This window comes from Stenotrophomonas sp. GL_101 (assembly GCF_057835675.1).
Genome location: NZ_CM174432.1, coordinates 226,660 through 283,645 on the forward strand (window position 1 = coordinate 226,660; position 56,986 = coordinate 283,645).

Annotated in this window: 50 protein-coding genes and 1 riboswitch (2 of these 51 running past the window's edge); of the genes, 33 read left to right on the top strand and 17 right to left on the bottom strand. The window is 67.2% G+C overall.

Annotated elements, in window-relative coordinates; all coding sequences use genetic code 11:
• The 4 genes from aceB to AC3IR9_RS01010 all read left to right on the top strand — a co-directional run.
• On the top strand, positions 1-1,039 hold the 3' portion of the coding sequence (gene aceB, locus AC3IR9_RS00995) for a malate synthase A (protein WP_489293450.1). 596 nt of this gene lie to the left of the window's left edge; 1,039 of the gene's 1,635 nt are visible here — the last part of the coding sequence; the start codon falls outside the window, past its left edge; the stop codon is at positions 1,037-1,039.
• A 139-nt stretch (positions 1,040-1,178) separates the two neighbouring features.
• A complete protein-coding gene (gene aceA / locus AC3IR9_RS01000; protein WP_489293452.1) occupies positions 1,179-2,471 on the top strand; it encodes an isocitrate lyase in 1,293 nt (430 codons plus the stop codon).
• Positions 2,472-2,737: 266 nt separating this feature from the next.
• Positions 2,738-3,781 carry a GGDEF domain-containing protein gene (locus tag AC3IR9_RS01005; protein ID WP_489293453.1) on the top strand — a complete coding sequence of 348 codons (1,044 nt, stop codon included), beginning with the start codon at positions 2,738-2,740 and terminating at the stop codon, positions 3,779-3,781.
• A 15-nt stretch (positions 3,782-3,796) separates the two neighbouring features.
• Positions 3,797-6,322, top strand: coding sequence for a putative peptide modification system cyclase (locus tag AC3IR9_RS01010; RefSeq protein ID WP_489293455.1), 2,526 nt, complete (start codon positions 3,797-3,799; stop codon positions 6,320-6,322).
• A gap of 1 nt (position 6,323) precedes the next feature.
• On the opposite strand, the gene AC3IR9_RS01015 is transcribed toward AC3IR9_RS01010, so the two are convergent.
• Positions 6,324-6,635 carry an NHLP-related RiPP peptide gene (locus tag AC3IR9_RS01015; protein WP_489293456.1) on the bottom strand — a complete coding sequence of 104 codons (312 nt, stop codon included), beginning with the start codon at positions 6,633-6,635 and terminating at the stop codon, positions 6,324-6,326.
• 137 nt (positions 6,636-6,772) lie between these two features.
• On the opposite strand from AC3IR9_RS01015, the gene AC3IR9_RS01020 reads away from it, so the two are divergent.
• Positions 6,773-7,939 carry a putative peptide maturation dehydrogenase gene (locus AC3IR9_RS01020; RefSeq protein ID WP_489293457.1) on the top strand — a complete coding sequence of 389 codons (1,167 nt, stop codon included), beginning with the start codon at positions 6,773-6,775 and terminating at the stop codon, positions 7,937-7,939.
• Between the two features lie 31 nt (positions 7,940-7,970).
• Here the strand turns inward: AC3IR9_RS01020 and AC3IR9_RS01025 are convergent, their stop codons facing one another.
• From AC3IR9_RS01025 to AC3IR9_RS01035, 3 genes are all read right to left on the bottom strand, one after another.
• Complete coding sequence (locus tag AC3IR9_RS01025) at positions 7,971-9,962, bottom strand: acetyl/propionyl/methylcrotonyl-CoA carboxylase subunit alpha (RefSeq protein WP_489293458.1); 1,992 nt, start codon at positions 9,960-9,962, stop codon at positions 7,971-7,973.
• 89 nt (positions 9,963-10,051) lie between these two features.
• On the bottom strand, positions 10,052-11,662 hold the full coding sequence (locus tag AC3IR9_RS01030; protein WP_489293459.1) for a carboxyl transferase domain-containing protein: 1,611 nt from the start codon (positions 11,660-11,662) through the stop codon (positions 10,052-10,054).
• Positions 11,663-11,671: 9 nt separating this feature from the next.
• On the bottom strand, positions 11,672-12,835 hold the full coding sequence (locus AC3IR9_RS01035; RefSeq protein WP_489293460.1) for an isovaleryl-CoA dehydrogenase: 1,164 nt from the start codon (positions 12,833-12,835) through the stop codon (positions 11,672-11,674).
• A 140-nt stretch (positions 12,836-12,975) separates the two neighbouring features.
• Here AC3IR9_RS01035 and AC3IR9_RS01040 point away from each other — a divergent pair, with 140 nt between their 5' ends.
• The 3 genes from AC3IR9_RS01040 (at position 12,976) to AC3IR9_RS01050 (ending at position 15,842) form a co-directional block, all read left to right on the top strand.
• The gene (locus tag AC3IR9_RS01040) at positions 12,976-13,581 is read left to right on the top strand and encodes a TetR/AcrR family transcriptional regulator (RefSeq protein WP_489293461.1); all 606 of its coding nucleotides are present in this window, start codon (positions 12,976-12,978) and stop codon (positions 13,579-13,581) included.
• Positions 13,582-13,696: 115 nt separating this feature from the next.
• Positions 13,697-14,215 carry a c-type cytochrome gene (locus tag AC3IR9_RS01045; protein WP_489293463.1) on the top strand — a complete coding sequence of 173 codons (519 nt, stop codon included), beginning with the start codon at positions 13,697-13,699 and terminating at the stop codon, positions 14,213-14,215.
• A 187-nt stretch (positions 14,216-14,402) separates the two neighbouring features.
• Positions 14,403-15,842, top strand: coding sequence for an ExeM/NucH family extracellular endonuclease (locus tag AC3IR9_RS01050; RefSeq protein WP_489293464.1), 1,440 nt, complete (start codon positions 14,403-14,405; stop codon positions 15,840-15,842).
• Positions 15,843-15,880: 38 nt separating this feature from the next.
• On the opposite strand, the gene AC3IR9_RS01055 is transcribed toward AC3IR9_RS01050, so the two are convergent.
• Together AC3IR9_RS01055 and AC3IR9_RS01060 are read right to left on the bottom strand one after the other, a co-directional pair.
• Positions 15,881-16,246: a DUF3011 domain-containing protein gene (locus AC3IR9_RS01055; RefSeq protein WP_489293465.1), complete on the bottom strand. Its 366-nt coding sequence runs from the start codon at positions 16,244-16,246 to the stop codon at positions 15,881-15,883.
• Positions 16,247-16,395: 149 nt separating this feature from the next.
• Entirely contained in the window at positions 16,396-17,262 is an 867-nt protein-coding gene (locus AC3IR9_RS01060; RefSeq protein WP_489293466.1) for an EamA family transporter, read from the bottom strand.
• Between the two features lie 54 nt (positions 17,263-17,316).
• Here AC3IR9_RS01060 and AC3IR9_RS01065 point away from each other — a divergent pair, with 54 nt between their 5' ends.
• Positions 17,317-17,991, top strand: coding sequence for an alpha/beta hydrolase (locus tag AC3IR9_RS01065; protein WP_489293467.1), 675 nt, complete (start codon positions 17,317-17,319; stop codon positions 17,989-17,991).
• Positions 17,988-19,088, top strand: a complete 1,101-nt coding sequence (gene zapE / locus AC3IR9_RS01070) for a cell division protein ZapE (protein WP_489293468.1) — start codon at positions 17,988-17,990, stop codon at positions 19,086-19,088. The genes AC3IR9_RS01065 and zapE overlap by 4 nt, the downstream gene beginning before the upstream one ends.
• 47 nt (positions 19,089-19,135) lie before the next feature.
• Here the strand turns inward: zapE and AC3IR9_RS01075 are convergent, their stop codons facing one another.
• On the bottom strand, positions 19,136-19,948 hold the full coding sequence (locus AC3IR9_RS01075) for a DUF2884 family protein (protein ID WP_489293469.1): 813 nt from the start codon (positions 19,946-19,948) through the stop codon (positions 19,136-19,138).
• Positions 19,949-20,528: 580 nt separating this feature from the next.
• On the opposite strand from AC3IR9_RS01075, the gene AC3IR9_RS01080 reads away from it, so the two are divergent.
• Together AC3IR9_RS01080 and AC3IR9_RS01085 are read left to right on the top strand one after the other, a co-directional pair.
• Complete coding sequence (locus AC3IR9_RS01080) at positions 20,529-22,925, top strand: ribonucleoside-diphosphate reductase subunit alpha (RefSeq protein WP_489293470.1); 2,397 nt, start codon at positions 20,529-20,531, stop codon at positions 22,923-22,925.
• Between the two features lie 225 nt (positions 22,926-23,150).
• Positions 23,151-24,170, top strand: a complete 1,020-nt coding sequence (locus AC3IR9_RS01085; protein WP_489293471.1) for a ribonucleotide-diphosphate reductase subunit beta — start codon at positions 23,151-23,153, stop codon at positions 24,168-24,170.
• Between the two features lie 521 nt (positions 24,171-24,691).
• Here the strand turns inward: AC3IR9_RS01085 and AC3IR9_RS01090 are convergent.
• Complete coding sequence (locus AC3IR9_RS01090; protein WP_489293472.1) at positions 24,692-25,492, bottom strand: hypothetical protein; 801 nt, start codon at positions 25,490-25,492, stop codon at positions 24,692-24,694.
• Between the two features lie 154 nt (positions 25,493-25,646).
• Between AC3IR9_RS01090 and AC3IR9_RS01095 the strand changes: the two genes are divergently transcribed.
• The 3 genes from AC3IR9_RS01095 (at position 25,647) to AC3IR9_RS01105 (ending at position 28,150) form a co-directional block, all read left to right on the top strand.
• Entirely contained in the window at positions 25,647-26,060 is a 414-nt protein-coding gene (locus tag AC3IR9_RS01095) for an acyl-CoA thioesterase (protein WP_489293474.1), read from the top strand.
• A gap of 41 nt (positions 26,061-26,101) precedes the next feature.
• Complete coding sequence (locus AC3IR9_RS01100; protein WP_489293475.1) at positions 26,102-26,920, top strand: NAD-dependent protein deacetylase; 819 nt, start codon at positions 26,102-26,104, stop codon at positions 26,918-26,920.
• Between the two features lie 120 nt (positions 26,921-27,040).
• A complete protein-coding gene (locus tag AC3IR9_RS01105; protein ID WP_489293476.1) occupies positions 27,041-28,150 on the top strand; it encodes an NADH:flavin oxidoreductase/NADH oxidase in 1,110 nt (369 codons plus the stop codon).
• Between the two features lie 42 nt (positions 28,151-28,192).
• Here AC3IR9_RS01105 and AC3IR9_RS01110 read toward each other — a convergent pair whose 3' ends face one another.
• A complete protein-coding gene (locus tag AC3IR9_RS01110; protein WP_489293477.1) occupies positions 28,193-29,125 on the bottom strand; it encodes a LysR family transcriptional regulator in 933 nt (310 codons plus the stop codon).
• 207 nt (positions 29,126-29,332) lie between these two features.
• Here AC3IR9_RS01110 and aceE point away from each other — a divergent pair, with 207 nt between their 5' ends.
• From aceE to purU, 3 genes are all read left to right on the top strand, one after another.
• On the top strand, positions 29,333-32,002 hold the full coding sequence (gene aceE, locus AC3IR9_RS01115; protein WP_489293478.1) for a pyruvate dehydrogenase (acetyl-transferring), homodimeric type: 2,670 nt from the start codon (positions 29,333-29,335) through the stop codon (positions 32,000-32,002).
• Between the two features lie 130 nt (positions 32,003-32,132).
• Positions 32,133-32,915 (top strand): hypothetical protein, encoded by a 783-nt coding sequence (locus tag AC3IR9_RS01120; protein WP_489293479.1) that lies wholly within the window; start codon positions 32,133-32,135, stop codon positions 32,913-32,915.
• A gap of 89 nt (positions 32,916-33,004) precedes the next feature.
• Complete coding sequence (gene purU / locus AC3IR9_RS01125; protein WP_489293481.1) at positions 33,005-33,856, top strand: formyltetrahydrofolate deformylase; 852 nt, start codon at positions 33,005-33,007, stop codon at positions 33,854-33,856.
• A gap of 203 nt (positions 33,857-34,059) precedes the next feature.
• Here purU and pncA read toward each other — a convergent pair whose 3' ends face one another.
• The 7 genes from pncA to pnuC all read right to left on the bottom strand — a co-directional run bounded on the left by pncA (position 34,060) and on the right by pnuC (position 39,942).
• Positions 34,060-34,686: a bifunctional nicotinamidase/pyrazinamidase gene (gene pncA, locus AC3IR9_RS01130; protein ID WP_489293483.1), complete on the bottom strand. Its 627-nt coding sequence runs from the start codon at positions 34,684-34,686 to the stop codon at positions 34,060-34,062.
• Positions 34,687-34,743: 57 nt separating this feature from the next.
• Entirely contained in the window at positions 34,744-35,430 is a 687-nt protein-coding gene (locus AC3IR9_RS01135) for an epoxyqueuosine reductase QueH (protein ID WP_489293484.1), read from the bottom strand.
• Between the two features lie 72 nt (positions 35,431-35,502).
• Positions 35,503-37,800, bottom strand: a complete 2,298-nt coding sequence (metE, locus tag AC3IR9_RS01140; protein WP_489293485.1) for a 5-methyltetrahydropteroyltriglutamate--homocysteine S-methyltransferase — start codon at positions 37,798-37,800, stop codon at positions 35,503-35,505.
• A gap of 213 nt (positions 37,801-38,013) precedes the next feature.
• Positions 38,014-38,247, bottom strand: a riboswitch (cobalamin riboswitch).
• A gap of 158 nt (positions 38,248-38,405) precedes the next feature.
• Positions 38,406-38,702, bottom strand: coding sequence for a HigA family addiction module antitoxin (locus AC3IR9_RS01145; RefSeq protein ID WP_141058192.1), 297 nt, complete (start codon positions 38,700-38,702; stop codon positions 38,406-38,408).
• A gap of 11 nt (positions 38,703-38,713) precedes the next feature.
• On the bottom strand, positions 38,714-38,995 hold the full coding sequence (locus tag AC3IR9_RS01150) for a type II toxin-antitoxin system RelE/ParE family toxin (RefSeq protein ID WP_489293487.1): 282 nt from the start codon (positions 38,993-38,995) through the stop codon (positions 38,714-38,716).
• 166 nt (positions 38,996-39,161) lie between these two features.
• Positions 39,162-39,356 (bottom strand): hypothetical protein, encoded by a 195-nt coding sequence (locus AC3IR9_RS01155; protein WP_489293489.1) that lies wholly within the window; start codon positions 39,354-39,356, stop codon positions 39,162-39,164.
• Positions 39,349-39,942 (bottom strand): nicotinamide riboside transporter PnuC, encoded by a 594-nt coding sequence (gene pnuC / locus AC3IR9_RS01160; RefSeq protein ID WP_489293490.1) that lies wholly within the window; start codon positions 39,940-39,942, stop codon positions 39,349-39,351. Before pnuC ends, AC3IR9_RS01155 begins: the two co-directional genes overlap by 8 nt.
• A gap of 155 nt (positions 39,943-40,097) precedes the next feature.
• On the opposite strand from pnuC, the gene AC3IR9_RS01165 reads away from it, so the two are divergent.
• The 12 genes from AC3IR9_RS01165 to AC3IR9_RS01220 all read left to right on the top strand — a co-directional run bounded on the left by AC3IR9_RS01165 (position 40,098) and on the right by AC3IR9_RS01220 (position 51,937).
• A complete protein-coding gene (locus AC3IR9_RS01165) occupies positions 40,098-40,874 on the top strand; it encodes a hypothetical protein (protein WP_489293491.1) in 777 nt (258 codons plus the stop codon).
• A gap of 70 nt (positions 40,875-40,944) precedes the next feature.
• Positions 40,945-41,514 carry a sigma-70 family RNA polymerase sigma factor gene (locus AC3IR9_RS01170; RefSeq protein WP_489293493.1) on the top strand — a complete coding sequence of 190 codons (570 nt, stop codon included), beginning with the start codon at positions 40,945-40,947 and terminating at the stop codon, positions 41,512-41,514.
• Positions 41,511-42,296, top strand: a complete 786-nt coding sequence (locus tag AC3IR9_RS01175) for an anti-sigma factor (protein ID WP_489293494.1) — start codon at positions 41,511-41,513, stop codon at positions 42,294-42,296. Before AC3IR9_RS01170 ends, AC3IR9_RS01175 begins: the two co-directional genes overlap by 4 nt.
• A 371-nt stretch (positions 42,297-42,667) precedes the next feature.
• Positions 42,668-43,624: an acyl-CoA desaturase gene (locus tag AC3IR9_RS01180; RefSeq protein WP_489293496.1), complete on the top strand. Its 957-nt coding sequence runs from the start codon at positions 42,668-42,670 to the stop codon at positions 43,622-43,624.
• A gap of 1 nt (position 43,625) precedes the next feature.
• The gene (locus AC3IR9_RS01185) at positions 43,626-44,906 is read left to right on the top strand and encodes an NAD(P)/FAD-dependent oxidoreductase (protein ID WP_489293498.1); all 1,281 of its coding nucleotides are present in this window, start codon (positions 43,626-43,628) and stop codon (positions 44,904-44,906) included.
• Positions 44,903-45,670 (top strand): DUF1365 domain-containing protein, encoded by a 768-nt coding sequence (locus AC3IR9_RS01190; protein WP_489293499.1) that lies wholly within the window; start codon positions 44,903-44,905, stop codon positions 45,668-45,670. The genes AC3IR9_RS01185 and AC3IR9_RS01190 overlap by 4 nt, the downstream gene beginning before the upstream one ends.
• The gene (locus AC3IR9_RS01195; protein ID WP_489293501.1) at positions 45,667-46,923 is read left to right on the top strand and encodes a class I SAM-dependent methyltransferase; all 1,257 of its coding nucleotides are present in this window, start codon (positions 45,667-45,669) and stop codon (positions 46,921-46,923) included. The genes AC3IR9_RS01190 and AC3IR9_RS01195 overlap by 4 nt, the downstream gene beginning before the upstream one ends.
• Position 46,924: 1 nt before the next feature.
• A complete protein-coding gene (locus AC3IR9_RS01200) occupies positions 46,925-47,482 on the top strand; it encodes a DUF2878 domain-containing protein (protein ID WP_489293502.1) in 558 nt (185 codons plus the stop codon).
• Entirely contained in the window at positions 47,479-48,276 is a 798-nt protein-coding gene (locus AC3IR9_RS01205) for a DUF1295 domain-containing protein (protein ID WP_489293503.1), read from the top strand. Before AC3IR9_RS01200 ends, AC3IR9_RS01205 begins: the two co-directional genes overlap by 4 nt.
• Positions 48,273-49,346: an SAM-dependent methyltransferase gene (locus AC3IR9_RS01210; protein ID WP_489293504.1), complete on the top strand. Its 1,074-nt coding sequence runs from the start codon at positions 48,273-48,275 to the stop codon at positions 49,344-49,346. Before AC3IR9_RS01205 ends, AC3IR9_RS01210 begins: the two co-directional genes overlap by 4 nt.
• Positions 49,347-49,358: 12 nt before the next feature.
• Entirely contained in the window at positions 49,359-49,898 is a 540-nt protein-coding gene (locus tag AC3IR9_RS01215; RefSeq protein WP_489293506.1) for a lipocalin family protein, read from the top strand.
• Between the two features lie 176 nt (positions 49,899-50,074).
• Positions 50,075-51,937 (top strand): RpoH suppressor, encoded by a 1,863-nt coding sequence (locus tag AC3IR9_RS01220; RefSeq protein ID WP_489293507.1) that lies wholly within the window; start codon positions 50,075-50,077, stop codon positions 51,935-51,937.
• Positions 51,938-52,136: 199 nt separating this feature from the next.
• Here the strand turns inward: AC3IR9_RS01220 and AC3IR9_RS01225 are convergent, their stop codons facing one another.
• Complete coding sequence (locus tag AC3IR9_RS01225; RefSeq protein ID WP_489295659.1) at positions 52,137-53,507, bottom strand: helix-turn-helix domain-containing protein; 1,371 nt, start codon at positions 53,505-53,507, stop codon at positions 52,137-52,139.
• Positions 53,508-53,618: 111 nt separating this feature from the next.
• On the opposite strand from AC3IR9_RS01225, the gene AC3IR9_RS01230 reads away from it, so the two are divergent.
• The 3 genes in view from AC3IR9_RS01230 to AC3IR9_RS01240 are tightly spaced (at most 12 nt apart) and all read left to right on the top strand, a layout consistent with a single transcriptional unit that may run on beyond the window.
• The gene (locus tag AC3IR9_RS01230) at positions 53,619-55,124 is read left to right on the top strand and encodes a CoA-acylating methylmalonate-semialdehyde dehydrogenase (RefSeq protein WP_489293508.1); all 1,506 of its coding nucleotides are present in this window, start codon (positions 53,619-53,621) and stop codon (positions 55,122-55,124) included.
• A 12-nt stretch (positions 55,125-55,136) separates the two neighbouring features.
• Positions 55,137-56,303, top strand: coding sequence for an acyl-CoA dehydrogenase family protein (locus AC3IR9_RS01235; protein ID WP_489293510.1), 1,167 nt, complete (start codon positions 55,137-55,139; stop codon positions 56,301-56,303).
• Positions 56,300-56,986 carry the 5' portion of an enoyl-CoA hydratase gene (locus AC3IR9_RS01240; protein WP_489293511.1) on the top strand. Its footprint extends 111 nt past the window's final position, so only the first 687 of its 798 coding nucleotides appear in the window; its start codon is at positions 56,300-56,302; the stop codon falls past the right edge of the window. The genes AC3IR9_RS01235 and AC3IR9_RS01240 overlap by 4 nt, the downstream gene beginning before the upstream one ends.

Genomic DNA, 56,986 nt, shown 5'->3' on the forward strand with positions numbered 1-56,986 from the left:
CGGCCTGTTCGACGTGGCGGTGTTCGCCTATCACAACGCCCGCACCCTGATGTGCCGCCAGCGCGGCCCGTACTTCTACCTGCCCAAGCTGCAGTCGATGGAAGAGGCCGCGCTGTGGGAGACCGCGCTGTCGCACATCGAGGGCATGCTCGGCCTGCCGCACGGCCAGATCAAGGTCACCGTGCTGATCGAAACGCTGCCGGCGGTGTTTGAGATGGACGAAATTCTGCATGCGCTGCGCGACCGCATCGTCGGCCTGAACTGCGGCCGCTGGGACTACATTTTTTCCTACATCAAGACCTTCCGCCGCCACGCCGACAAGGTGTTGCCCGAGCGCGGCCAGGTGACCATGACCCAGCCGTTCCTGAAGGCGTATTCGGAACTGCTGATCAAGACCTGCCACCGCCGGGGCGCGCATGCGATGGGCGGCATGGCCGCGCAGATTCCGATCAACCACGATGCTGCCGCCAACGAGCAGGCGATGGCGCGGGTGCGCGCGGACAAACTGCGTGAGGTGAGCGCGGGCCACGACGGCACCTGGGTGGCGCACCCGGCGTTGATCCCGGTGGCGCAGGCCATCTTCGACGCGCACATGCCTGGCCCGAACCAGCATCAGGTGCTGCGCGGCGACGTGCAGGTGGACCGCGATGCGCTGATTGCCGCGCCGACCGGCACCATCACCCGTACCGGTTTTGAAGGCAACGTGGAAGTGTGCGTGCGCTACCTGGCCGCATGGCTGGACGGCAACGGCTGCGTGCCCATCCACCACCTGATGGAGGACGCGGCCACCGCCGAGATCAGCCGCAGCCAGCTGTGGCAGTGGCTGCACGTGCCCGGGCAGCACCTGGACGACGGCACCGCGATCGACCTTGCCCTGCTCGACGCCACCCTGGCCCAGTTGCCGGCGCGGCTGGGCGACACCGACGCACTGCCGGGCGCAGCGCGCATCGGCGAGTCCATCGCACTACTGGCTGAACTCAGCCGCCGCGCCGACCTCACCGACTTCCTGACCCTGCCCGCTTACCAGCGGCTGGCCTGACCCCGGCCGACCCGGATTCCCGTCTGCCGGGCAGAGCCCGGCACTACGCCAGGACATCCACGTAGAGCGGGGCTCTGCCCCGCTCCTACCGCCCCAACCCACCGCTTCACCCCTTCCCACGTTCTTCTGGAGATTCGAAATGAGCAAGCTGCCGACCGCCGAACAGATCCAGCACGAATGGAACACCGACCCGCGCTGGGCCGGCATCCAGCGCACCTACAGCGCCGCCGACGTGGTGCGCCTGCGCGGCACCGTGCATGTGGAGCATTCGCTGGCGCGGCTGGGTGCGGAGAAGCTGTGGACCTACCTGCAGGAAAAAGACTTCGTCAACGCGCTCGGTGCGCTGACCGGCAACCAGGCCATGCAGCAGGTCAAGGCCGGCTTGAACGCGATCTACCTGTCCGGCTGGCAGGTGGCCGCCGATGCCAACCTGGCCGGGCAGATGTACCCGGACCAGTCGCTGTACCCGGCCGATTCGGTGCCGGCGGTGGTCAAGCGCATCAACAACACCCTGCTGCGCGCCGACCAGTTGCACCACGCCGAAGGCAAGGATGACATCGACTTCCTGCAACCGATCGTGGCCGATGCCGAGGCCGGTTTCGGCGGCGTGCTCAATGCCTTTGAACTGATGAAGGCGATGATCGAGGCCGGCGCTGCGGGCGTGCACTTTGAAGACCAGCTGGCGTCGGTGAAGAAGTGCGGCCACATGGGCGGCAAGGTGCTGGTGCCCACCCGCGAGGCCATCGAGAAGCTCAACGCCGCGCGCCTGGCCGCCGATGTACTGGGCGTGCCGACCCTGCTGGTGGCCCGTACCGACGCGGAAGCGGCCGACCTGCTGACCAGCGACATCGACCCCAACGACCAGCCGTTCGCCACCGGCGAGCGCACCGTGGAAGGGTTCTACAAAACCCGCAATGGCCTGGACCAGGCGATCAGCCGTGGCCTGGCGTACGCGCCCTATGCCGACCTGATCTGGTGCGAAACCGGCAAGCCGGACCTGGAGTTCGCGCGCCAGTTTGCCGAGGCCATCCACGCCCAGTTCCCCGGCAAGCTGCTGGCCTACAACTGCTCGCCCAGCTTCAACTGGAAGAAGAACCTGGACGACGCCACCATCGCCACCTTCCAGAAGGAAATCGCCAAGTACGGCTACAAGTTCCAGTTCATCACCCTGGCCGGCTTCCACGCCCTGAACTACTCGATGTTCAACCTGGCCCACGGCTATGCGCGCCGCCAGATGAGCGCCTTCGTGGAGCTGCAGGAGGCCGAATTCGCCGCCGCCGACCGCGGCTTCACCGCGGTCAAGCACCAGCGCGAGGTCGGCACCGGCTACTTCGACGCGGTCACCCAGGCCATCCAGCAGGGCAAGTCGTCAACCACCGCGTTGACCGGCTCGACCGAGGAAGAGCAGTTCAGCGCCGGCCAGGCGGCCTGAGCGAGCCCCACCTGGGCGATTACCAAGGGCGGCCAGGGAAGGCCGGGGCGGCGGGCAGTCGGGAGGCTGCCTGCCGCGTTTTCACGCCTGGGCCGTGACAGGTCGGCCGTGGCCGCCCGGGCGGCTGGATCCCGTATTGAACAGCGATGTGCCGGCCCAGCCGTAATTTCGGTCGTCCGTGTACAGAACTGGGATGAGGCGCACAGTTTTAAGGGGTGCTATCCTCCACGGCTCACCGGGGGAACGCTGGGAAGCGGGTGCACGGAATGACCGGCAAGGTTGCTGTGATTGTGTGCGAACAGGAACCAGGCATCGCCCAGACCGCGATGGCTGAGATCGTGCATGCCGTGCTGAGCAGTGCCGAATTCGCCCTGTTCGCGGAATTCGGCCGGCAGCAGCACCTGACCAAGGGTGCCCGGCTGTTCCAGCGCGGTCAAGCCGGCGACACCATGTATGTGATCGCCAGCGGTCGCATCGAACTGGATTTCGGCGACGACCTGGTGGTGAAGTCGTTGGGCCCCAATGAATTCTTCGGTGAACTCGGCCTGCTGATTGGCGACCATCCGCGCAGCGCCGAAGCGCGCGCGGTGGAAGACAGCATCGTGCTGGAGCTGGGCAATGCCGATTTCCAGCGCCTGGTCGACCGCGATCCGGGCCTGGTGGCCTACTTCCTGCGGCGCACGATCATGCGCGTGGTCAGCAACGAACAGATGCTGATCCGGCAGCTGCGGCGGCGCAACCATGACCTGGAAACCGCGCTGGACAACCTGTACGTCACCACCCACCAGCTCACCCATACCCGTGAACTGGTGCGCACCGACGAGCTGACCGGCCTGCACAACCGCCGCGGGCTGGGCCTGTACCTGCAGGAATGCCGCCTCCACGAGGACGGCCCGCCGCAGGGGCTGCTGCTGATCGACTGCGACCGTTTCAAACAGGTCAACGACGAACACGGCCACCAGGCCGGCGACCGCGTGCTGCAGAGCGTGGCCAACATCCTGCGCTCGGTCGCCACCGAGTCGGACGTGGCCTGCCGGCTCGGCGGCGACGAGTTCTGCCTGCTGCTACGCGCCGCCGACAACGACACCCTGCAACATGCGGCCGAGTTCATTCTCAGCGCGGTGCATGGATTGATGGGGCGGGCCCACGGGGTGCCACACGTGTGTCCGGTCAGCATCGGGCTGTGCCTGCTGGAGCCGCACACCGACTGGAGCGAGTGGTACGCTCGCGCCGACAACGCGCTGTACCAGGCCAAGCGCCTGGGGGGAAACCGGCTGCACTGGTCGCGTGCCGCGACCGCTTCGTCCTGATCGGGGACTGACTGCATGAACGGCGACATCGGAACGTCGACCCAGGCCCCGCAGATGCGGGCGCTGTTGTTTACTGACCTGTGCGACTCATTGATCCTGGTGGAGCGGATCGGCGATGTCGCCGCCGCCGAGCTGTTCCAGCAGCACGACCGGCTCGTATTGACCCTGCAGCAGCAGTGGAATGGCCATCAGATCGATCGCTCCGACGGCTTGTTCCTGTTGTTCGAGCGCGCCATCGACGCGCTGGGGTTCGCGCTGGATTACCAGCGTGGCCTGCAACAGATCGGCGAACAGCGCGGCTTCGTGCTGCGCGCGCGTGCCGGCCTGCACGTGGGGGAGGTGCTGACCTGGGAGAACAGCCCGGAAGCGATCAAGGTGGGCGCCAAGTCCATGGAGGTCGAGGGCCTGGCCAAACCGATGGCCGCGCGCCTGATGACGCTGGCGCGTCCCGGGCAGATCCTGCTCTCGGCCGTGGCCGAATCGCTCACCCACCGTGTCACTGCGGCACTGGGCGAACGCGGCGGGCAGTTGCTGTGGAAGTCGCACGGGCGCTGGCGCTTCAGGGGCATTCCAACCACCCAGGAAGTGTTCGAGGTGGGCGAGATCGGCTTCGCCCCGCTGCGCATGCCGCGTGGCAATGCCAAGGCCCGGCGCGACATCCCGCTGTGGCGCCAGCCTGCGGCGCTGGCGGCGGAAGTGACACTGCTGGCGGGCTTGGCGGTGGGGGGCTGGATGCTGCTGCGGCCCGAGCCGGCCATTGCCTTCGCCGAGCGCGACTGGGTGGTTCTAGGCAGCCTGCGCAACCTGACGGACAACCGATTGCTGGACGATTCGCTCGACCAGGCGTTCCGGATCAGCCTGGAGCAGTCCAGGTACGTGAATGTGGTCAGTGAAGATCGCGTTGGCCGCATGCTTGAGATGATGCGCAGGCCGATGGACCCCGGTGTCCGTGACCGGAAGGATGCTGCGGCCGTTGCGATCCGCGCCGACGCCAGGTTGCTGTTCCTGCCAATGGTGTCGGAGGTAGCCGGGCGCACCCGCTTCAGCGTGGAGGTTGTTGATCCCGCTTCGATGCGCACCCTTGTCGTCGCCTCGGCGGATGCAAGTGGCGGTAGCGTGCTGACGGCTGTGGATGACGTATCGCGGCAGTTGCGCGATCAGCTCGGCGAAGAAGCAGCGGTGATTCAGCGCAACAATCAGCGACTCCCCGAAGTCACCACTACCAGCCTCGACGCATTACGCGCCTTTGCGCTGGGCCAGAAGCGCTATGTTCGCGGTGATTACAAGGGCGCGCTGGCGTTCTACCAGCAGGCGACCGAAATTGACGGTGAGTTCGCGCTGGCATGGCTGGGGCAGACCCGCAGCCACTTTGCGGCTGCCGATTTCAGGTCAGCTTCCTTGACGCTGAACAAGGCGCGCGAGTGGGCGGAGCATCTGCCAACAAGAGAGGCGCTGTATGTGCGCAACTGGTCGCTGCAGATCGATGACCCGGACCGTGCGACCGACGGTTGGATGCGCATGGCCGAGCTCTATCCCGACTATCTGGCTGCAACCAACAATGCGGCCATGAATCTCTACAACGAGAACCGGTTCGGTGAAGCCCTTCCGCTGGCACATCGGGTGGCATCGAGCCGTCTGGATCTGCTTGGCATTGGTCAGGACCAGTACGGACGTATCCTGCTGGCACTCGGCCGCTACGACGAGGCTGACCGCGCCCTGGCGACGGCCGCCTCGACAGGCTGGGAAGGTGCATTGATGCGCCAGGCAACAGTGGCCGCAGCGCGCGGCAGCTTCGCAAAGGCGGCTGCACTGATGCAGCGCATCGATCCTGCCAATTACCACGCCGATATCATTCGCAGCTCCATTGCCCTGGACAGCGGCCAAGGAGCTGCGGCGATGGCCAGTGCGGAGCGCGGGATGCAGCGGAGCCGAGACAAGGCGGGCATCGACCGCTACAGCTTCTACCTTCCGCTGGCCGTGGCCAGTCTGCATAGCGGTCAGCGCAGCCGGGCGCTGAGTCTGCTTGAGGAGGCCGGTCGTGAGGCGTTCGACCGTATCGAACAGGCGCCTGCGGTGGATGTGATTGACCGTGTGGTCACGGCACAAGCGGCAGCGTTGGTCGGACTGCGGCTCGGCAACGTTGCACTGGCCGACCGGGTGCAGGCCCAGGTGGCAGGTTTGACCGTGCTCCCGGACAGTCAGGTTGTCCGCGAATTCGACGCGGTGATTTCTGCCGAACGTCTACGCCTCGACCACAAGCCCGTCGAAGCCCTGCGGGTGCTGCAGCCTTTCATGGGGCCGCGTTCGCGAATCCAGTCCCGGGTAGCGGCGTTCAATGCAGCGCGTGATGCGGGGCTTGATGGTCAGGCAAAGCAGCAGCAACAGTGGCTGCATTCCAGAGCGGGGTTGGCCTACGCTGAAATCGAATGCAGCTTCTGCCTGCAAGGACTGAACATTCTCGATGTGCGGGCCAGTGCGAAAGGACAGGTTGCGGGTGGCGGCACGTCGCGCGCCTCGGCAGCCGCCATCCGGGAGCCGTGATTCAGCGCAGCGTGCGGGGTGCTTGGCCGTTGTCGCCGTTCTCCAGCATCGGCACATTGAATGCGGTTCCACAGATGAGCATGGAAATGATTTCCGCCTGGGCCTGCGCGACGACGGCCTTGTCGGCAAGGCAGATGCCTGCGCAGCAACCGGCGACAAACTGCGCCAGTTCGTCCGGATCGGCAGGTACATGGCCGGCCTCCAGCAAGGCGGCCTCGGTTGTCGTTGAGAAGCGCTCGCGGAAGTCGTCATCCGTGGCCAGCAGATGGACCAGGTTTTGTGCAACCGCAGGTTCCAGCGTCAGCGTGGGCATGGGGTGATACTCGGCTAGGGAATGGTCAGGAAGGTATGTCGGCCGCAGGGTGCCGTTCTTGAGTGGCACCACCTTGCCATCAAGGAACGGGCCGCGCGTTCGATAACATTGCAACGCTGCTCGGTGGAGATGAAAGTATGCACGTCAGGCGCTGTTCGGTGCTCATGATGGAACCGCGGGAGTCGACGACATTCCAGCTGCAGGACCTGATGCGAGGCGGAGACGGGATCAGGCGGACCCTGGCCTGGTACGCGCTGGCTCCCCATCTGCAGTCCCCCGTTGAGCTGGGGGCTGACGCACAGGCATGGCTGGGGCAGCTCAGTCCGAATGCATGGTGTGAGGTTGCCGAGGGAAGTGACGAGATCGCACTGGCGCGCCTGCTGCTTGATGCTGGGCTGGTATTCGAACGGGATGCGCACGTGGATGAGCGGGGCCAACGCGACGCGGAACTTCGTGCTACCTATTGGCACCCGTTGGCGGCCGTGCTGCATTCGTTCTCTCGCTGGGATGATGTGGATGCGGTGGGCAACATGCGCCTTTCGAGAACCGAGACGGCTGCTCAGATGCGGCAGACGCTGGGCGCACCTCCCGATACAACGGCGGTACGCTGTAGTGCGGGTGGAATCGCGTTGCCACGTGCGGAGCCGGGAGATTTCGATACGCTTCTTGCAAGGCGCACCACCTGCCGAAATTTCGATCCTCACCGACCGCTGTCAATGTCCCTGCTGGCGGTGATGCTGCAACGCACGTTCGGGAGTACGGGCGAACAGCGCGTAGGCGAGGACCTGGTCTTCCTGAAGAAGAATGTTCCCTCCGGCGGCGGGCTGCATCCAATTGAAGCGTACTTGATCATTCAGAACGTTGAGGGTCTCGCGGCCGGGCTGTACCACTACCGGGGCGACGCACATGTACTGGAACCGATCGAGGCGTCTGAGCGTGTTGATCACGAATTTGTGATGGGTGTGGTCGGTCAGCAGCATTGGTTCGCTGACGCGCACGTTCTGGTGGTCCTGGCGCCGCGCTTCAACCGAACGTTCTGGAAGTATCGCCAGCACGCCAAGAGCTATCGGGTCATCGCGATGGAGGCGGGACATCTGTCGCAGACGCTCTATCTGGCCGCGACGGATGTTGGATTGGGGGCTTTCATCACCGCTGCGATCAATGAGAAGGCTATTGAGCGGGCGTTCTCATTGAATCCCATCAACGAGGGGGTTCTGGCAGTCTGCGGCTTCGGCTGGCGTGCCGCACAGATGACCACCACCGAACTCGACCCGGCGGGGGTCATCTGGCAAGCGGCGACCTGACCGCCGCCATCGCGAGGTCAGCAGGCGGGGCTCAGGCCCCATCCACTTCGAAATCCACCAGCACCGCCCCATCGCCCACCTGGTCCCCGGCCTTCACCCGGTACCCCTGCACCAGGCCATCGGCCGGTGCCTGCAGAGTGTGTTCCATCTTCATCGCCTCCAGCACCAGCAGCGGCGCACCGCGCTTGACCGGCGTGCCGGGTGCTACCAGCGTCGCCACGATCCGCCCCGGCATCGGCGCGACCAGGCTGCCGGCATCGGCGACGGTCTGGTCGGCTTCGCTGACCGGGTCGTGCACGCTGAAGCGCTGCACGCCCTGGGGGCCAAACAGATGCAGCTCGCTGCCGTCGCGGATGACGGTGGCGCGGTGCAGGTGCTCGCCGATCTGCACGCGCAACGCGGTGCCACGCAGGCTGCCCAGCACCGGCACGCTGCCGGCTTCACCCAGATGGATCGACCAGTGTTCGCCGCCGCCCTGTACCGTCAGCGTGCGCTGCACGCCGCGATGTTCCAGGGTGACCGGGTGCGCGGCATGCGCGCCCAGGCGCCAACCGTCCTGTGCCTGCCATGGCGAATGCGGGTCGCGTGCATCGCTGCTGGCGGTCGCTTCGGTGGCGACAGCGGCCAGGGCCGCCATCGCCCATAGCGCCGGCGCACTGTCGCCCTGGTTCGGCGAGAGCGCCTCCTGCTCGCGCTCGATCAGCGCAGTATCCAGGTTGGCCTGCGCGAAGGAGTCGGTCATCACCAGCCTGCGCAGGAAGGCGGCATTGGTGGTCACGCCGACCACTTCGCACTCGGCCAGGGCCTGCTGCATGCGGCGCAGCGCGGCGTCGCGATCCACGTCCCAGACGATCAGCTTGGCAATCATCGGATCGTAGAACGGGGTGATCGCATCGCCCTGTTCCACGCCGGCATCCACGCGTACGTGGGCCGAGGCGGTGGGCAGGCGCAGGTGGCGCAGCGTGCCGGTGGAGGGCAGGAAGCCGCGGTCGGCGTCTTCGGCGTACAGGCGTGCTTCCAGGGCATGGCCGTGGATCTTCAGCTGGTCCTGGCACAGCGGCAGGCGCTCGCCGCTGGCTACGCGCAGCTGCCATTCGACCAGGTCGGTGCCGGTGATGTACTCGGTGACCGGGTGCTCCACCTGCAGGCGGGTGTTCATTTCCATGAAGAAGAACTCGCCGGTTGGCGCGGCGATGAACTCCACCGTGCCTGCACCAACGTAATGCACGGCGCGTGCGGCATCCACCGCGGCCTGGCCCATCGCAGTGCGGCGCTCGGGCGTCATCCCCGGCGCGGGAGCTTCTTCCAGCACTTTCTGGTGGCGGCGCTGCACCGAGCAGTCGCGCTCGAACAGATGCACCACGTTGCCGTGGCGGTCGCCGAACACCTGGATCTCGATATGGCGCGGGCGCTCGACGTACTTTTCCACCAGCACGTGCGCATTGCCGAAGGCCGACTGCGCTTCGCGCTGGCAGCTGGCCAGCGCATCGATGAAGTCGGCGCTGGCATCTACCCGGCGCATGCCCTTGCCACCCCCGCCGGCGCTGGCCTTGATCAGCACCGGGTAGCCGATCGTATCGGCCTGGCTGCGCAGGAAGTCCGGTTCCTGCTGGTCGCCGTGGTAGCCCGGGGTGAGCGGCACGCCTGCCTGTTGCATCAACGCCTTGGCGGCGCTCTTGTCGCCCATCGCGCGGATCGAGGCGGCGGTCGGGCCGATGAAGACGATGCCGGCATCGACGCAGGCCTGAGCGAAGTCGGCGTTCTCGGAAAGGAACCCGTAGCCGGGGTGGATCGCCTGTGCGCCGCTGCGGCGGGCCGCATCGAGGATGGCGTCGGCGCGCAGGTAGCTCTCGCGTGCCGGCGCCGGGCCGATCGCAATGGCCTCGTCGGCCAGGCGCACGTGGCGCGCGTTGCGGTCGACGTCGGAGTACACCGCCACGGTGGCGATGCCCAGCCGTTGGCAGGTGGCGATGACGCGGCAGGCGATTTCGCCGCGATTGGCGATCAGGATCTTGGTGAACATGGTCTTCTCGTTGCGCGTGCCAGGGGCGGGCGGTCGGAACTGCGTGGAGCGTCAGGCGGGCAGGGCGGCACGGGGGTGCCGCCGCTGTCTTACATGCGGAACACGCCGAAATCGGTCCGGCGTGCCGGTGCGTTGAGGCTGGCCGACAACGCCAGGCCCAGCACGCGGCGGGTGTCGGCCGGATCGATCACGCCGTCGTCCCACAACCGTGCGCTGGCGTAGTAGGGATGGCCCTGTTGTTCGAACTGCTCGCGGATTGGCGTTTTGAAGCCGTCCTCTTCCTCAGCCGACCACTGCCCGCCCTTGCCCTCGATGCCATCGCGCTTGACCGTGGCCAGCACGCTGGCAGCCTGCTCGCCGCCCATCACGCCGATGCGCGCGTTCGGCCACATCCACAGGAAATTGGGCGAATAGGCGCGGCCGCACATGCCGTAGTTGCCGGCGCCGAACGAGCCGCCGATCACCACCGTGAACTTGGGCACCTTGGCGCAGGCCACCGCCATCACCAGCTTGGCGCCGTCCTTGGCGATGCCGCCGTGTTCGTACTTGCGCCCGACCATGAAGCCGGTGATGTTCTGCAGGAACACCAGCGGAATGCCGCGCTGGGTGCACAGTTCGATGAAGTGCGCGCCCTTGAGCGCGGACTCGGAGAACAGGATGCCGTTGTTGGCGATGATGCCCACCGGGTAGCCGTGCAGGTGCGCGAAACCGGTGACCAGGGTGTTGCCATAGCGCGGCTTGAATTCGTCGAACCGCGAATCATCGACCAGGCGCATGATCACTTCGCGCACGTCGTAAGGCTTGCGGGTATCGGCGGGAATCACCCCGTACAGCTCGTCGGCCGGATAGCGCGGGGCGACCGGGGCCTGTACCGCCAGCGCCGGCTCGGGCTTGCGCCAGTTGAGCTGGGCGATGATCGCGCGGACCCGGGCCAGCGCCTGCAGGTCGTTGTCGGCCATGTGGTCGGCAACGCCGGAAATGCGCGTGTGCACGTCGGCACCGCCCAGTTCCTCGGCCGTCACCACTTCGCCAGTGGCCGCCTTCACCAACGGCGGGCCGCCCAGGAAGATGGTGCCCTGCTCGCGCACGATCACCGTCTCATCGCTCATCGCCGGCACGTAGGCGCCGCCGGCGGTGCAGCTGCCCATCACGCAGGCGATCTGCGGAATGCCCTGCGCGGACAGGTTGGCCTGGTTGTAGAAGATCCGCCCGAAATGGTCGCGGTCCGGGAACACCTCGTCCTGCAGCGGCAGGAACGCACCGCCGGAATCGACCAGGTAGATGCACGGCAGGCGGTTCTGCTCGGCCACTTCCTGCGCGCGCAGGTGCTTCTTGACCGTCATCGGGTAGTAGGTACCGCCCTTGACCGTGGCATCGTTGGCCACGATCACGCATTCCACGCCGCTGACCCGGCCGATCCCGGCGACCACGCCGGCACTGGGGATCGGGTCGCCGTACATGCCGTGCGCGGCCAGCGGGGCGATCTCCAGGAACGCGCTGCCCGGGTCCAGCAGGGCGTCGATGCGGTCGCGCACCAGCAGCTTGCCGCGCCCGGTGTGCTTGGCGCGTGCCGCTTCGCTGCCGCCCAGCGCGGTGCGCGCCAGGGTCGCGCGCAGGTCATCCACCACCGCCTGCAGCGCAGTGCGGTTGGTTTCAAAGGTGTCGCTGCCCGGTTGCAGCTGGCTGCTCAGTACGCTCATGGCATTCCCTTACTTGGTGCGCTGGAACAGTTCGCGGCCGATCAGCATGCGGCGGATCTCCGAGGTGCCCGCGCCGATTTCATACAGCTTGGCATCGCGCCACAAGCGCCCGGTCGGGTACTCGTTGATGTAGCCGTTGCCGCCCAGCACCTGGATCGCCTGGCCGGTCAGCCAGGTGGCCTTTTCGGCCGAGTACAGGATCGCACCGGCCGCGTCCTGGCGGGTGGTGCGGCCCAGGTCGCAGGCGCGTGCCACCGCATAGACATAGGCGCGGCAGGCATTGAGGCCCACGTACATGTCGGCCAGCTTGGCCTGCATCAGCTGGAAGGTGCCGATGGCCTGGCCGAACTGCTTTCGCTCGTGCACGTAGGGCATCACCACGTCCATGGCCGCGGCCATCAGCCCCAGCGGACCGCCGGACAGCACCACGCGCTCGAAATCCAGCCCGGACATCAGCACATTGACGCCACCGCCGACCACGCCCAGCACGTTCTCCTCGGGCACTTCGCAGTCTTCAAACACCAGCTCGCAGGTGTTGGAGCCGCGCATGCCCAGCTTGTCCAGCTTCTGCGCGGTGGAGAAACCCTTCATGCCCTTTTCCACCAGGAACGCGGTGATGCCCTTGGCGCCGGCCTCCACGTCGGTCTTGGCGTACACCACCAGCACGTCGGCGTCGGGGCCGTTGGTGATCCACATCTTGGTGCCGTTGAGCACGTAGTGGCTGCCGCGCTTGTCGGCGCGCAGTTTCATCGACACCACGTCAGAGCCGGCACCGGGTTCGCTCATCGCCAGCGCGCCGACCTTCTCGCCACTGCACAGGCCGGGCAGGAAGCGCTGCTTCTGGTCTTCGTTGCCGTTCTTGCGCAGCTGGTTCACGCACAGGTTGGAGTGCGCGCCGTAGGACAGGCCGATACCGCCGGAGGCCCGCGAAATCTCTTCCATCGCCACCACATGGGCCAGGTAGCCCATGCCGCTGCCGCCGTATTCTTCTTCCACGGTCAGGCCCAGCAGGCCCTGCTCGCCGAGCTTGCGCCACAGCGGATGCGGGAACAGATTCTCTTCATCGGCCTGCGCGGCCAGCGGCGCGATCTCGACCGAGGCAAAATGGGCCACGCTCTGGCGCAGCAGGTCGATCTCTTCACCGAGATCGAAATTCATGGTGGGGACGTGCATGGGGCGACTCCGCAACTGCTGGATGGGACGCGCCGGTTGGGGTGGACGGTGGCAACCGTCCCGCGGGCGATTGGCCCCAGCGTAGCGGGGTTTGAGCAAGAAGTGAACACAAATTCAAAAATTGAACATAGAATCAACAAATGGCCTATAAACGCTCCGCACTGATGGAAGAACGCCTCGCCGGGGCCCGGGAACGGATCCTGCTGGCCACCCGCGTGCTGGTCGCCGCCGGCGGCTACCGCAATGCCCCGGTGACCGCCGTGGCGGCCGAGGCAGGGGTATCCACCGGGCTGATCTACCGGCATTTCCCCTCCAAGGCCGAACTGTTCGTGGAGGTGCTGACCGCTGCGGTCGAGCACGAACTGCGCATCTTCGAGGCGATTGCCGCCGAAGCGCTGCCGGCACCGGAGCGCCTGCGCCGGGCGATCACCGCCTTCGTGCGGCGCGCGCTGGCCGGCCCGGGCCTGGCCTACGCCTTCATCGCCGAGCCGGTCGATCCGGAGGTGGAAGCCGAGCGCATCCGCTGCCGTCGCCTGTTCGGCGAGGTGTTCCGGCGCATCGTTGCCGATGGCATCCAGGCCGGCACGTTCCCGGCGCAGGACACCCACGTAGCCGCGGCCTGCATCGTCGGTGCCTTCACCGAAGCGCTGGTCGGGCCGACCGCGCCCAGCCGCGATGCGCATGGCGACGAAGACCTGCTGGTGGAGTCGATCTGCGTTTTCTGCCTGCGTGCCGCCGGCGCCTGAGCGGCGGCGATGCTGCATTGCGATAGGTGGGGCCTGCTTGCAGAGCCCCGCCCACGCTGGTCATACTCCGACGACAAGCCGTGGTCCAACGACTACCAGCCAGGGGTATAAGAGAGTGCGGAATTACGACCTCGAGTTCCTGAAACGCTTTTCCATGGTCATTGCCTTACTGGTGGCCATCACGCTCGGCCTGATCGTTTTCGCTGCGTACCTGCATACCAGCATCCCCCCTGAAGTGTCGCCGTTGGCGGTCAAACGCACCGAACAGCGCATCGCGCCGGCCGGTGCGGTGTATGCCGGCAGTACCGGTGCGGCGGCGCAGGCTGCGGCCAAGGCTGCTGCCCTGGCCAAGGCCGCCTCGCAGGTGGCCTACGGCGGCACCACCGACGGCAAGGTGGTCTTCGACAACCTCTGCACTGCCTGCCACACCAACGGTGTCGGCAATGCCCCGACCCTGGACCACAGCCACTGGGACGCGCGTATCGCCCAGGGCAAGGACACCCTCTACAAGCACGCTGTCGAGGGCTATACCGGCCCGGACGGCGGCATCATGCCGCCCAAGGGTGGCAATCCCGCGCTGACCGAAGAGCAGATCCACGCCACGGTCGACTGGATGCTGGCCAACCTCAAATAATCCCCGGTGCCGGGCGGCTACCGGCACCCGGTAGGTACCGACCGTTGGTCGGTACATGGCCGCACCGTCCGGGTTTGCGTGCGCCACGACCAACGGTCGTGGCCTACCGGGGGTGGTTGCGGGGTTTGCGTGCTCCGGTCATCTTTGTTGCGTAGGCTTGCTGCACTTTCCCGGAGTCGTCCCACCGATGCGTCGTATTCCTCTCGTGTTCGCCCTCGCGCTGGCGCTGTCCGGCGCGGTCCACGCCGCCCAGCCGCAGCGTAGTGCCGCGCCGCCGGTTGCCGCCACGCCGCCGGCCGCCCCCGTCATCCTGACTGCCGCGCCCACCGACTGGCGCGCCCTGGACGGGCAACAGGTACGCATCGCCGCGCCGCTGACCCTGGCCGGCACCGACGGCCTGTCGCGCTTTGGCGAGCTGACCGTGGCTTTCGGCGGGCGCCTGTGGCAGCCCAGCGAAGTGGCCGCCCCGCGCACCGCCGGGCATGCCCAGGTAACGGCCGACAACGCGCACCGCCGTCTGGTGCTCGATGACGGCAGCGACGCACGCGATCCCGGCCCGGTGGCCTACCTGCCAGCCAACGCGGACCTGCGCACCGGCATGCTTCTGCGCAACGTCGAAGGCATCGTACGCATCGATGCCAAGGGCACCCCGCGCCTACAGGTGACCGCCCCGCTGCAGGTGCCGGCGGTGGAGCGCCCGGCCGTGCCGAAGGTGGCCGGGTCGCTGCATATCGCCGCCTTCAACCTGGAAAACTACTTCAATGGCGATGGCCAGGGTGGCGCGTACCCCACGTTGCGCGGCGCGCGCACGCTGGCTGAACACCAGGCGCAGACCGCCAAGCTGGTGGCCACCATCAACGGGCTGGATGCGCACATCGCCGCGCTGATGGAACTGGAGAACGACGGCTATGGGCCGCACTCGGCCATCGCCGAACTGGTGGACGCCCTCAACGCCCCGCTCGACCCCAAGGACGCCTGGGCCTTCGTGGATGCCGGACAGGGCCCGGGCAGCAACCCGATCCGGGTGGGCATCATTTACCGCAAGGGCTGGTTCAAACCGCTGGGCCGGCCGGTGATCCAGCTCGGCGGCCCGTTCGCCGAGCGCAGCCGCGCGCCGCTGGCGCAGGCCTTCCAGGGCATGGGCCAGCCGTTCATGGTGGTGGCCAACCACTTCAAGTCCAAAGGCTGCCGCGACGCCACCGGTGCCGACGCCGACCAGGACGATGGCCAGGCCTGCTGGAACGCCACCCGGGTCGAATCGGCCCGGCAGTTGAACGCCTGGGTGCAGGGCGAAGCAGCCCGCCTGAAGGTGAAGGACGTGGTGCTGCTGGGCGACTTCAACGCCTATGCGATGGAAGACCCGATCCGCACGCTGCACGACGCCGACTGGCGCGATGCCTTCGCCGTGGCCAAGGTCGAACGTCCTTACAGCTATGTGTACAACGGCCTGAGCGGCCGCCTCGACCACGCCCTGCTCAGCCCGTCCATGGCCCAGCGCCTGCAGGGCGCCGCCGAATGGCACATCAATGCCGACGAGGCCGAGGACGTGGGCTACCAGGGCCGCAACGAACCGGGCCCGTGGCGCAGTTCGGACCACGACCCGCTGCTGCTGGGCTTTGATCGCTGATCGAACCGCTGCCGCCACGCTCTGCGTGGCGGCCCGGCTCAACGCCAGTAATACCGCTCGATCCGGAACGTGGCCCGGCACCCGTTATCGACCCACAGCGAGGTGTTGTCCTGGCCCCAGTCGCGCCCGAATTCGCACGGCGAGCGCGACTCGCGGCGGATCAGGTGCACGGTGTCCTTGCGCGCTATCTGCACATCGCAGCGGCGGAAACGGTGGTCGCTGCTGTGGCAGCTGACCACTTCCGAATCCGGATGGCCGCCGCCGGTGGACGGTGGCGGGTAGGCGGGGTAGGCGGGAGGCGGATACAGCGGCCCGCTGAAATCGGGAAACCCTCCCAGGCTGGCGCACCCGGACGTACCCAGGCAGGCCGCCAGCAGCAGCGGTCGTACAACGTTCTTTCCCATCACAGCGCACCATCCCAACCGGCAGGAACCCGAGTGTAGGAAGGCACGTCGCCGCTGTGGGGCAGTGAAATGTGAGGTCGGTCCGTGTATCAAACGAATTGGTGAAACGCGCCTGACCCCGTCAGTTCATCTATCGCTGCGGCACCGGTTCAGCGCGTGCCCCACGCAATCAACCCGATCGCCACCACGGCCAGCCCAAGGCCCACGCGGTTCCATACACTGGTGCGTTCGCCGAACGCGAGCACGCCCACCAGGGCGCCCACCACGACCACGCCGATGTTCATGCCGGCAAACACCACCGCCGGGCTGTCCGGCAGGTGCTGGTGTGCGCGCACGTAGAACAGGATGTTGCCGAAGTTGAGCAGCCCCAGCAGCGCGCCGGCCCCCGCATTGCGCCACTGCAACGGTGACGCACCGCTGGCATGCCGCCACAGCTGCAGCGCCAACATCAGCACGAAGGCCAGCCCGAAGCTGGCCGTCAGCGCGGCCATCGACGGCGTGCCCGACAGCGCCACCTGCTTGAGCATGATGTCCACCAGCGCGTAGCCCGCCCACACCGCCAGCAGCCACGGCCAGGCGCGCTCGCCACCTGGCGCGGCGGCGGTCGCGCGCGGGCGCACGCTGATGCCCACGATTGCCAGCAGGCCCAGCCCCAGGCCGGCCAGCTTCCAGCCGTTGGCGGTCTCGCCAAACACCAGGAAGGCCGCCAGCAGGGACAGCAGCAGCGACAACCGCTGGGCCACGTCGCTGCGCACGATGCCGGCGCGGGTGACCGCGCGGGCCATCACCAGGAAGATGGTGGGCAGCGTCACCGCCAGGCCCAGCAGGGCCAGCCACGGCGCATGCGCGGTCTGCAACGACGCCAGCGACGGCCGCAGCAGCGCCAGGCTGAGCACGCTGGCCAGCAGGTAATTCCAGGTCACCACCTGGGCCATGTCCAGGCGCTGGCGCGGCGCCAGCTTCAGCAGCACCGACACCAGCACACTGCAGCACACACTGAAAACCAGATAGAGCATGACGAACCCGGCAAGCGCGGCGGTGCAGCCCGCAGAGAACGGTATTATGACGCCATGCACAATCCCCCTTTCCCCCAAGCCAGCGCTGCTCTGGTGCTGGACGGCCCGGTCGGGCCGCTGGATGTCGCCGTCGACCTGCCCACCGGCGACGCGCCTGCACAGCCGGTCGTGGCGGTGATCTGCCACCCGCTGTCCACCGAAGGCGGCACCATGCACAACAAGGTGGTGACCATGGTCGCCATCACCCTGCGCGCGCTGGGTATCACCACGGTGCGCTTCAACTTCCGCAGCGTCGGCACCTCGGCCGGCAGTTTCGACCATGGCAATGGCGAGCAGGACGATCTCAAGGCCGTGGCGGCCTGGGTCCGTGCGCAGCGCCCGGAAGACCGTCTGTGGCTGGCCGGCTTCAGCTTCGGGTCGTTCGTGTCGCTGAAGGCGGCCGCCGAGCTGCAGCCCGATGCGCTGGTCTCGATCGCCCCGCCGGCCGGGCGCTGGGACTTCGGCGGCGTCCAGCCGCCGGCACAATGGCTGGTGGTCCAGGGCGAGCAGGACGAAATCGTCGACCCGCAGGCCGTCTATGACTGGCTGGCCTCGCTGGATGCGCCGCATGAACTGGTACGCATGCCTGACACCGGCCACTTCTTCCACCGCAAGCTGATCGACCTGCGTGGCGCGCTCACCCATGGCGTCAAGCACTGGCTGCCCGATCCGGACAGCAGCGCGGCATGAGCGAGACCGCAATGACCCCATCGCAACGCTACGCCGAGGGCGTGGCCCGGGGCGAATGGCTGAACGATCCGGCCCAGCACGCCGCACTGGCCGAGCTGGACCGCATCCACGTCGCCCTGGTGGACAGTGCCCAGGACGGTTGGCTGGACCGGTTGTCGGCCTTCTGGAAGAAGCCCGACCCGGTCAAGGGCCTGTACTTCTGGGGCGGGGTCGGGCGCGGCAAGACCTTCCTGGTGGATCTGTTCTATGACGGCCTGCCGATCGAACAGAAGTACCGCACCCATTTCCACCGCTTCATGCGCGGCATCCACGAGCGCCTGCGCGAGCACCAGGGGCAAAGCGATCCGCTGGCCCGGATCGCCCAGGAATGGCGCAGCAAGCTGCGCGTGCTGGTGCTGGATGAGTTCTTCGTCACCGACATCGGCGATGCCATGCTGCTGGCGCGCCTGCTGGAGCGGTTGTTCGCCGAGGGCGTCACCCTGGTGACCACCTCCAACACCGCGGTGGAAAACCTGTACCTCAACGGCCTGCAGCGCGACAGCTTCCTGCCGGCGATCGGGCTGCTGCAGACCTACTGCGTGGCGCTGTACGCCGAAGGCACCGAAGACTACCGGATGCGCGCATTGACCCGTTCGCCGGTGTACCAGGCCCCGCGCGATGCAGGCAGTGATGATTGGCTGGGCAAGCGCTGGGCCGAACTCAGCGGCAACCAGCCGGCCAAGCCAGGCAACATCGAAATCGAGGCTCGCAAGATTCCGGTGCGTGGGCGCGGCAAGAGCATCGCCTGGTTCGACTTCAAGGCCTTGTGCGAAGGCCCGCGGGGCCCGTCGGACTACATCGAGATCGCGCACGAGTTCAACACCGTGCTGCTGGGTGACATTCCGCACTTCGACACGCTCAATGAAGATGCCGCGCGCCGCTTCGTCAACCTGATCGACGAGTTGTACGACCGCCACGTCAACCTGGTCTGCACCGCCACCGACAGCCCGGTCGCGCTGTACTCGGGGACGCGCCTGCAGGGCGCGTTCGAGCGTACCGCTTCGCGTCTGATCGAAATGCAGAGCGCCGAGTACCTGGGCACCCCGCACAAGGCGTGATACCGGAGGCGCCGGGCGCTGCCCGGCGGCTTCAGGCACCCCCGGCGCTAAGGGATGGCGTTTCCGCGCGCTTGGTCGCCAAGCACCGCCGGGCTGGGGTCTTCGTCGCGGTCCATCACCATCATCGCCAGCGGCTTGCCCTGGTAGCGCACGTCCAGCGCCTGCTGCAGCTGGTCCAGCGCCAGCACCTGGGTGCACAACGACTGTGCGTGGGCCTCCAGGGCCTGGCCCCGGGTTTCCATGCGCCGGTCCAGTTCATCCCCGACCTTGTCCGCACGCGCTTCCAGGCGCTCGGCGCCGCCGGTGAACATCGACCACATCACCCCGCGCGCCAGCGAGCTGGCCATCGATTCGGCGGCCTGTTCGACCCGCTGCTCGAAACCTTCGCTGAAATCGTCCTGTTCCCAGATGCCGCGGCCCAACGTGCGCCCCACATAGGCATGGGCGTCCTGGCGCAACCGGGCCACCTGCCGGGCCTTGCTGCGGCTGCCACTGAGGATCTTCACCGTGGCGCCGAACGCGTCGAAGGCGATGTCCACCGCCTCCCCGGCGATCCCGGCCACGGCCGGCACCAGTTGCCGGGTTCCCCATTCCAGCTGGCGCAGGCGCTGCGCGTCGGCCGCACTGACCGGCACCGGCTTGCGGTCGATGTTGAGCTCGCCATCGTGGAAGAAGATCTCCGCCGGCACCTGGTCGCGCTGGCGCAGCCAGATGCCGCCGCTGTCCACCAGCACGTTGTACGGCGTGCTGACCCCGCATTGGCGCGAAGACAACGGCGGGGAAGGGGAATCCTCGGCGAGGACCGGCGCGGTGGCCACGGCCAGGCTCAACAGCAGGCATCGGGACAGGAGCAGTCGCATCGGGTGGGCTCGGCGGGGGCGTGGGCCAAGACTCGCACCGGCGAGGCGGGCGGGCGCGGGTCGGAAGTCACCCTGGCCGGTCATCAGGGTCGGGTTTGTTAGGTCCATGTGAGCCCCGGCGTTCTGTTTTCCGCGCCCCTGCGTCGCATCGAAAACAGCGCTTCCGGCCTTGACTGCGCACTCGGTTTCGACAGGTCCTGACCGCTCGTCGGCCGGCCCGAACGGCGGATCCTTGCGCCGCAAGGGGTTAAGGAATTTCCCTACATTTGGCGTTGACGGCACCTGGTACCCCCACTATCTTGTGGCTGTCGGTGCCGGCGACCACAAGTCGCCCGGTTTTTCGTCTTCATGCCGAAGGCCTGAAAACTACCGACAACCGCACCAGGAACAGGGCGCGGGACCGGCCGCGATTCTCCAGGAGGAGAGGACCGGCGACGCAGCTGAACCGCCGGCAGGTCTGCCGGCACCGGTCTCGGCCCCTGCGACGCCGTCACTGCATCCTGTGTCTCAGCGCACCGGTCCGTCACCTGCCAGGCAGGCGGCCCCGTACCACCCCACATCACGCCAAGAGGAAAACGCCGTGAGCACCGAAACCAGCGCAGCCACCGATCAGGAAAGCGAGTTCCTGCTGACCTCGCCGCACACGGCCACCGCCATGAGCGTGACCAAGCGCAACGGCACTACCGAACTGGTGGACCTGAACAAGATCGTGCGCGCGGTGCAGCGCTGCTGCGAAGGCCTGCATGCGGTCGACCCGATGCGCGTGGCGACCCGGACCATCTCCGGCCTGTACAACGGCGCCACCACCCAGGAACTGGACGAACTGTCCATCCGCACCGCCGCGCTGCTGATCGGTGAAGAGCCCGAGTACGGTCGCCTTGCCGCGCGCCTGCTGGCCAACTTCATCGCCAAGGAAGTGTCCGGCCAGGAAATCCATGCGTTCTCGCAGTCGGTCGGTCGTGGCCACGAAGTTGGCCTGATCAACGCGCGCCTGCTCGACTTCGTGCAGACCAACGCGCGCAAGCTCAACGATGCGATCGATCCGTCGCTGGACCTGCACTTCGATTACTTCGGCCTGCGTACCCTGTACGACCGCTACCTGCTGCGTCACCCGCACACCCGCAAGGTGATCGAGACCCCTCAGCAGTTCTTCCTGCGCATCGCCAGCGCACTGAGCGAAGACGTGCCGGAAACCCTGGCGCTGTACAAGCGCATGGGCAACCTGGACTACCTGCCGTCCAGCCCGACCCTGTTCAACTCCGGCACCACCCACGAGCAGCTGTCCTCGTGCTTCCTGCTCGACTCGCCGCAGGATTCGCTGGAGTCGATCTATTCCAAGTACGGCGACATCGCCCAGCTGTCCAAGTTCTCCGGTGGCATCGGCGTCAGCTACAGCCGCGTGCGTTCGCGTGGTTCGCTGATCAAGTCGACCAACGGCCACTCCAACGGCATCGTGCCGTGGCTCAAGACCATGGATTCGTCGGTGGCTGCGGTCAACCAGGGCGGCAAGCGCAAGGGCGCGGCCTGTGTGTACCTGGAAACCTGGCACGCCGACATCGAGGACTTCCTCGAGCTGCGCGACAACACCGGTGACGAATCGCGCCGTGCGCACAACCTGAACCTGGCCAACTGGATCCCCGACCTGTTCATGCAGCGCGTGGAAAAGGACCTGGAGTGGTCGCTGTTCGATCCGCGCGTGGTGCCCGAGTTCACCGACCTGTTCGGTGAAGCCTTCGAGCAGGCTTACCTGCAGGCCGAAGCCCAGGGCAAGGCCCAGCGCACCATCTCCGCGCGCAAGCTGTACTCGCGGATGATGCGTACCCTGGCTGAAACCGGCAACGGCTGGATGACGTTCAAGGACAAGTGCAACCGCGCCAGCAACCAGACCCTGCGCGCCGGCAACGTGATCCACCTGTCCAACCTGTGCACCGAAATCCTGGAAATCACCTCGGCCGAAGAAACCGCGGTGTGCAACCTGGGCTCGATCAACCTGGGCAACCACGTCGACGGCAACGGCGAGTTCGACTATGACAAGCTGGCCGATACCGTGCGCCTGGCCGTGCGCCAGCTCGACCGCGTCATCGACCTGAACTTCTACCCGATCGAAACCGCCCGTCGCGGCAACCTGCGCTGGCGTCCGGTCGGCCTGGGCTGCATGGGCCTGCAGGACGTGTTCTTCCGCAAGCGCCTGGCCTTTGACAGTGCCGAAGCCCGCGCGCTGTCGAAGAAGATCGCCGAGACCATCTACTTCCACGCGCTGGAGACCTCGGTCGAACTGGCCCAGGAACGCGGCAAGCACCCGTCCTTCGCCGACACCCGTGCGGCCGGCGGCGAGCTGCAGTTCGATGCCTGGAACGTGGTGCCCGAAGACACCGCGCGCTGGGATGCCCTGCGCGCGCGCATCAAGGAACATGGCCTGCGCAACTCGTTGCTGATCGCCATTGCCCCGACTGCCACCATCGCTTCGATCGCCGGCTGCTACGAGTGCGTCGAGCCGCAGGTGTCCAACCTGTTCAAGCGCGAGACCCTGTCCGGTGACTTCCTGCAGGTCAACCGCTACCTGGTCAACGAGCTGAAGAAGCTGGGCCACTGGACGCCGGAAATGCGCGATGCGATCAAGCTGGCCGAAGGCTCGATCCAGGGCATCAGCCAGATCCCGGAAACGCTGCGCGAGATCTACCGCACCGCGTGGGAACTGCCGATGCGCTCGCTGATCGACATGGCCGCCGACCGCGGCGCGTTCATCGACCAGTCCGCCTCGCTCAACCTGTTCATGGAAAGCCCGAACATCGGCGCGATGTCCTCCATGTACATGTACGCCTGGAAGCAGGGCATCAAGACCACCTACTACCTGCGGTCGCGCCCGGCCACCAAGATCGCCAAGACCACGGTCAGCAGCCACGTTGCGGTGGTCGACCCGGTGGATGCGGTGTCCTGCTCGCTGGAAAACCCGGAAAGCTGCGAGGCGTGCCAATAAAAGGCGTGCCGGCCCAACCGGCCGGCATTCCCTCCCGTAGGTACCCACCGTTGGTGGGTACGGACAATGATCGACACCGCCGGGCAATGCCCGGCTGTTTCACTCCAAACACCCTGACACCGCATGCATCCCGATGCCTGCGCTGCCGGAAGCCCGCCGCGCACCCGCGCGGGTCTTTCGACGCTTCCCCTCCCGGAAGCCGCTAACTGAACCCAGGAAATGCCCATGGCAGACAAGCCCACCCAGATGTTGCTCGATCCAGGTTTTGAACTGACCCTGCGCCCGATGCGCTACCCGCAGTTCTATGACATGTATCGCAACGCGATCAAGAACACCTGGACCGTCGAGGAAATCAACTTCCAGATCGACATCAGCGACCTGCACAGCAAGATGTCGCCGGGCGAGCGCCACCTGATCCACCGCCTGGTCGCGTTCTTCGCCACTGGCGATTCGATCGTGTCCAACAACCTGGTGCTGAACCTGTACCAGCACTTGAACGCGCCCGAAGCGCGCATGTACCTGTCGCGCCAGCTGTATGAAGAAGCGCTGCACGTGCAGTTCTACCTGACCCTGCTCGACAACTACCTGCCCGATCCGGACGAGCGCGTCAAAGCGTTCGCCGCAGTGGAGAACATCGACTCGATCAAGAAGAAGGCCGATTTCTGCTTCAAGTGGATCGACTCGATCCAGGACCTGCGCCGCATCGAAACCCGCGACGAGCGCCGCCAGTTCCTGCTCAACCAGATCTGCTTTGCCGCCTGCATCGAAGGCCTGTTCTTCTTTGCCGCCTTCGCCTACGTGTACTACTTCCGTTCGCGTGGCCTGCTCAACGGCCTGGCCTCGGGCACCAACTGGGTGTTCCGCGATGAAAGCGCGCACATGGAGTTCGCCTTCGAGTGCGTGGACGTGATCCGCGAGGAAGAGCCGGACCTGTTCGACGATGCGATGAAGCAGCAGGTCTATGACATGCTCGCCGAAGCCATCGAATGCGAAGTGCAGTTCGCCGAAGACGTGCTGTCCGGCGGCGTGGCGGGCATTTCCACCCGCGACATGCGCCAGTACTTGCAGCACTGCGCCGACAACCATTTCCACCGCCTGGGCATGGAACGCAAGTACAACGTGCGCAACCCGTTGAGCTTCATGGAACTGCAGGACGTGCAGGAACTGACCAACTTCTTCGAACGCCGCTCCTCGGCCTACCAGGTGGGCGTGAAGGGCGAAGTGTCGTTCGATATGAACTTCTAGTAGAGCGGGGCTCTACCCCGCTGCGCTTCAACGAAGCCCGGCCAACGCGGTAATGTAGTTCGCTCAAGAAGAACGCCTCGATTCCATCAGGAACCGAGGCGTTTTTGTTTCTTCTCCCCGTCGAGCGGAGAGATTCATTTCAACCGGCGAAGCAGCGGGATGGCGTGTCTACGCTTGGCGACAGCGCGAGCGTCCGGTGCCGCTTGGCGGCCGGCAGGTCCTTTCGCAAATGTCCCCCGGCCGACGCCTGCGGCGACGGCCTCCTCCTTTATTTTGCCAAGAACCTGCCGGCCGCCAAGCGGCTCGGCTTGCGGTGCGCAACGGCGCACGCCGATGGTTGGCGTGGGCGCTGCGATCTTCCGCGCGCGGGCACCGAAAGGTAGGTCACCACCGTTGGTGGTGACGCTCATCCCCCCACGCCTGCGTGACCCGAACGCTCGTGGTATGCCCGCGCGACGACGCGGCCGCATAAGTGAACTGCATTACAGCCAATGCGGGGTGTCGTGCTTTCAATGCCGTGCTCACAGATGGCGGTGGGCCACCATCATGCGTTGACCGCATTGGTTGCTCACCGCCTGGGTGAACAGCTCAAGATCGTGGCCGGTTCCACCCTCGAATTGAATGAAACTCCAGCCGATGCCCATCCCGCCGTGCCAGTCGAGATCAAGAATGCGGAAGCGCTCGCCACTATCCGAATGGGTCCACTGCGTCTGGATATCCTCGTAGGCGGCACCGATGACATCCACGTAGTTGCCAATCGGGGGGAAGTCTTCGCGATCATCCCGTTCGCCCGGCACGCAGGGTGCGGATGTGCCCTCCCCAACGCTGACGAAGGGTGGCTGGTCACGGTAAATCTGGAACAGGCGGAGGCTGATGTGATCGATAGCGTCTGCGTGGCTGGCGGGGTAGAGCGCACGCATCCCTGGTCCCGCCCGATAACGCGGACTGAACCACTCGCAGGCTGCGTGTCCGTCGAACAACCATTCATCCTCCAGCGCGATGCCGTGGTCGCGCAACCGCTGCACGCAGTCTTCCACGCTTGCATCGCTGTCCACCTGCAATGACGCCGGCAGGTTTCCCGCGTCGACATGGGTGGCCACCACATCGGACGCACGCCGCCATGCGGGATCGTAGAGCCAACCGCTGGTTCCGGGCACTTGCGCAATGGCGTAGCTCAGCGTGTGCAAGGCCTTGCAGGGTACGTCTGCGCCTACCGGTGCAAGCACAATGCCCTGGTCCAGCATCCACCGTTCAAGAGCGCGCAGGTCTGGCCCAGGCACGTGCGGTGCGGCGGGGAAAACAAAACAGTCGTGTTCGGACATGGGTAGCGTGGTTTCGGCGTGATGCCCGCAGTGTTGGCGCCAACCTCAGCCAGCGTCAACGACGGAGTGCACGGAAACTGACGGGACCGCCTTATCCACGCCGCTTTTCCCGCGCTGCCGTAACATCGCGTCAATCCACCAGCCGGCCAGCCCCATGTCTACAACCCCAGACCCCATCCCGCCCACCGAAATCAGCATGGCCGAGATCGTCTTCCCCAACCACACCAACCACCTGGGCACCCTGTTCGGTGGCCAGGCGCTGGCGTGGATGGATAAAGCCGCGTTCCTCGCCGCTGCCCGTTATTCGCGCCGCACCGTGGTGACCGCGCGCTCGGATCAGGTCGATTTCAAGCTGCCCATCCGCATCGGGCAGATGGTGGAAACCATCGGCCGCATTGTCGAAGTCGGCCGCAGCTCGATGAAGGTGGAAGTGGAGCTGATCGCCGAAGACCTGCACAGCGGCGAACGCAAGCTCTGCACGCGCGGGCATTTTGTGATGATCGCGCTGGACTCCGATGGCCACCCCATCGCCGTGCCACCGCTGCCCGGCGCCATTCCCGGCCCGTAAGCGCGATTGCCTTGCCTGCCGCGCGCCCCCACCTGTTGAACATGACCCACCCGCTGCCCGACTTCATCAATCGCGCCCAGCGCCTGTTCGTGCTGACCGGGGCCGGCTGCAGCACCGACTCGGGCATTCCCGATTACCGTGATGCCGACGGCCAGTGGAAGCGCACCCCGCCGGTGACCTACCAGGCCTTCATGGGCGAGCCGGCCACGCGCCAGCGCTACTGGGCGCGCAGCCTGCTGGGCTGGCCGCGGTTTGGCCTGGCCCGGCCCAATAGCACCCACCAGGCGCTGGCCGCGCTGGAGCACAGCGGCCGGGTGCAGCTGTTGCTGACCCAGAACGTGGACGGCCTGCACCAGCGCGCCGGCAGCCACAACGTCATCGACCTGCATGGCCGCCTGGACCAGGTGCGCTGCATGGGCTGCGAGCAGCGCAGCGACCGCCACGACTTCCAGCGGCGCCTGCTCAGCGCCAACCCCGGCTGGGACGTGCTGGAAGCGGGCATCGCGCCCGATGGCGACGCCGACCTGGAGACCGATTTCAGCGCCTTCAGCATTCCGGCGTGTCCGGCCTGCGGCGGCATCCTCAAGCCGGATGTGGTCTTCTTCGGCGAAAACGTGCCCCGCGAGCGGGTTGCCGCCGTCCACGCCCACCTGCAGCAGGCCGACGCCGTACTGGTGGTGGGCTCCTCGTTGATGGTCTATTCCGGCTTCCGCTTCGTCCAGGCCGCGGCCAGCGCCGGGCTGCCGATCGCCGCGCTGAACCTCGGCCGGACCCGCGCCGATGACCTGCTCAGCCTGAAGGTCGAGCAGCCCTGCGCGCCCGCGCTGGCCTTCCTGTTGCCCAGCGCAGCCAACGGCTGAGCGCCGATTGCACGGCCTGCAGCGGCCCCGCGCGAAACACTGATCCACCGGCACGGTTGCCTCCGGCGCCCAGCAGGAGTGCAATAGCTACCGGTTTTCGTTTTCCTGCCAGAGTCCCCCTTGAGCCAGCTTTTCTCCCCCGTGTCCTTTGGCCCGCTGTCGCTGGCCAACCGCATCGTCATCGCCCCGATGTGCCAGTACTCCTCCACCGATGGCCTGGCCAACGACTGGCACCAGATCCACCTGGGCCAGCTGTCGCAGTCCGGCGCCGGCCTGCTGATCCTGGAAGCCACCGCCGTGCTGCCCGAAGGCCGCATCAGCTGGGCCGACCTGGGCCTGTGGGATGACGCCACCGAAGCGGCGCTCAAGCAGGTGATCGACGCGGTCAAGCGCTGGTCGCCGATGCCGCTGGGCGTGCAGTTGGCCCATGCCGGGCGCAAGGCCTCCTCGGCGCGGCCGTGGGACGGCGGCGGCGCGCTGCCGGCCTCAGACCCGCGCGCATGGACCACGCTGGCGCCGTCGGCGCTGCCGTTCCATCCCAATGACCCGACCCCGCAGGCGCTCGATGCGGCCGGCATCGACGCGGTGGTGGATGCCTTCGTCGTGGCCGCACAGCGCGCCGAGCGCATCGGCATGGACCTGATCGAGTTGCATGCCGCGCATGGCTACCTGCTGCACCAGTTCCTGTCGCCGCTGAGCAACCGCCGCGACGACGAGTACGGCGGCTCGCTGCAGAACCGCATGCGCCTGCTGGTGCGCGTGTTCGACGCGGTGCGCGAAGCGGTGTCGGAAAAGATCGCCGTGGGCGTGCGCATTTCGGCCAGCGATTGGGTCGCCGGCGGCTGGGATATCGACCAGACCACCACCCTGGCGCATGTGCTGGACGGACGCGGCTGCCAGTTCCTGCATGTCTCCAGCGGCGGCAACGACCCGCGCCAGCAGATCCCGCTCAGTGCCGGCTACCAGGTGCCGTTCGCCGAGGCGATCAAGGCGCAGAAGCTGCGCATGCCGGTGATTGCCGTTGGCCTGATCACCGACCCGGCCCAGGCCGAGTCGATCCTGCGCCACGGCTACGCCGACGCCATCGCCCTGGCCCGCGGCATTCTCTACGACCCGCGCTGGCCGTGGCACGCCGCCGCCGCGCTGGGCGATTCGCTGGAGCCAGCGCCGCAGTACCTGCGCTGCGAACCGCGTGAAGCGCGCGGCGTGTTCATCGCACCGCCACGCTGACGCACCCTGCAGGCGATGGCGCGTGGCCATCGCCTGCACGGCTCAGCCCACGTCCACCCGCCATTCCGCCGGCAGGCCATCGACCACGTGCTGCATCAGCGCCCGCACCTTCGGGGTCAGGTCGCGGCGGTCGCTGACGCACAGGAACAGCCGCATCGGTTCGGCTGAGGCCTGTGCATCGCCGGCCTCGTTGTCCTCGAACAAGGCCTGCAGCTCGCCGCGGGCCAGGTACGGGGCGGCCACGAACGCCGCCAGGCGGGTGATGCCGCCACCGGCCAGCGCCATCGCCGCCAACGCATCGATGTCGTCACTGACCAGCGCCGGGCTCACCTCGGCATCGAAGCGTAGCCCATCGCGGACGAACCCCCAGCGCAGGTGGCGCCCATCCTGGGGATGCCGGAACAGCAGGCAGCGGTGCTCGCGCAGGGCTTCGGGCGTACGCGGCACGCCCGTGCGCGCCAGGTACGACGGCGCCGCGCAGAACACGAACGGTACCTGCGCGATCGGCCGCGCCACCAGCCCTTCCTCCAGCTGCGGCTCGATGCGGATGCTCACATCCACGTCTTCGCGCGCATGGTCCACATTACGGTCGGCGAGCATCAGTTCAATGGCCAGGCGCGGGTAGCGTGCTTTCAGCGAAGGCAGCAGCGGGGCCAGCTTGTGCCGCCCGAACGAGGTGCTGCAGGCAATGCGCAGGCGGCCTTCGGGGGTGGCGTCCAGGTCGGTTACCGCCGCCTGCGCGCGCTGCAGGTCGCGCTCGATGTAGCGCACCTGCGCCAGGTACAGCGCGCCGCGTTCGGTCAGCGCCAGCTGGCGGGTGGTGCGGTTGAACAGCCGCACGCCCAGATGCGCCTCCAGCCGCGCGATGTTCTGCCCGACCGCCGCCGCGCTGATGCCCAGGGTGCGCGCGGCCGCGGCGAGGCTGCCGGCGTCGGAGGTGCGGATGAAGCTTCGGATTGACTGGAGAATATTCATGATGGCCACCATTCTCGCCGGTCATTGCAAAGAAAGTCTTTAGCAAGGGCGAAGCCGGCGCGGTCTATCGGCGCCCCGGGCCGGCTTTTATGGTGCTGCTTCCCGCAACCGCCAGGTTGCCGGCCCGCCCGCGGCTTCGCCGACGGTCCGCCCCGCCGCAGCCGTCGCCCGCTGCGACCGCCTGGCCGCTTTCCCCGGAGTTTTGCCGTGAACCCAGCGCTCGCCCCCCTCGATACCGATCCCCAGGAAACCCAGGAATGGCGCGAGGCGCTGGATGCGGTGACCCATGCCGCCGGCCGTCCGCGTGCGCAGTACCTGATCGACCAGCTCACCGACCTGGACGTGCAGCGCCACGGCGACCTGCATGCGCGCGCCTGGACCGCCTACGTCAACAGCATCCCGACCGGGCGCCAGCCCGCCTACCCGGGCGACCTGGGCATCGAGCGCCGGCTCAACGCGATGATCCGCTGGAACGCGATGGTGATGGTGCTGCGCGCCGGCAAGCACTCCAACGTGGGCGGCCACATCGCCACCTACCAGTCGGCGGCGGTGCTGTACGACGTCGGCTTCGATCACTTCTTCCGTGGCCGTACCGAAACCTTCGACGGCGACATGATCTACATCCAGGGCCACTCCGCACCGGGCATCTATGCGCGTGCCTACCTGGAAGGCCGGCTCAGCCTGGAGCAGATGGACAACTTCCGCCGCGAAGCCGACCGCGACGGCCTGTCCTCGTATCCGCATCCGCGCTTGATGCCCGACTTCTGGCAGTTCCCCACCGTCTCTATGGGCCTGGGCCCGCTCACCGCCGCCTACCAGGCGCGCTACATGCGCTACCTGGAATACCGCGGGTTGAAGGAGCACCAGGGCCGCAAGGTGTGGGCCTTCCTCGGCGATGGTGAAATGGACCAGCCCGAATCGCTGGCGGCCATTTCGCTGGCCGGGCGCGAGCACCTGGACAACCTGGTGTTCGTGGTCAACTGCAACCTGCAGCGCCTGGACGGCCCGGTGCGCGGCAACGCCAAGGTGATCCAGGAACTGGAAGGTACCTTCCGCGCCGCCGGCTGGAACGTGATCAAGGTGATCTGGGGCAGCGGCTGGGACGCGCTGCTGGCCCGCGACCACAGCGGCCTGCTGCGCCAGCGCATGATGGAATGCGTGGACGGCGACTACCAGACCTTCAAGTCGCAGAACGGTGCGTACGTGCGCCAGCATTTCTTCGGCAGGTATCCCGAGCTGCTGGAACTGGTGGCTGACATGAGCGACGAGGACATCTGGGCACTCGCCCGCGGTGGCCACGATCCGCAGAAGGTGTACGCCGCCTACCAGCAGGCGGTGACCACCGCCGGCCGCCCCAGCGTGATCCTGGCCAAGACGGTCAAGGGCTTCGGCATGGGTGAGGCCGGCGAAGGCCAGAACATCAACCACCAGCTCAAGAAGATGAGTGCCGATGCGGTACGCGCGTTCCGCGACCGCTTCGAGCTGCCGGTCAGCGACGACCAGCTGGACGACATGCCCTACCTGCGCCCCGAGCCGGGCAGTGTGGAAGCACGTTACTTCGCCCAGCGGCGCCAGGCCCAGGGCGGCCAGCTGCCGTCGCGGCTGACCGGCGTGGAGGCCCTGCCGGTGCCGCCGCTGTCCACCTTCGCCACCCAGCTGCAGGGCAGCGGCGAGCGTGGCCAGTCCACCACGATGGGCTTCGTGCGCATCCTGACCACGCTGCTCAAGGATCCCGAGCTGGGCAAGTTGATCATCCCGATCGTGCCCGATGAATCGCGCACCTTCGGCATGGAAGGCCTGTTCCGCCAGATCGGCATCCACTCCCACCTGGGCCAGCTGTATACCCCGCAGGATGCCGGCCAGCTGAGCTATTACAAGGAAGCCCGCGACGGCCAGATCCTGCAGGAGGGCATCAATGAGTCCGGCGCGATCTGCTCGTGGATCGCCGCCGGTACCGCCTACAGCAACCATGCCCTGGCGACGATTCCGTTCTACATCTTCTATTCCATGTTCGGCCTGCAGCGCGTGGGCGACCTGGCCTGGGCAGCGGCCGATGCGCGCACCCGGGGTTTCCTGCTCGGCGCCACCGCCGGGCGCACCACGCTGATGGGCGAGGGCCTGCAGCACGACGACGGCCACAGCCACGTGCTGTCTTCGGTGATTCCCAGCTGCGTGTCGTTCGACCCCACCTACAACTTCGAACTGGCGGTGATCATCCAGGACGGCCTGCGGCGCATGTATGTCGACCAGGAAGACATCTACTACTACATCACCGTGCTCAATGAAGCCTACCCGCATCCGGCGCTGCCCGACGGTGCCGAGGCCGGCATCCTCAAGGGCCTGTACCTGCTGCATCCGGCCGACGCCGCCGATCCATCCTTGCGCGTGCAGCTGATGGGCAGCGGCGCGATCCTGCGCGAAGTGGAGGCCGCCGCCGCGCTGTTGCGGCAGGACTTCGGCGTGACCGGCGAGGTGTGGAGCGCCACCAGCCTGACCGAACTGCGTCGCGAGGGTCTGGCCGTCGACCGCTGGAACCTGCTGCACCCCGCGCAGGAACCGCGCGTGCCTTACTTGGCGCAGTGCCTGGCCGCGCACCCCGGCCCGGTGGTGGTGGCCACCGACTACATGAAGATCGTCGCCGACCAGATCCGCCCGTTCGTCCACGGCCGCCGCTTCACCGCGCTGGGCACCGATGGCTTCGGCCGCTCGGACACGCGCGAGTCGCTGCGCACGTTCTTTGAAGTGGACCGCCATTTCATCGCGCTGGCGGCATTGAAGGCACTGGCCGATGACGGACGTATCGACCGTGCGCAGGTGCAGCGGGCGATCGACCTGTATGCGATCAAGGTGGACAAGGTGGATCCGGCGACGGTGTAGGGGGAAGGATCCTCCCCGGAAGTTGAGGTAAATTCGATTGAAAACTCGGAATCAGATGATTCTTTTAATCCCGTGATACGGGTTTCGCTCAAAAAGCCTGCATCAGCAATTGCAAAGACAGGAGTCCTCAATGCTTGAGGCGCCCCCGCAGGAGCGCCTTGATGCATTGGCTCATACCTATGCCCAAGCCGTTTCCGCCGCCCTTTTCGAGGAGGGCTGCGGACGGGTGGACAAAGTGGCGCTGGCCGACATGTTCGCTGCCACCGCAATCATGGCCTTCTACTACCGAACCCCCGCTTGGGTGAGTAAGGTGGAATGCCTGCATGGGGCGTTGGAAGAACATGATCTGGCCACGGCCGATCATCATCGTCGCCTGCATGGTCTGATGATTGCGGTGCGCCGATTTGATGAGGCCAATGAGCTCCGGAGGCGCCATGCCATCCAGACGCCGAACCTTCCCCGGCTACCGCCCTCAACCGAGAAGGGTCTCAGCGTGATCCGTCTGGCAGAGGAGGGGCGACTGGAGCATCGGGCCCTTCTTTCCTCATCTGATTCTGGAGTTCAGGTGATTGCATTGGTTCATCCCTACTGCGGCTTCTCCAAACGTGCGCTGGACACGATACTCGTGGACGCCCGCTATAGCTGGTTGCGGCCGCATCTGCAGCTGGTCGTTCCACGTGAGCCGGATTGGCCGGAATCTGCGATGCGCGATTGGAATGCAGCGCACCCGGGCCACCCCATGTACGCCCAGTCTGCGAACAGCGAATGGGAAATGCTGGGCGCACTTGAGACGCCTGTGTTTCATCTGGTGAAGAATGGCCGGGTCATCCTTACTGTGACAGGATGGAACGGCGACGAAAACACGATGAAGAAGCTGGAACAGCGGATTGCTCGAGAACCGGCGCCGGACTGAGCGGCGATGAGGGTGCGCGGCTTGCGATGCCGTTGGTTGCATCTGAGAGCATCCTCCGCAGGCCTGCGGCTCTCGCTTAAACTGGTGTGATGCGCCCTGATTCCATCCTTACCCTGTCATGCCCGGACCGTACCGGGATTGTCTATCGTGTGTCCGGCCTGCTGTTCGAGCTGGGCTGCAACATCCTGGATGCCCAGCAGTTTGGCGACGATGAGAGCGGTCGCTTCTTCCTGCGCGTGCATTTCGACCGGGCGGCTGATCGCGCGCTGGCCGAGGTGGAAGCGGCGATGGGCACCTTGGCTGCTGCCTTCCAGATGGACTGGCAGCTGCACGATGCCCGCCGCAAAGCACGCCTGCTGGTGCTGGTCAGCAAGCAGGGGCATTGCCTGAACGACCTGCTGTTTCGCACGCACAGCCGCCAGCTGCCGGTGGAGATCGCCGCGGTGGCCTCCAACCACGATGACTTTTCCGCGCTGGCCACCTCCTACGGGGTGCCGTTCCACCACCTGCCGGTGACTGCCGACAACCGCGCCGTGCAGGAGCAGCAGATCATCGACCTGGTCGAGCGCGAGCAGATCGATCTGGTGGTGCTGGCGCGTTACATGCAGATCCTGTCGCCGCGGCTGTGCCAGGCGCTGGCCGGCCGGGCGATCAACATCCACCACAGCTTCCTGCCCAGCTTCAAGGGCGCCCAGCCGTACCACCAGGCGCACGCGCGTGGGGTCAAGATCATCGGCGCCACCGCGCATTACGTCACCGAAGACCTGGACGAAGGCCCGATCATCGAACAGGACGTGGCGCGCGTGGACCACGCGATGACCCCGCGTGATCTGGTCCGGCTGGGCAGCGATACCGAATCGCAGGTACTGGCGCGCGCGGTGCGCCGGCATGTGGAGCACCGGATCCTGCGCAACGGCCATCGCACGGTGGTGTTTCGCTGAACTGGGGGTGCGGTGCCGGTGCCGAACGCGGGATGCCGAACGCAGGATGCCGAACGCAGGATGCGGAATGCGGTCTGACAATACGGGATGCGGTCTGACCCGGTAGGCACCGACCGTTGGTCGGTACGCCTTTCTGGCCGGCTCCTGGTGTCGTTCGGGATTACGGGGAGCCGGCCAGCGGCCGGCACTACCGGGTTTGTCTGTCAGATGACCGCGATCTTCGCCTTCGCCAACGCCTCGCGCACCATGCCGTCGTTGGCCTCGGTCACCGGCCGGGTCAGGTCCCACAGGAACTTGACCCGGAACCCGGATTTCACCGCGTCCTGTGCACTCCACAGCACGCAGTAGTCGCGCGCCAACCCGCATACATGTACTTCGCGGATGCCGCGCTCGTGCAGCCAGCCGGCCAGGCCGGTGGCGGGGCGGCTGCCGTCGGGGCCGTGGTTTTCGCGGAAAGCGCTGTAGGAATCCACCTGCTGGCGGCTGCCCTTGCGCAGGATCAGGTCGGCCACGGCCCAGTCCACGCCCGCGTGCAGGGCGGCGCCGGGCGTGCCCTGCACGCAGTGGTCCGGCCACAGCGTCTGCAGTTGTGCATGCAGCAGGATCGCCTCGAACGGCAGGTGCCCCGGATGCTGGCTGGCGAAGGAGGCATGGTCGGCCGGGTGCCAGTCCTGGGTGGCCACCACCGTGCGGTACCGGCGCTGCGCCAGCAAGCCGGCAATCGGCGCTACCAGCGCATCGCCCTGCTCGCAGGCCAGGGCGCCACCGGGCATGAAGTCCGGTTGCAGGTCGATCACCAACAGGGCCACATCGGCAGGCAGGGCGGTCATGGCAGGTCCAACACGACGCAGGAGGGGCAACCAGCGTGGCGGCCCCTCGCGCCAACGTCAATCGCCCTTGGGTACCGCGTTGTCCTGCCCGTAATACAGCAGCCCGATCTGGATCCGCTCGCGGCCATTCTCGCGGCGGTGGCGGTTGGCGTCGCGCAGTGAGTACACGCAGCCGCAGTATTCCTGCTGGTAGAACTGCTCGCGCTTGCTGATCTCCACCATGCGCGCCGCGCCGCCGCCCTTGCGCCAGTTGTGGTCCCAGTACTGGATGCCCGGGTAGTGCGCGGCGGCACGGTGGCCGCAGTCGTTGATCTGGTTCATGTCCTTCCAGCGCGAGATGCCCAGCGAACTGCTGATCACCGGGAAACCGTGCTCGTGCGCGTACAGCGCGGTGCGCACGAAGCGCATGTCAAAGCACATCGTGCAGCGGATGCCGCGCTCGGGCTCTTTCTCCATGCCGCGGGCACGGTTGAACCAGTTATCGGTGTCGTAGTCGGCGTCCACGAACGGCACGCCGTGCTTCTCGGCGAAACGGATGTTCTCCTGCTTGCGCAGTTCGTATTCTTTCACCGGGTGGATATTGGGGTTGTAGAAGAAGATCGTGTAGTCGATACCGGAAGCGGTAATGGCCTCCATCACTTCGCCCGAGCACGGCGCGCAGCACGAATGCAGCAGCAGTTTCGTGTGGCCCTCGGGCAGGGACAGGGTGGGGCGATCGATCGGGGTGACAAACGGCGTGGTCATGTAGTTCTCGTTGACCGCACCGCCGGCAACGGCGGCGGTGCGGTCCTTGGGGTCATCGGTGCAGGAGGGCCATCAGGCCGCGTTGGCCTCGGCGGTCTCCGCGCGCAGTTCGCGCGCCGCGGCCACCAGTGCCTCCAGCGCGGCGCGGGTTTCCGTCCAGCCGCGGGTCTTCAGGCCGCAGTCCGGATTGACCCAGATCTGCTCGGGCTTGAGTACTTCGGCCGCCTTGCGCAGCAGCGCCAGCATTTCCTCCTTGTCCGGCACGCGCGGGGAGTGGATGTCGTACACGCCCGGGCCGATCTCGTTGGGATACTGGAAGCGCACGAACGCATCCAGCAGCTCCATGCGCGAGCGTGAGGTCTCGATCGAGATCACATCGGCATCCATCGCGGCTACCGAATGGATGATGTCGTTGAACTCCGAGTAGCACATGTGGGTGTGGATCTGGGTGGCATCGCGCACCCCGCTGGCACTGATCCGGAACGCCTCCACCGCCCAGTCCAGGTACTCGCGCCAATGCGCACGGCGCAACGGCAGGCCTTCGCGGATCGCCGGTTCGTCGATCTGGATCACCCCGATGCCCGCCGCCTCCAGGTCCAGCACCTCATCGCGCAGGGCCAGCGCAATCTGCCGGCAGGTATCGGCACGCGACTGGTCATCACGCACGAACGACCATTGCAGCACCGTCACCGGGCCGGTCAGCATGCCCTTCATCGGGCGGTCGGTGAGCGATTGCGCGTATTGCGACCAGCGCACGGTCATCGGCTGCGGGCGGGTCACATCGCCGAAGATCAGCGGCGGCTTCACGCAGCGCGAGCCGTAGCTCTGCACCCAGCCGTTCTTGGTGAAGGCAAAGCCATCGAGCTGTTCGCCGAAATATTCGACCATGTCGTTGCGCTCGAATTCGCCGTGCACCAGCACGTCCAGCCCGATCTGCTCCTGTACCCGCACGCAGTGTTCGGTCTGGGTGGCCAGGAACGCATCGTAGTCGGCATCGGACAGCTTGCCGGACTTGTTGCGCGCACGCGCTTCACGGACTTCCAGGGTCTGCGGGAACGAACCAATGGTGGTGGTGGGGAAACGCGGCAGCTTGAGGGCGGCGGCCTGGGCCAGGTGGCGCTGCGGGTAGCGGCTGTGGCGCTGCGCGTCGGCGGCGGTGAGTGCGGACAGGCGCGCGGCCACGGCGGGGTTGTGCACGCGCGGCGAGCGACGGCGCGATTCGATGCACTCCCGGGAATGCGCCAGCGCGACCTCGGCGCGTGCCGGGGCATCGATGGCATCGGCCAGCACGCGCAGTTCCTGCAGCTTCTGCCTGGAGAATGCCAGCCAACCCTGCAGTTCCCCGTCGAGCTTCTTTTCCTGCTCCAGGTCGACCGGGCTGTGCAGCAGCGAACACGACGGTGCCAACCACAGCGCGTCGCTGCCCAGGTGGCCATGCGCATAACGCGCCAGCACCAGCGCGTTGTCCAGATGGGTGCGCCAGATGTTGCGGCCGTTGACCAACCCGGCCGACAGCACGCGCCCCGGCGGCAGCGCCTTGATCACCGCATCCAGCTGCTCCGGCGCGCGCACCAGGTCCACGTGCAGGCCGTCGATCGGCAGCGATGCGGCAAGTGCCAGGTTGTCGTCCAGCGCGCCGAAATAGGTGGCAACCAGTACCTTCGGGCGCGCGGCCGTGGCCAGCACCGCGTAGGCGTGGGCAAAGGCGGCGCGGGCAGCCTCGTCCAGGTCCTGCACCAGCGCCGGCTCATCCAGCTGCACCCATTGCGCCCCGGCGTCCTTCAGCTCGCCCAGCAGTTGCACGTACACCGGCAGCAGCGCATCGAGCAGGTCCAGCGCGCGGCTGCCATCGGTGGTCTTGGACAGCAGCAGCAAGGTTACCGGTCCGATCAGCACCGGTCGGGTTTCGATGCCCAGCGCACGCGCCTGCCGGTACTCGGCCAGCGGCTTGTCGCCGCGCCGGGCGAAGGTCTGGCCGGCATGCAGTTCGGGTACCAGGTAGTGGTAGTTGGTATCGAACCACTTGGTCATTTCCAGCGCGTGCAGGTCGATGCCATCGCGCTGCAGGCCGCGGGCCATGGCGAAGTAACCGTCCAGCGGGGCGGCATCGGCCAGCGCCCGGTAGCGCTGCGGGATCGCATCGACCAGGAAGGCCGCGTCCAGCATCTGGTCATACAGGCTGAAGTCGTTGCTGGGCGGCACATCCACCCCGGCATCGCGCTGCAGCTGCCAGTGCGTGGCGCGCAGCGTGCTGGCGGTGTCCTGCAGCGACTGCGCGCTGCTCTGGCCGGCCCAGAACGCTTCCAGCGCGCGCTTGAGTTCGCGTTTGGCGCCGATGCGCGGGAAACCCAGATTGGTAACAGTGATCATTGGAACGTGTCCTCATTGCGTAGGGGCATTGAGGAACGAAGGAACCGCGCGCCGTCCACGCCATTGCTGCCGTGCCCGCCCCGCCAGCGACCTTCGCCCCCGCGGGCGAACCGGATGTCGTGGAGCGGACGCACGGGGGCAGCGCCACGCTGGCGGCATGGCGGCAGGCCCCGGCAACCTCCCCGCGGACGTTCCAGGTCGAATCAGGGGACGGTCATGTCCCCGGCCGGGGCCGGTATTCGGGCTGATGGACACAGGCGCGATGCGCCTACCTAGTACCTGCCGCTTCCCAGGCCCGGAGGCCCAGTGCTGTTGGCAGGAGTCGTTTCCATTCACCGCTGCGGGGCAGCTCCGGAATGGGCGCGTGAAGCGCCTTCACCGGATTCCCGTTTAAATCCATCCCTTCATCTGCATGAAGCGATGGATACCTTCGACGAGCACAAGGTAGGCCGAAGCCGGGCGATGGTCAAGGGGGCATCAGACCGAGGCGGTGGGAGGCGAAGGTCATGGACGATCCAACGCACTTGCCAGCGTTGTCTGTCCCAACGGGTACCGGAGGCGATCCACGCGCTTGCGTGAAGGAAGGGAAGTGGACCAACGGGCGCTCAGGCGGCGTGGTGGTACGGTTCGATGCGCGCCAGGACGTCGGCCAGTTCGTCCCTGGCCTTGGCCGCGTCATGGGCCATCTGCAGGTTGAGCCAGAAGGCCTCGCTGGTGCCGAAGAAGCGCGCCAGTCGCAATGCGGTGTCGGCGGTGATGCTGCGCCTGCCCGCGATGATCTCGCCGATGCGGGTCTGCTTCACGTCGATGGACTTGGCCAAGCGGTAAGCCGTCATCCCGAAAGGGGTGAGGAACTCCTCCTGTAGGATTTCACCGGGGTGCGGATAGGGAATCGAACGCATGTAGGCAGCCCTCAGTGATAGTCGCAAAGCTCTACGTTTGCAGGACCTGCATCGGTCCACGTGAAGCACAGCCGGTACTGGTCGTTGACCCGGATGCTGTGCTGACCGGCACGATCGGCGCGCAGTGGTTCCAGACGGTTGGCCGGTGGAATGCGCAGGTCTTCGAGCCGGACGGCCGCATCCAGCATGGCGAGCTTCCGCATCGCAACGCGCTGGATATCCTGGAACCTCCCGATGCGCCTACCTATGAACAAGCTCTTGGTAGTAATGCACCGGAACGACACGATGGACATGACAGCTTCCTGTAATGACGATACTACCGCGTGACGGTAGTATCGTCAAACGGGACTTATTCGGCCCCTCAGATGCACAGGGCAGTCGATCAGCGAGCCTCGACAGTGATGCTCGCTGAAATTCGTGCAGGCGAATGCGGAAGCGGTCACTCCCGCGCGACGCTGATCATCGATTCGACGTATCGGTCAACCGCGCACCATCGGCTCGGCTGCGGATCTCAGCCAACGTATCGTCCTGCAGCAACGCCGTTCTCCCACCATGCGGATCGCGGCTCAGCGCATGGTCGATCAGGGCCTGGTGGCCACGGTGCAGCGGGCTGAGCTTGCCCACCACCAACCCGATGGCGAAACACTCACCCATGCGCGGCATCGGCCGCTGCGGCGGCGGTCTGTTCGCGCATCAACCGCCGCCAGTGCCGCAGCGAGACCAGCGCGTTGATCCAGAACACGCCATACAGCACGGCCGTGAGGTGCAACCCGCGGCTGGCGTACAGCGGAATGGCGATGCTGTTGACCAGCAGCCAGAACCACCACGAATCCAGCTTGCGGCGCATCATCAGCAGCTGCGCCAACACGCTCAGCACCAGCACGGCCGAATCCAGGAACGGCGCGTAGGCGTCGGTCCAGGTATGCAGCAGCAGGCCATAGCCGACGCTGGCCAGCACTGCCGCCGGCAGCATCCAGCCCAGTGTGCGCAGCTGCACCCGGCTGATCGGCAGGGCATGTCCGCGATCGCCGCGCAGCCACTGCCACCAGCCGATCAAGCTGGTGAGCACGAACACGCCCTGCAGCACTACGTCGGCATACAGGCGAGCCTCGTAGAACACCAGGCCGAACAGGCTGCAGCCGATGATGCCGGTCCACCAGGTATGCACGCTGTTGCGCCCGGCCAGCAGGATCGAGGCGGCCACGGTGAGGTTGGCGGCAATTTCCAGTGCGCTGGTCATGCGGCTGCGCCGGCGGGAGGGGAACGCAGCGTGGGCGTCGGCATCGGGTTCGTCAGGGGCGGCGGTGACAAGCCGCCCAGTTTACCCGCCGCCCGCAGTGCATCCGCTGCGGCGCTGGCTGCGTATCTGCTGGTGACCCCCACGTGGAGCCGGGCATGCGCCGATCCCTCTTACCGTTCTTGGTGCTGCTGCTGTGCCCGGTGTTGCCGGCGGCGGCCCAGCAGGTGCTGCGCCAGGAAGCGCGGGCCTACGCGCCGGCCGATGGCCGCCTGCTGTACCGCGAGACCCACTGGCTGCAGGGGCCGCCCAGCACGCAATCGCGGCTGGTGCTGTATCGCTGCGCCGACGGCCGCGCTTTCGCGCGCAAGTGGATGACCCCCCAGGGCAGTCCGCAGACCCCCGACTTCGCCTTCGAGGACGCGCGCAACGGCTACCAGGAAGGCCTGCAGGGGAATGCCACGGCCCGTACCGTGTATGTGCGTGAAGACGCGCGCGCTGACCGGGTCAGCCGCACCCTGCCGATACCGCAGGACGCGGTGGTGGACGCCGGCTTCGACGCGGCCGTGCTGGGCCACTGGGACGCCCTGCAGGCCGGCCGCCCGGTGGCGTTCCAGTTCCTGCTGCCCAGCCGCCAGCGGCTGGTGCCGTTGAAGCTGCAGCGCAGCGCAGCGGTCACCTGGCAGGGCCAGCCGGCCGAACAGCTGCAGATGCGGCTGGATGCCTGGTTCGGCTTCGCGGTGCCGGCGGTCACCCTGGTGTACGCCCGCAACAGCCCGCGCCTGCTGCAGTTCAGCGGCACCGGCAACGTGCGCGATGCGAAGGGGCGCTACCCGCAGGTGCGGGTGGAATTTCCGCAGGCGCCGGTCGCCGCGCCTGCGGCCGAGCTGGCTGCCGCACGCGTCCAGGCCCTGGTGACGACATGCGCAGGCTGAGCCCCCTCTTGCGGTTGGCCCCTGCAACACCCACGATGCGGGCACGACCACCGACGAACCCGAGCCTGCGATGCCCGAGCTGGACACTGCCGACACCGGTGCCGCACAGCGCCTCGACCACCTGCTGGTGCAGGTCGCCAACGGCGACCGCCAGGCGTTTGAGTCGGTGTACCAGCTGGCCTCCGGGCGCCTGTTCGCGATCTGCCTGCACGTCCTGCGTGACCGCGGTGATGCCGAGGACGTGCTGCAGGACGTCTTTACCAGTGTCTGGCACAAGGCCGCGCAATTCGACCGCGGCAAGGCCGCGGCCATGACCTGGCTGTCGATGATGGCGCGCAACCGGGCGATCGACCGCCTGCGTGCCGCCCCGCCGCGGCCGCTGGACGATCTTTCGGTGGCCGATGAAATCCCCGATTTCGCCCCCCAACCCACCCAGGTGGCCGAACAGGCCTCCGACCGCGAGCGCCTGGACGCCTGCCTGGACACGCTGGAACCACGCCGCCGCTCGCTGATCCGGCATGCATTCCTGGACGGAGCCAGCTATGAGGAGCTGGCGCGCCGGATCGGCTCGCCACTGGGCTCGGTCAAGAGCTGGATCCGCCGCGGCCTGGGCCAACTGCGGGTGTGCCTGGAACAATGAACATCCGCGACCTGCATGACCTGCATGACGACGGGCAATCGCCCAGCGCCGACATCCTGGCCGGCGAATACGTGCTGGGCGTGCTCGATGCCGAGCAGCGCACCGCAGTGGAAGGCCGCATTGCCACGGACCCGGGTTTTGCACGGCTGGTGAGCCAATGGGAACAGCGGCTGGCGCCGCTGCTGGCCTCGCTGGGAAGCGAAACGGTGCCAGCGCACCTGTGGCCGCGTATCCGCACCTCGCTGGGCTGGTCGGCGCTGCAGGCCCCACCGCCGCGCGCCTGGCAGCGCACCGGCTTCTGGCAGGGCATGACCGCGCTGGCCGCAGTGGTAGCGCTGGTGGCGGTGTTCAACCGCGGGGTGCTGGAACCAATGGCCCCGGTGGCACCGCCGGTGGCAGTCACCCCCACCACGCCGCCCACCGCGACCGAACCGGAACAGGCCACCAAGCCAGTCACCCCGCTGCTGCACGACGACGGCACGCCCGGCTGGCTGGCCTCGGTCGACAAGGCGCACGGCAAGGTGCTGATGGTGCCGGTACCCGCCGCCGCCGATGCGGCCGGCCGCGCGCCGGAGCTGTGGCTGATTCCGGCCGGCGGCACGCCGCGTTCGCTGGGCCTGGTATCGATCAACCGCGCCCACACCGTGACCGTGCCCGACACACTGCGTGATGCGCTGGTGACCGGCTCGGTGCTGGCCATCACCCTGGAGCCGTCCACGGGCGCGCCGCAAGGCATCCCGACCGGCCCGATCATCGCCAAGGGCGACATCGCCACCCTGTAACGTGCATTTTTTTGGTGCTTCTCCCCTCTGCGGGAGAAGCACCCGGCGCCGTTCACCTTCCTGCAGCGGGTTGGCAATGGACCGCTGGCGACCCGCCAAGCACGGCCGCAGGTGGGCCGAGCAGGATCAGCATCACCACCAACGGTGGTGACCTACCGCGTACCGCGTACCGCAGGCCGGCGCCGGGGGACATTTGCACAAGGGCCTGCCGGCCGCCAAGCTGCCCCGGACGCACGCGCCATGCCCGAACGAAGCGACGCCCTCGCCCTGGGCTTCTTCCTCAAAGGAGCGAAGAACCTTTTTCCGGATCCGTGCATCCGGATCGGCCTGGCGCCCGTATCTCCTGACAACAACATCAGGAGATACGCGTGATGTCGGCTGGACCTGCCACTGCAGCACCCCGTCCCCGCCGTGGCCTTGTGGCCACCGTGCGGCGCTGGTTCGATACCAGTGCCGACGCGGCGGTGACCAACGAAGCGCCGCAGCGTGTGGACTGGCCGCGCGCGATCCCGTTCGCGGCCATGCATCTGGCCTGCCTGGCGGTGATCTGGGTGGGGGTGTCGTGGGTGGCGGTCGGCGTGGCGCTGGCGCTGTATGCGGTGCGCATGTTCGCCATCACCGCCTTCTACCACCGCTACTTCGCGCACCGCACCTTCCGCACCTCGCGCGCGGTGCAGTTCGTATTCGCGGTGATCGGCGCGGCCAGCGTACAGCGCGGTCCGCTATGGTGGGCCGCACATCACCGCCACCACCACCGCCATACCGACACCGCAGCCGATCCGCATTCGCCGCGCGTGCATGGCTTCTGGTGGAGCCACATGGGCTGGTTCCTCACCAGCGACGGCTTCCGCACCGACTGGGCGCGCATTCCCGACCTGGCCAGGTACCCGGAACTGCGCTGGCTGGACCGCTTCGACACGCTGGTGCCGATCGTGCTGGCTGCTGCGTTGTTCGGCCTGGGCGCGCTGCTCGAACGGATTGCGCCCAGCTGGGGCACCAGTGGCGGGCAGATGCTGGTGTGGGGCTTCTTCATCTCCACCGTGGTGCTGTTCCACGCCACGGTCACCATCAACTCACTGGCGCACCGCTTCGGGCGGCAGCGCTTCGCCACCGGCGATGACAGTCGCAACAACCTGTGGCTGGCATTACTCACCTTCGGCGAGGGCTGGCACAACAACCACCATTTCTTCCCGGGCACCGCGCGCCAGGGCTTTTACTGGTGGGAGGTGGACGTCACCTGGTACGGCCTGCGGCTGATGGCCGCGCTGGGCCTGGTGCGCGACCTCAAACCGGTGCCGGCCTGGGTGCTGGCCAAGGCGGAGCACTGACATGCGCATCGCCGTGATCGGGTCGGGTATCGCCGGGCTGGCCAGTGCCTGGTGGCTGGGCCAGCAGCACGAAGTCACCCTGTTCGAGGCCAACGACTACCTGGGCGGGCATACCCATACCCACCAGGTGAAGGTGGACGGCGCCAGCCACGCGGTGGATACCGGCTTCATCGTGTTCAATCCGCTGCACTACCCGTTGCTCACGGCCTTGTTCGACGAACTCAACGTCGCCTCCCAGCCCACCACCATGAGTTTTTCGGTGCACAGCCAGCGCAGCGGCCGTGAGTACAACGCGACCTCGCTGGGCGGCCTGTTCTGCCAGCGCCGCAACCTGCTGTCGCCGCGCTTCTGGGGCATGCTGGCCGACCTGCGCCGCTTCTACCGTGAGGCACCGGCGCTGTTGCAGGGCGATGACCAAGGCCCATCGCTGGGCGATTACCTGCGCAAGGGCAACTACGGCCGCGCCTTCATCGATGAGCACCTGCTGCCGATGGCGTCGGCGTTGTGGTCCTCGCCGACCGCCCGCCTGGACGCGTTCCCGGCGCGCTACCTGGTGCAGTTCATGGCCAACCATCAGATGCTGCAGGTGAGCGGCCGCGCGCCGTGGCGAGTGGTACAGGGCGGTTCGGCGCGCTACATCGAGGCGATGCGCCGGCGCTGGCAGGTGCGCGAACGGCTGGACTGCCGCGTGTTCGGGGTGGAGCGCCACGAACACGGCGTGCGTGTGCACAGCGCGGCCGGGCTGGAGGGTTTCGACCAGCTGGTGCTGGCCTGCCACAGCGACCAGGCGTTGGCGCTGCTGTCCGACGCCGACCCGGCCGAACGCAGCGTGCTCGGCGCGATCCGCTACCAACCCAATGAAGTGGTGCTGCATACCGACGCGCGCCTGCTGCCGCGCAACCGCAAGGCGTGGGCGGCGTGGAATGCGCATGTACCGGCTGACCCGCGGGCGCCGTGCACGGTGAGCTACCTGATGAACCAGCTGCAGGGCATCGATACGCCCACCCCGCTGGTGGTCACCTTGAACCGCAGCGCCGCCATCGACCCGGCCAAGGTGCTGCGCACGCTGCAGTACGCGCACCCGGTTTACGACCACGCGATGGTGCGCGCGCAGCAGCGCTGGGCCGACGTCCAGGGCCAGCGCCGCACCTGGTTTGCCGGTGCCTACTGGGGCTGGGGCTTCCACGAAGACGGCATCGCCAGCGCGCGCCGGGTGGTGGATGCGCTGCAGGCGCTGGACGCCGAATCCTACTGGCCGCTGGCGCAGGCGTTGCCGGCATGAGCACCAGCGCGATCTACCGCGGCCGCATGCGCCATCGCCGGTACGCGCCGCATCCGCATGCGTTCGGCTACCCGGTGGCGCAGCTGCTGCTCGACCTGGACGAGCTGGACAGCGTGTTCCAGCACCGCTGGCTGTGGTCGGTAGGGCGCGGCAACCTGGCCCAGTTCCGCCGCAGCGATTACCTCGGCGATCCGGCCGTGCCGCTGGCCGATGCGGTGCGCGCGCGCATCACCGCCGCGCTCGGCCGCGCCCCGCACGGCCCGATCCGGCTGCTTACCCACCTGCGCTACGCCGGGCATGTGTTCAACCCGGTCAGCTTCTACTACTGCTACGCCGCCGATGGCAGCAGCCTGGACTGCATCGTGGCTGAAATCACCAACACGCCGTGGAAGGAGCGCCACGCCTACGTGCTGCCGGTGGCTGCGGCCGATGCCAACGGCCGCGCGCTGGCCTGGGAGTTCGACAAGGCCTTCCACGTTTCGCCGTTCCTGCCGATGGACTGCCGCTACCGTTGGCGGTTCACCGCACCGGGCGAGGACCTGCACGTCCACATGCAGGTATGGCGCGACGGCGCGCGCCAGTTCGATGCCGACCTGGTGCTGCAGCGCCACCCGATCACCGCGTGCGGCCTGGCCGGGGTGCTGCTGCGCTTTCCGTTGATGACCGTGCAGGTGGTGGCGGCCATCCACTGGCAGGCGCTGCGCCTGTGGCTCAAACGCACTCCCGTGCACGACCACCCTTCGCCAGCTGGAAAACGCCCATGAACGACATGACCCGGCCCGTGCCATTGCCCGCGCCCAGCGCACTGGAGCGCTTCCTGCGCATGCGCCTGCTGGCCCAGTTGGCGCCGCTGCACGGCGGCTGCCTGCAACTGCGCGATGCCACCGGCGACGTGCTGCTGGGCGATGCCGCCGCGCCGTTGCGGGTGACCGTCTGGGTGAATGACCCGGCCTTCTACCGCGCAGTGGCCGCGCAGGGCAGTGTCGGTGCGGGCGAGGCGTACATCCGTGGCGATTGGCGCTGCAGCGACCTGGTCGCGCTGGTGCAGCTATTGGTGCGCAACCGCGACCTGCTCGATGGCATGGAGCGCGGCGTGGCACGCGTGGGTGGCTGGCTGTTGAAGGGTTGGAACCGGCTGCGCCGTAACACCCGCGAAGGTAGCCGGCGCAACATTGCCGCGCATTACGACCTGGGCAACCCGTTCTTCTCGCTGTTCCTGTCACCGGACCTGATGTATTCCTCGGCGTTGTATGCCAACCCGGCAGACACCCTGGAAAATGCCTCGCGACGCAAGCTGGCGCGCATCTGCGAACAACTGCAGCTCACCCCCGACGACCACGTGGTGGAGATCGGCACCGGCTGGGGCGGCTTTGCACTGTATGCGGCCGGCGAGATCGGCTGCCATGTCACCACCACCACCATCTCGGTGGAGCAGTACACCCTGGCCAAGGCGCGGGTGGAGGCGGCCGGGCTGCAGGACAGGGTGACCCTGCTGCTCAAGGACTACCGCGACCTGGACGGCCAGTACGACAAGCTGGTGTCCATCGAGATGATCGAGGCGATTGGCGCGCAGTACCTGGACACCTACTTCAGCACGCTCACCCGGCTGCTCAAGCCCACCGGCCTGGCCCTGCTGCAGGCCATCACCATCGAAGACCAGCGCTACGAGCAGGCGCGCGTCAGCGTGGATTACATCAAGCGCTTCGTGTTTCCCGGCAGCTTCATTCCGTCGATCAACGCGATCGTCGCCGCCAAGACCCGCAGCAGCGACCTGCAGCTGATCGGCCAGCACGATTTCGGCCAGTCCTATGCGCTCACCCTGCGCGCCTGGCGGCAGCGCTTCCTGGCCCAGTTGCCGGCAGTGCGCGCGCAGGGCTTCGACGAGCGCTTCATCCGCCTGTGGGAGTTCTACCTGACCTATTGCGAGGGCGGCTTCCTGGAGCGCTCGATCGGGGTGTCGCAGCTGTTGATGGCGCGGCCGGCGTATCGGCCGGCGCTGCACGTGGATGCCGCCTGAGATGGGCCGCTTCTGGGCCAACGTGATCGGCAACCAGCTGGTCTGGCTGTGCGCGGTGATCGGTGCCGGGCACGGCCTGCGCTGGCCGGCGCTGCTGGCCGCCAGCGTGTACGTGGCCAGCCAGCTGGCGCTGTCGGCGCGGCCGGGGGTGGAGCTGCGCCTGCTGGCCGTGGCGTTGGTGTGCGGCCTGCTGGTGGACGGCGTGGCCGGCGCCAGTGGCTGGGTGCGGTACGCGGCCGGCAACGGGCCGGTATGGCTGGCCCCGGTCTGGATCCTGGCGCTGTGGACCGCCTTTGCGATGACCCTCACCGTGTCCTTTGCCCGCCTGCAACGGCACCTGCGCATCGCGGTGGCGGTGGGGCTGCTGCTGGCGCCGCTGGCGTACCTGTCAGCGGCGCGTGGCTGGGCGGCCGTGAGCTTCACTGCACCGCGCTGGCAGGGTGCGCTGCTGCTGGGCGTGGGCTGGTCAGTCGCACTGCCGCTGCTGGCCGCCTGCGCCGCACATTGGCAGCGCACGCTGGCCCGGCCCCTTGATGCACGATCGGGAGAACACGCATGACGCTGTTTTGGTGGGTATGGCTGTATGCGGCGGTGATCATGGGCTGGGGTTGGTGGTGGCAACGCCGGCACCGCAACATCGGCGTGGTCGATGTGCTGTGGGCCAAGGGCGTGGGCGCGTCGGCACTGCTGTTGGCGCTGCTCGGCGATGGCGCTGCCGCACCACGCATTGCCTTGGCGGTACTCGGCGGGTTGTGGGGGTCACGGCTGGCCCTGCACCTGTGGCGGCGCGTGCGCAGCGAGCCCGAAGATGGCCGCTACCAGCACCTGCGCACCCACTGGAACAGCCATCAGGGCAAGATTTTCGGCTTCTTCCAGTTCCAGGCCGGCCTGATCGTATTGTTCGCGCTGCCGTTCGTGGCGGTGGCGCACACCCCGCAGCCCGATGCGCTGGGCTGGATCATCGCGGCCATCGCGGTGTGGCTGCTCAGCGTGGGCGGTGAGGCGTTGGCCGACCGCCAGCTGGCGCGCTTCCGCGCCGATCCGGCCAACAAGGGCAAGACCTGCCGCAGTGGCCTGTGGCGTTACTCGCGGCATCCCAACTATTTCTTCGAATGGCTGCACTGGTTCACCTACGTGCTGCTGGCCGTGCACTCGCCGCTGTGGTGGCTGGCGTGGTCCGGCCCGCTGGTGATGTACGTGTTCCTGCGCTGGATCAGCGGCATTCCGTTCACCGAAGCGCAGGCATTGCGCAGCCGGGGCGAGGACTACCGCGATTACCAGCGCAGCACCCCGATGCTGTTTCCGTGGTTTCCGTCCCGAACATCGCCGCCGCGCGAGGAGTCTTCACCGTGAATGTCGCCAGTGAGTACCTGCCTGCCCCCGACTACGCCCCCGGTTTGACCGGCCTGGCCGAGCGCGGCCTGCTGCCCGACGCGCTGATCCGCCTGGGCATCCGCCGCCAGTGCACGGCCCGCCTGCGCGACGAATACACCGGTGGCCTGCAGGCGCAGTCGCAGCGCTTCGCCGCGCGCATCAGCGCGCTGTCCGCCAGTGCGCTGGCGCTGCATGTGGATGCGGCCAACCGCCAGCATTACGAAGTGCCGGCTGCGTTCTTCCACCTTTGCCTGGGCAAGCGGCTCAAGTACAGCAGCGGCTATTACGCCACCGGCAGCGAAACCCTGGACCAGGCCGAAGAGGCGATGCTGGCGCTGTACGGGCAACGCGCGCAGCTGGCCGATGGCCAGCACATCCTGGAGCTGGGCTGCGGCTGGGGCTCGCTGACCCTGTGGATGGCCGAGCGCTATCCCAACGCGCGCATCACCGGAGTGTCCAACTCCCACAGCCAGCGCGAGTACATCCAGGCACAGTGCCGCGCGCGCGGGCTGGACAACGTGACCCTGCTTACCCGCGACGTCAACCAGCTCGACCTGGACCCGGACCAGTTCGACCGCTGCATCTCCATCGAGATGTTCGAGCACATGCGCAACTACGCCACGCTGCTGCAGCGCATCCAGCGCTGGTTGCGCGCGGACGGCAAGCTGTTCGTGCATATCTTCGCGCACCGCACGTTGATGTACCCGTTCGAGACCGACGGCGATGACAACTGGATGGGCCGGCACTTCTTCACTGGTGGCCTGATGCCCGCCGCCGACACCCTGCTGTGCTTCCCGCAGCACCTGCACGTGCAGCAGCGTTGGCTGCTCGACGGCACCCACTACCAGCGCACCGCCAACCATTGGCTGGCCAACCAGGACCGGCAGCAGGAAGCGGTGATGGCGGTGATGCAGCAGTGCTACGGCGCATCAGCGGCCGCGTTGTGGCAGCAGCGCTGGCGCATGTTCTGGATGGCCTGCGCCGAGCTGTTCGGGTACCAGGGCGGCCAGCAATGGCTGGTTGGGCACTATCTGTTCGCACGATCCTGACCGGAGCACGCCATGTCGATCCGTCCGCTGTTTCCGCTGCTTGCCGCCGCCATGTTGCTGGGTGGCTGCGGTGGCAACACCCGCCCGATCCCGCCGGTGGCGTATGTGGATGTGCCGCGCTTCATGGGCGACTGGTATGTCATCGCACATATCCCCAGCCGCCCCGAGCGCGAGGCCTACGACGCGGTGGAATCGTACGCACTGCGCCCGGATGGTCGCATCCAGACCACGTTCCGCTACCGCAAGGGCAGCTTCGAGGCACCGCTGAAAACCATGCATCCGATCGGCACCGTCAAGCCCGGCACGCATGGCGCTGAATGGGGCATGCAGTTCATCTGGCCGATCCAGGCCGAGTACGTGATCGTCTACCTGGACCGGGACTATCAGCAGACGATCGTGGGCCGTAGCAAGCGCGATTACCTGTGGTTGATGGCACGCACCCCGGTCATCTCCGATGCCGACTACCAGAAGGCCATGACCCGCATCGGCGCACTCGGCTACGACCTCTCGCAGGTCCGCCGCGTGCCCCAGTCGTCCGCGCCTGGTCGCTGAGTTCGTTCCGTGTCGCGCTTCTCAGGTCCTGAGAAGCGCACAGTCCATACTGGCGCCATCAACCCCATTCGTGACCGGTGCTGCACCGGCAGGCGAACAGGGGCGTGCGTGGATCGGCCAGGCACGGGCAGGCGGACGGAGAAGGGCGCGTGGCGGACAAGTACTGCGATCTGGTCATGAAAGGCGGTATCACCAGCGGCATCGTGTATCCCAACGCGGTGCTGTCGCTGGCCCGCCAGTACCGCTTCAAGAACATCGGCGGCACCTCGGCCGGGGCCATCGCCGCGGCGGTGGCCGCTGCCGCTGCCCTGGGTGACCGCCGCCGCCACGTCGGCGAGCCGGCGGGCGAGGCGGTGGGTTTTCCCGGTTTGGCCGCGGTATCGGCGCAGCTGTCCACGCGCGGCTTCATCTACAGCCTGTTCCAGCCGGCGCATGGCGCGCGCACCGCCTACCGGTTGTTGGTGATGCTTACCGGTAAATCCAGCCTGCCGCGCAAGATCGCCTGCCTGCTGGCGGCGGTGTTCGCCATCGCCCCGTTGGAACTGCTCGGTGCGTTGGCGCTGCTGCTGGGCATGGGCTGGCTGGCCGGCGGCATCGATGGGGTGTGGGCCACCCTGCTGCCCTCGCTGTTGTGTGCCTACGGTGCCGGCGTACTGGCATCGGCGCTGCGCGTGGCCCGCGTGACCCGGCGCAACCTGCTGGGCCTGTGCAGTGGCAGTACCCAGGCCGATGCCTCCACGCCGGGCCTGACCGACTGGCTGCATGCCCACCTGCAGGCGCTGGCCGGCAAGCCGCTGGACCAGCCACTGACCTTCGGCGACCTGCACCACGCACCGCGTTACGACGGCGAGCCTGCCGGTGCGCACGCGATCAGCCTGCAGATGATCACCACCTGCATTTCGCATACCGAGCCGCGCACGCTGCCTTTCAGTGCCGCGCATTTCTGGTTCCTGCGCGAGGAGTTCGCGCAGCTGTTCCCGGCCAGCGTGGTGGACTGGCTGGTGGCGCAGGCCGGCCCGCCCGAGCAGGTCGATGGCCGCGCGTACTACCGTCTGGTCGATGGCGAGCGGCTGCCGGTGCTGGTCGCCACCCGCATGAGCCTGAGCTTCCCGCTGCTGATCAGCGCCGTGCCGCTGCACGAGCCGGCCCGTCGCGAGCGCCGTTGCGCACCCCCGGTCGATCCGCGCCCCACACACGACAACAGCAACGTCGCCGACAGCATGGAAGGGCTGACCAGTGCCGGGCAGAACTGCGGCCCGGTGATCACCGCGTTCCGCGTGTGCTGGTTCTCCGATGGTGGCATCAGCAGCAATTTCCCGATCCACCTGTTCGACGCCGCGTTGCCGCGCTGGCCCACCTTCGGCATCAACCTGGTGTATCCGCGCCACGCCGATGCGGTCAGCGTGCTCGACGCGGGAAATGCGCAGGCCGACATCGAGCACGCGGTGTTCCTGCCCACCGAGAACCGCCAGGGGTGGCAGCGCAGCTACCACTCCATCGCCCAGCCGCTGGCGGCTGCGGAAATGTCCGGCTTCCTGTTCTCCATCGTCTCCACCATGCAGAACTGGCGCGACGTGCTGCAGGCACGCGCGCCCGGCTACCGCGATCGCATCGTGCATGTGTCGCTGCAGGGCGACGAAGGCGGCATGAACCTGGACATGCCGCAGGACGTGCTCAGCCGCATCGCCGCCAAGGGCAGCGTGGCCGGCGATCGCTTCTGCGATTTCTCCTTCCAGAACCACTACTGGATCCGCTGGCGCAACCTGGCCTCGGCCTACCAGCGTTACACGCTGGAAATCGCACGCACCGACGACCCCGCCCAGCGCGTGACGTCCTGGGCCGGGGCGTATGAAAGCGTGGCCAGCGGCGAGCCGCCGCCGCCGTCCTACCGGTTCACCTCCGACGACAAGCGGCGTGCCTCGCAGCAGCTGTGGCGGCTGATGGTGGAGCAGGGCCAGGGCTGGGAAGACCTCGGCCCGGACCTCACCGACGGCGCGCCACGGCCGCTGCCGCAGATGAAGGTCACGCCGATCTATTGAGCCGGGACGGGCGCCGACTGCTGGGCGGCTGCCTTCGCATCAGGTCGATTGCACGTACCTCGTAGAGCCGACCGTTGGTCGGCTGCTCTTCGCATCGGGCCCAACGTTCCCGGCCCCGGTAGAGCCGACCGTTGGTCGGCTGCTCTTCGCGTCGGCTCCAACGTTAGCGGCGGCGAAGCCAGCCGACCAACGGTCGGCTCTACGCGCGCCCCGGCAACTGCGCGAACGCGCGCTGCATGCAGTCCTCGCGTGGGCACACCCGGCAGCCCGGGCCGATCGACACCGAGTTGCCCGGGCTCTGGATGTCCAGCCCGCGCGAATAGATCAGCCGCTCGGCGTGCTGCAGGTCGCAGCCCAGCGCCACCGCGAAGGTCTTGCGCGGTTGCCCATGCCCCACCGGCCCGCTGCTGACCTGCCGCGCCAGCCAGAAATGGCGGCGCCCGTCGGGCATGCGCGCGGTCTGGGTCAGCACCCGGCCGGGCTGGTTGAACGCCTCGTACACGATCCACAGCGGGCACGAACCGCCCACCTGCGAGAAGTGGAAATCGGTCGCCGAATGCCGCTTGGACACATTGCCGGCGCGGTCCACGCGGATGAAGAAGAACGGCAGCCCCGGTGCACTGCGTCGCGCCAGCGTGCTGAGGCGGTGGCAGACCGCCTCGAAGCCCACCCCGAAACGGTGCGCCAGCGCATCGATGTCATAGCTGCTGTGCTCGGCGGCACGCAGGAACTGCGCATACGGCATCACCAGCGCGCCGGCGAAGTAGTTGGACATGCCGATCCGCGCCTGCGCGATCTGTTCCGGCTCGCGGAAACCGGCGCGCGAGATCACTGCATCGATCTGCGCGGCATAGCCGAGCAGCGCCAGTTCGGCGGCCATCTGGAACGCCTGCTGGCCCGCCTCCAGGTAGTCGGGCAGCCACAGCGTGCGGCTGTTGCCGTCGTACACGCGCTTCTCGCGCCCGGCCTGCAGCGGCGCCACTTCCACCAGCACGCCATGGCGGTCGGCCAGCAGCTGGCGCAGTCGCGGCGCGACATACCCGGCCACCAGCCCCCACTCGGCAAACAGCTGCTCGGCCAGGTCGTCCAGCTCGGGGATGTGGTTGTGCATGCGGTTGAAGAAGTCACGCACCTGGTCGCCGGCCGGCAGGGCCTGCCCGGCATGCACGTCGCCCAGTTGGAACTCCAGCGCGGCGGCATGTTCGCGCAGCACCAGGTGGCGGCGATGCAGGTCGAGCAGCGCACGGCTGATCTGTGGCAGGTTGCCGGCCATCGCGCGCAGCTCGGTGGCACTGACGTCGTCCAGACCCAGGTCACGCAGCGCCTCGCCCAGCGACTCCTGCAGCGCGCCGGGTTCATCCACCTCGAACAACCCCGAAACGTCGCCCAGCACCTCGCGCAGCTTCTGTTGCACCGCGGGGGTCAGCGGGCGCTTGTTGCGCTCGATCTGGTTCAGGTAGCTGGCCGACAGCCCCAGCGCCCGGGCCAGGTCCACCTGGCGGTAGCCGCGCTGCTCACGCAGCTTCAGCAGGCGCAGGCCAATCTGGCGATGGGTGGGCTGGCTATTCACAGAATTCACAAGAATCGTAGCGGGCATTGGCCAGATTAAGCGCATACAGCGCGGAAATCGAGCGGGGTGGTGTGAATAATGCAAACAACTTTCGCACCCGCCGGAATTGCCATGACTGTTGCAGCGCCCCGTATCCGCATGTTGATCGACGGCCAGTTCGTTGAATCGACCACCTCGCACTGGCAGAACGTGGTCAATCCGGCCACCCAGGACGTCCTGGCCCAGGTGCCGTTCGCCACCTTGGGCGAAGTGGATGCCGCCGTGGCCTCGGCCAAGGAAGCCTTCAAGACCTGGCGCAAGACCCCGATCGGCACCCGTGCGCGCATCTTCCTGAAGTACCAGCAGCTGATCCGCGAAAACATGAGCGAGCTGGCGCACATCCTCAGCGCCGAGCAGGGCAAGACCGTGCCGGACGCCGAAGGCGATGTGTTCCGCGGCCTGGAAGTGGTCGAGCACGCGGCGGCGATCGGCAACCTGCAGCTCGGCGAGCTGGCCAACAACGTGGCCAACGGCGTGGACACCTACACCCTGCTGCAGCCGTTGGGCGTGTGCGCGGGCATCACCCCGTTCAACTTCCCGGCGATGATTCCGCTGTGGATGTTCCCGATGGCCATTGCCACCGGCAACACCTTCATCCTCAAGCCGTCCGAACAGGACCCGATGGTGACCATGCGCCTGGTCGAGCTGGCGCTGGAAGCGGGCATCCCCAAGGGCGTGCTCAACGTCGTGCACGGTGGCGAAGAAGTGGTCAACGCGATCTGCGACCACCCCGACATCAAGGCCGTCTCGTTCGTCGGCTCCACCCGTGTCGGCACCCACGTCTACAACCGCGCCTCGCTGGCCGGCAAGCGCGTGCAGTGCATGATGGGCGCCAAGAACCACGCCGTGGTGCTGCCGGACGCCAACAAGGAACAGAGCCTCAACGCGATGGTCGGTGCGGCCTTCGGTGCGGCCGGGCAGCGCTGCATGGCCGCCTCCACCCTGGTGCTGGTCGGCGAAGCCCGTGACTGGGTGCCCGACCTGGTGGCCAAGGCCAGATCGCTCAAAGTCAGCGGCGGCAGCGTCGCCGGCACCGACGTCGGCCCGGTGATTTCCTGCGCCGCGCGTGAGCGCGTCGAAGCGCTGATCGCCTCGGGCGTGGAGCAGGGCGCCAAGCTGGTGCTGGATGGCCGCAACCCGCAGGTGGACGGTTTCGAGAAGGGCAACTTCGTCGGCCCGACCATCTTCGCCGGCGTCACCCCGGGCATGCGCGTGTACGACGAGGAAATCTTCGGGCCGGTGCTGGTGATCCTCGAAGCGGAGACGCTGGAAGATGCCATCGCGCTGATCAACGCCAACCCGAACGGCAACGGCACCGCGCTGTTCACCCAGTCCGGCGCGGCCGCCCGCAGGTTCCAGGAAGACATCGACGTCGGCCAGGTCGGCATCAACGTGCCGATCCCGGTGCCGGTGCCGCTGTTCTCCTTCACCGGTTCGCGCGCCTCCAAGCTCGGCGACCTGGGCCCGTACGGCAAGCAGGTGGTGATGTTCTACACCCAGACCAAGACGATTACCTCGCGCTGGTTCGACGACGAGACGCTGGGCCACGGCGTCAACACCACGATCAGCTTGAAGTAAGGGAGTTCGACCATGAGCCACGCGATGACGACCGAACTGGACGAAGCGCAGCAGGCCTATAGAGAGGCCGCGCGCGACTTCGCCCAGGCCGAACTGGCGCCGCACGCCGCGCGATGGGATGCGGAGGGTATCTTTCCGCGCGAGGCGATCGCCAAGGCCGGGGAACTGGGGTTCTGTGGCCTGTACATGGACCCCGAGGTTGGCGGCAGCGGCCTGAGCCGCCTGGACGCGGCGGTCGTCATCGAGGAGCTCGCCAACGTGGACCCGTCCACCGCGGCCTACGTCAGCATCCACAACATGGCCTCGTGGATGGTGGCCAAGTGGGGCCAGGACAGCCTGCGCGCGGAGTGGGGCACTGCCCTGTCCTCGGGCAGCAAGCTGGCCTCGTACTGCCTGACCGAGCCGGGCGCCGGCTCGGACGCGGCGTCGCTGAAGACCACCGCCGTGCGCGATGGCGAGCACTATGTGCTCAACGGCTCCAAGGCCTTCATCTCCGGCGCCGGTGCCACCGAGCTGCTGGTGGTGATGGTGCGTACCGGCGGTGCCGGGGCCGGCGGCATCAGTGCGATCGCGGTGCCGGCCGACCTGCCGGGCATCAGCTATGGCCGCAAGGAAGAGAAGATGGGCTGGAACAGCCAGCCTACCCGCGGCATCACCTTTGAAAACGTCCGCGTGCCGGCCAGCTACCTGTTGGGAGAGGAAGGTAGCGGCTTCAAGCTGGCGATGAAGGGGCTGGACGGTGGCCGCATCAACATCGCCGCCTGCTCGCTGGGGGCCGCGCAGGGCGCGCTGGACGCCGCCCGCCGCTACATGGGCGAGCGCCGTCAGTTCGGCAAGGCGCTGGCCGAGTTCCAGGCGCTGCAGTTCAAGCTGGCCGACATGGTCACCCAGCTGGTGGCCGCGCGGCAGATGGTGCACACCGCCGCGCGCAAGCTCGATGCCGGTGCCAGCGATGCCAACGTGTGGTGCGCGATGGCCAAGCGCTTCGCCACCGATGCCGGCTTCAACATCTGCAACGATGCGCTGCAGCTGCATGGCGGCTACGGCTACATCCGCGAGTACCCCATCGAACGGCTGCTGCGTGATTCGCGCGTGCACCAGATCCTGGAAGGTACCAACGAAATCATGCGGGTGATCGTGGCCCGCCACCTGCTCAACACCGACGAGGAACTGCGATGATCGATTGGCGTACGCATGCACACACCGGCCTGCAGGTGGAGGCCGATGGCCACGTCGCCGTGGTCACGCTGGACAACCCGCCCGCGCACACCTGGACCGTGCACAGCCTGGCGGCGCTGCGCGACCTGGTCGGGGCCTTGAATGCCGACAAGGACATCTACGCGCTGGTGATCACCGGCGGCGGCGAGAAGTTCTTCTCCGCCGGTGCCGACCTCAAGCAGTTCGCCTCCGGCGACAAGGGCGCTGCACGTGCCGCCGCCCGCCGTTTCGGTGAAGCCTTTGAAGCACTGTCCGCCTTCCGCGGCGTCTCCATCGCCGCGATCAACGGCTACGCCATGGGCGGCGGCTTGGAATGCGCGCTGGCCTGCGACCTGCGCATCATCGAAGAACACGCCCAGGTGGCATTGCCGGAGGCCACCGTGGGCCTGCTGCCCTGCGCCGGGGGTACCCAGAACCTGCCGCGACTGGTCGGTGAGGGCTGGGCCAAGCGCATGATCCTGCTCGGTGAGCGCATCGATGCCGAGACTGCCGTGCGCATCGGCCTGGCCGAAGAGAAAGTGGGCAAGGGCGAGGCCAAGGCCCTGGCGCTGGCATGGGCGCACAAGGCCGGCAAGCAGAGCCCGACCAGCATCGCGGCCTGCAAGACCCTGGTGCAGGCCACCCGCAGTGGCAGCCATGCCTCG

Excerpts from the sequence above, each read along its gene's own strand:
- AC3IR9_RS01065 (WP_489293467.1), top strand. The coding sequence starts at position 17,317 with ATGCACAATCCCCCTTTCCCCCAAGCCAGCGCTGCTCTGGTGCTGGAC.
- AC3IR9_RS01165 (WP_489293491.1), top strand. The coding sequence starts at position 40,098 with ATGCGCCGATCCCTCTTACCGTTCTTGGTGCTGCTGCTGTGCCCGGTG.
- AC3IR9_RS01215 (WP_489293506.1), top strand. The coding sequence starts at position 49,359 with ATGTCGATCCGTCCGCTGTTTCCGCTGCTTGCCGCCGCCATGTTGCTG.
- AC3IR9_RS01175 (WP_489293494.1), top strand. The coding sequence starts at position 41,511 with ATGAACATCCGCGACCTGCATGACCTGCATGACGACGGGCAATCGCCC.
- pncA (WP_489293483.1), bottom strand. The coding sequence starts at position 34,686 with ATGACCGCCCTGCCTGCCGATGTGGCCCTGTTGGTGATCGACCTGCAA.
- purU (WP_489293481.1), top strand. The coding sequence starts at position 33,005 with ATGCGCCCTGATTCCATCCTTACCCTGTCATGCCCGGACCGTACCGGG.
- metE (WP_489293485.1), bottom strand. The coding sequence starts at position 37,800 with ATGATCACTGTTACCAATCTGGGTTTCCCGCGCATCGGCGCCAAACGC.
- AC3IR9_RS01040 (WP_489293461.1), top strand. The coding sequence starts at position 12,976 with ATGGCCTATAAACGCTCCGCACTGATGGAAGAACGCCTCGCCGGGGCC.
- AC3IR9_RS01085 (WP_489293471.1), top strand. The coding sequence starts at position 23,151 with ATGGCAGACAAGCCCACCCAGATGTTGCTCGATCCAGGTTTTGAACTG.
- AC3IR9_RS01110 (WP_489293477.1), bottom strand. The coding sequence starts at position 29,125 with ATGAATATTCTCCAGTCAATCCGAAGCTTCATCCGCACCTCCGACGCC.
- AC3IR9_RS01055 (WP_489293465.1), bottom strand. The coding sequence starts at position 16,246 with ATGGGAAAGAACGTTGTACGACCGCTGCTGCTGGCGGCCTGCCTGGGT.
- AC3IR9_RS01205 (WP_489293503.1), top strand. The coding sequence starts at position 47,479 with ATGACGCTGTTTTGGTGGGTATGGCTGTATGCGGCGGTGATCATGGGC.
- AC3IR9_RS01190 (WP_489293499.1), top strand. The coding sequence starts at position 44,903 with ATGAGCACCAGCGCGATCTACCGCGGCCGCATGCGCCATCGCCGGTAC.
- AC3IR9_RS01170 (WP_489293493.1), top strand. The coding sequence starts at position 40,945 with ATGCCCGAGCTGGACACTGCCGACACCGGTGCCGCACAGCGCCTCGAC.
- AC3IR9_RS01030 (WP_489293459.1), bottom strand. The coding sequence starts at position 11,662 with ATGAGCGTACTGAGCAGCCAGCTGCAACCGGGCAGCGACACCTTTGAA.
- AC3IR9_RS01090 (WP_489293472.1), bottom strand. The coding sequence starts at position 25,492 with ATGTCCGAACACGACTGTTTTGTTTTCCCCGCCGCACCGCACGTGCCT.
- AC3IR9_RS01020 (WP_489293457.1), top strand. The coding sequence starts at position 6,773 with ATGCACGTCAGGCGCTGTTCGGTGCTCATGATGGAACCGCGGGAGTCG.
- pnuC (WP_489293490.1), bottom strand. The coding sequence starts at position 39,942 with ATGACCAGCGCACTGGAAATTGCCGCCAACCTCACCGTGGCCGCCTCG.
- zapE (WP_489293468.1), top strand. The coding sequence starts at position 17,988 with ATGAGCGAGACCGCAATGACCCCATCGCAACGCTACGCCGAGGGCGTG.
- AC3IR9_RS01060 (WP_489293466.1), bottom strand. The coding sequence starts at position 17,262 with ATGCTCTATCTGGTTTTCAGTGTGTGCTGCAGTGTGCTGGTGTCGGTG.
- AC3IR9_RS01180 (WP_489293496.1), top strand. The coding sequence starts at position 42,668 with ATGTCGGCTGGACCTGCCACTGCAGCACCCCGTCCCCGCCGTGGCCTT.
- AC3IR9_RS01025 (WP_489293458.1), bottom strand. The coding sequence starts at position 9,962 with ATGTTCACCAAGATCCTGATCGCCAATCGCGGCGAAATCGCCTGCCGC.
- AC3IR9_RS01155 (WP_489293489.1), bottom strand. The coding sequence starts at position 39,356 with ATGGGTGAGTGTTTCGCCATCGGGTTGGTGGTGGGCAAGCTCAGCCCG.
- AC3IR9_RS01035 (WP_489293460.1), bottom strand. The coding sequence starts at position 12,835 with ATGCACGTCCCCACCATGAATTTCGATCTCGGTGAAGAGATCGACCTG.
- AC3IR9_RS01235 (WP_489293510.1), top strand. The coding sequence starts at position 55,137 with ATGAGCCACGCGATGACGACCGAACTGGACGAAGCGCAGCAGGCCTAT.
- AC3IR9_RS01145 (WP_141058192.1), bottom strand. The coding sequence starts at position 38,702 with ATGCGTTCGATTCCCTATCCGCACCCCGGTGAAATCCTACAGGAGGAG.
- AC3IR9_RS01120 (WP_489293479.1), top strand. The coding sequence starts at position 32,133 with ATGCTTGAGGCGCCCCCGCAGGAGCGCCTTGATGCATTGGCTCATACC.
- AC3IR9_RS01230 (WP_489293508.1), top strand. The coding sequence starts at position 53,619 with ATGACTGTTGCAGCGCCCCGTATCCGCATGTTGATCGACGGCCAGTTC.
- AC3IR9_RS01150 (WP_489293487.1), bottom strand. The coding sequence starts at position 38,995 with ATGTCCATCGTGTCGTTCCGGTGCATTACTACCAAGAGCTTGTTCATA.
- AC3IR9_RS01050 (WP_489293464.1), top strand. The coding sequence starts at position 14,403 with ATGCGTCGTATTCCTCTCGTGTTCGCCCTCGCGCTGGCGCTGTCCGGC.
- AC3IR9_RS01005 (WP_489293453.1), top strand. The coding sequence starts at position 2,738 with ATGACCGGCAAGGTTGCTGTGATTGTGTGCGAACAGGAACCAGGCATC.
- AC3IR9_RS01135 (WP_489293484.1), bottom strand. The coding sequence starts at position 35,430 with ATGACCACGCCGTTTGTCACCCCGATCGATCGCCCCACCCTGTCCCTG.
- AC3IR9_RS01015 (WP_489293456.1), bottom strand. The coding sequence starts at position 6,635 with ATGCCCACGCTGACGCTGGAACCTGCGGTTGCACAAAACCTGGTCCAT.
- aceA (WP_489293452.1), top strand. The coding sequence starts at position 1,179 with ATGAGCAAGCTGCCGACCGCCGAACAGATCCAGCACGAATGGAACACC.
- AC3IR9_RS01220 (WP_489293507.1), top strand. The coding sequence starts at position 50,075 with ATGAAAGGCGGTATCACCAGCGGCATCGTGTATCCCAACGCGGTGCTG.
- AC3IR9_RS01100 (WP_489293475.1), top strand. The coding sequence starts at position 26,102 with ATGACCCACCCGCTGCCCGACTTCATCAATCGCGCCCAGCGCCTGTTC.
- AC3IR9_RS01185 (WP_489293498.1), top strand. The coding sequence starts at position 43,626 with ATGCGCATCGCCGTGATCGGGTCGGGTATCGCCGGGCTGGCCAGTGCC.
- AC3IR9_RS01095 (WP_489293474.1), top strand. The coding sequence starts at position 25,647 with ATGTCTACAACCCCAGACCCCATCCCGCCCACCGAAATCAGCATGGCC.
- AC3IR9_RS01075 (WP_489293469.1), bottom strand. The coding sequence starts at position 19,948 with ATGCGACTGCTCCTGTCCCGATGCCTGCTGTTGAGCCTGGCCGTGGCC.
- AC3IR9_RS01195 (WP_489293501.1), top strand. The coding sequence starts at position 45,667 with ATGAACGACATGACCCGGCCCGTGCCATTGCCCGCGCCCAGCGCACTG.
- AC3IR9_RS01200 (WP_489293502.1), top strand. The coding sequence starts at position 46,925 with ATGGGCCGCTTCTGGGCCAACGTGATCGGCAACCAGCTGGTCTGGCTG.
- AC3IR9_RS01010 (WP_489293455.1), top strand. The coding sequence starts at position 3,797 with ATGAACGGCGACATCGGAACGTCGACCCAGGCCCCGCAGATGCGGGCG.